Raw genomic sequence first — 57,671 nt, 5'->3', positions numbered from 1 at the left:
TCGATCGTGCACGCGACCTTCCCGGCGCACGAACGCGGCAAGGTGTTCGGCCTGTTCGGCGCGATCGTCGGACTGGGCGCGGTCTCCGGCCCGCTGCTGGGCGCGCTGCTGACGGAGTGGAACCTCTTCGGCCTGGAATGGCGGCCGATCTTCCTGATCAACCTGCCGGTCGGCATCGCGGGTCTGATCCTCGGCAACCGTTTCATCAGCGAGTCGAAGGCCCCCCGCGCGCTGAAGCTGGACCTGGTCGGGGTCGCCCTGGTCGTCGTCGGACTGCTGATGCTGCTCTACCCGCTGACCCGCGGCGAGGAGCTGGACTGGCCGCTGTGGGGGTACGTGTCGATGGCCGGCGCGCCGGTCGTCTTCGCCGCGCTGGTGGCGTACGAGAAGCGCAAGGCCGCGCGGGACGGTTCGCCGCTGGTCGAACTCTCCCTGTTCAAGGTGAAGAGCTTCGCGGCCGGGATCGCGGTGCAGACCGTGTTCGGGATCGGGCTCGGTATCTTCTTCCTGGTCTGGACGCTGTACATGCAGACCGGCCTGGGCTGGAGCCCGCTGCGGGCGGGCCTGACGGGCGTGCCGTTCTCGCTCGCGGTCTCCACGGCGGCGGGCCTGTCGGTCCAGCAGCTCGTTCCGCGCTTCGGGCGCAAGGTGCTCCAGGCGGGCGCGCTGCTGATGGCGGCCGGTGTCCTGCTCTACCTCTGGGAGGCCGAGCACTACGGCATGGGGATCTCCTCCTGGCAGATGGCGCTGCCGCTGGTCGTGATGGGCGTGGGCATGGGCCTGATCGTCGCCCCGCTCACGGACGCGGTCCTCTCCGAGGTCCCGCGCGAGCACGCCGGCTCGGCCTCCGGCCTCATCAACACGGTCCAGCAGATGGGCAACGCGCTCGGCCTCGGCCTGGTCTCGGTGGTCTTCTTCGGCACCCTCCCCGACCGTCTGACACCCGCCCAGATCGGCCCGTCCTTCGTGAACGCCTTCCAGCACGCGCTGGGCTATGTCGCGGCGATCATGGCCGCCATCTTCCTGCTGATGTTCGCGCTGCCGGGGCGGGGCGCGGGCATGGAGGGGGAGCCGGTCGACGCGGACAGCGTCGCCGACGCGGACGAGGAGAAGATCCTCACCCACTGAACCCCTCCTCACACCGACGCCCGCCCCTCCCTCGCGGAGTGGCGGGCGATCGGATGCCCGTTTGCGTCTGGAGTGTGCCCGAACCTGTTTACTTTCCGGAAATCCGGGCGTAGCCTCCGACTGAAACCACACGTTCGGGCATCGGTCGGAGGCGAGCGGGCATGTACGCACCGGAGCGGCAGCAGGAGATTCTGCGGCTCGCGCGTGACGGCGGGCGGGTGGACGTGGTGTCGCTGGCCGAGGAGTTCCAGGTCACGGCCGAGACGATCCGCCGGGACCTCAAGGCCCTCGACCGCGCGGGCCTGCTGCGCCGGGTGCACGGCGGTGCCATCCCGGCCGGGCGCCTCGACTTCGAGCCGGACCTCGCCGAGCGCGAGACCACGGCCGCCGACGAGAAGGACCACATCGCCAAGGCCGCCCTCGCGGAACTCCCCACCGAGGGCACCCTGATCCTCGACGCCGGTACGACCGTCGCCCGCCTCGCCGCCGCCGTTCCGCTGGAGGCGTCCCTCACCGTCGTCACCCACAGCCTGCCGATCGCGGCCCGCCTCGCGGACCACCCCGGCATCCAGCTCCACCTCGTCGGGGGACGCGTACGGCACCGTACGCGCGCCGCCGTCGACGCCTGGGCGCTCAGGGCGTACGGCGAGATCCGGGCCGACGTCCTGTTCGTCGCGGCCAACGGCTTCTCCGCCGAGCACGGCCTGACCACCCCCGACCTCGCCGAGGCCGCGGTCAAGCGCGCCGCGATCGCCGCCGCCCGCCGCGTGGTCCTGCTCGCCGACTCCGCCAAGCACGGCCAGGAGCACTTCGCCCGCTTCGGCGACCTGGGCGACGTGGACCTGCTGATCACCGACAGCGGGCTGAGCCCCGAAGACGCCACCGCGATCGAGCGCGGCGGCACGGAAGTAGTGCGCGCATGATTCTCACGGTCACCCCGAACCCGTCCCTGGACCGCACCTACGAGGTCCCCGCCCTCGACCGCGGCGAGGTCATCCGCGCCACCGGCGAGCGCATGGACCCCGGCGGCAAGGGCGTCAACGTCTCGCGCGCGGTCGCGGCGGCCGGGCAGCGCACGGTGGCCGTCCTGCCCCTGGGTGGTGCGCCGGGCGCACTCGTCGCCGACCTGCTCGACGCCCAGGGCATCGAGGTCGCCCCGGTACCGGTCGCGGGCGCCACCCGCTCGAACATCGCGCTCGCGGAGTCCGACGGAGTGCTCACGAAGATCAACGCGCCGGGCCCCGAGCTGTCCCCCGAGGAGCAGGAGCTCCTCCTGGAGACCGTCCGCGAGCAGTCCCGGGACGCCTCTTGGATCGCCTGCTGTGGCAGCCTGCCCCGGGGCCTCGCGCCCTCCTGGTACGCCGAAGTGGTCGCGCGGGCGCACGCCGGGGGCGCGCGGATCGCGCTGGACACCTCCGGGCGCGCCCTCCAGGAGGCGCTGCGGGAACGGCCCGACGTGGTCAAGCCCAATGCCGAGGAACTCGCGGAGGCCGTCGGACGCCCCCTCGCCACGGTGGGCGACGCGCTGAAGGCCGCCGAGGAACTGCGCGGGATGGGCGCCCGCGCCGTCCTCGCGAGCCTGGGCGCGGACGGGCAACTCCTCGTGGACGGCTCCGGCGCCTGGTTCGGCAGCGCACGCGTGGACGTCGTACGCAGCAATGTCGGCGCGGGCGACTCCTCCCTGGCCGGCTTCCTGATCGCCGGCGGCAGCGGCCCGGACGCCCTCGCCTCGGCGGTCGCCCACGGCGCGGCCGCCGTCCAGCTGCCGGGCAGCGTGATGCCGACCCCGGCCGACCTGGACCCGGCGGCGGTGACGGTCACGGCGGAGGTGCCGGTGGACCGCGCACTGAAGGAGCCGGTGTCATGAACGGCCCGCTCACACCCGCTTTCGGTACGGCCATGGGGGCGCCCTTACGTCCCCTCGCCGCCCCCCTCCCCGAGAACCCCCACCCCACCACCCCCGTCCCCACCCCTTACGCCCACCCCACCCCCCGGGCGATACGCGTGCGAAGGAGCCCGCGATGAGCGACATGATCACCGCGGACCTGGTCGATCTCGACCTGTCCGCCGACACCAAGGAAGCGGCGGCGCGTGCCCTCGCCGAGCGCATGGTGAGCCTGGGCCGGGTGACCGACCTGGAGGGCTTCCTCGCCGACGTGGCCACCCGCGAGGCCCAGATGCCCACCGGCCTCGACGGCGGCATCGGCATCCCGCACTGCCGCAGCGAGCACGTCACCGAGCCGACGCTCGCCTTCGGCCGCAGCGCCGCCGGCATCGACTTCGGCGCGCCGGACGGGCCCGCCGACCTGATCTTCCTCATCGCCGCCCCCGCCGGCGCGGACGACGCCCACCTCACGATCCTCTCCTCGCTCGCCCGCCAGCTGATGAACACCGAGTTCACGGACGCGCTGCGGTCGGTGGGGGACGCGGGGAGCGCGGCGGCGCTGATCCGGGGGGACGAGGCGCCGGCGGCCCCGAGCACCCCCGAAGACTCCGTTGCGGTATCGGCGGCGGCCTCCGCCGATACCGCAACGGCCACCACCCCCGACGCCCCCTTCCGGATCGTCGCCGTCACCTCCTGCCCGACCGGCATCGCCCACACCTACATGGCGGCCGAGTCGCTGGAGAACGCGGGCCGTGAGGCGGGCGTCGACATCGTCGTCGAGCCCCAGGGCTCGGCCGGTTTCACCCGCCTCGACCCGGCGGTCATCGCGGCCGCGGACGGCGTGATCTTCGCCCACGACGTCCCCGTACGCGAGAAGGACCGCTTCGCCGGCAAGCCCACGGTGGACGTCGGAGTGAAGGCGGGCATCAACCGGCCGGCCGAGCTGATCTCCGAGGTGCGCGGGAAGGCGGAGCGCGGCGAGGTCACCTCCGGTTCCGCGCCGTCCACTCCGGTCGAGCGCGCCGGCGAGTCCGGCGAGGGCTACGGCACCAGGCTGCGCAAGTGGCTGATGTCCGGCGTCAGTTACATGGTCCCGTTCGTCGCGGCCGGCGGTCTGCTGATCGCCCTCGGCTTCGCGATCGGCGGCTACGAGATCAAGACGGCACCGTCGGTCATGGACCACTTCGTATGGACCCAGGTCGACAGCTGGGCCGCCCTGATGTTCCAGATCGGCGGCGTGGCCTTCGGCTTCCTGGTCCCGGTCCTGGCGGGCTACATCGCCTACGGCATGGCGGACCGGCCCGGTCTGGTCCCCGGCTTCGTCGGCGGCATGATCGCCTCCACGATCAGCGCGGGCTTCCTCGGCGGCCTGGTCGCCGGTCTGCTGGCCGGCGGTGTGGTGATGGCGATCCAGCGGATCACCATCCCACCCGTGCTGCGCGGCATCATGCCGGTGGTGGTGATCCCGCTGATCTCCTCGGCGATCGTCGGCGTCCTGATGTTCGTCGTCGTGGGCAAGCCCATCGCGTCCGCGCAGAAGGGCATGACCGACTGGCTGGACGGCCTGTCCGGCTCCAACGCCATCCTGCTTGGCGCCCTGCTCGGCCTGATGATGTGCTTCGACCTCGGCGGCCCCGTCAACAAGGTCGCGTACACCTTCGCCACCGCCGGTATCGCGGTCTCCAGCCCGAGCGACTCCGCGATGAAGACCATGGCCGCGGTCATGGCCGCCGGTATGGTCCCGCCGCTGGCGATGGCCTTGGCCACGACGGTCCGCGGCAAGCTCTTCACCCCGACCGAGCGCGAGAACGGCAAGGCCGCCTGGGTCCTCGGTGCCTCCTTCATCTCCGAGGGCGCGATCCCGTTCGCGGCGGCCGACCCGCTGCGCGTCATCCCGCCGTCGATGGTGGGCGGCGCGATCACCGGTGCGCTGTCGATGGCCTTCGGCGCCACGCTGCGCGCCCCGCACGGCGGCATCTTCGTGGTCCCGCTGATCGGCCACGCCTTCCTCTACCTGATCGCCATCGCGGTCGGCGTGTGCGTCACCACGGCCCTGGTGGTCGTACTGAAGGGCATGCGCAAGACGACCCCCGCCGCCGAGACCCCCGCGGCGCCCGTCGCCGAGGCCGCGCCGAAGCAGCCGGTCGCCGCGTGAGAACCGCCCCTTTGGGGCGGCCGTGAGTGGTTCACGGCACCTGCGAGATACGTCACGGTCCGGGACAGAAGTCCCGGACCGTGGTGTGTACTGGGGCGCATGCCCGATCACGTCTCCGTCTACCAGGTGCTGGGGATGACCCTGCTCGCCCTGGTGACCCTCGTCTGGGCGGTGGGCCTCGCCTGGCTGCTGCGCCGCGGCACCTTCACGGCCACGGCCCGGCGCGCCGCCGCCCGCTCCCTGCCCGCACTCCCGCACCAGCGGCAGGAGGGCCCGCACCTGGAGTCCGTCGAACTGACCCCGGCGGAACAGGACGCCTTCGCGGGTCTCGTACGACAACTCGTCACCGGCCGCTGACACGGCACCGGTGGGTCCGGCTCAGGAGACCTGTGCCGCGCGCCGCTCCATCGCGTCGCGGGCGGCGTCCTCGCTGACGTACACCTCGCACATGTGCCGTCCGTCGGGCGTCACCGTGTGCTCGACCTCCCACAGGGAGATCTCCGCGCCGTCCCGCAGCAGGAACGCGTGCTCGTAGAGCGAGAAGCACAGCCCGGCGCGCCCCGCCCGGCACGGGCGTCCGAACGCCTGCGTGATCTGGTGCGCGAACGCCGTGGTCAGCAGGGCGACCGTCGCCGCGTCCGGCCGGTCCTGGTTCTCCGCGCGGCGCAGGAGCCGGCGCGCGTGGTCCGCCGAGTCGTCCGGGACGTAGGCGTGCCGGGGCGGGTGGACCGGCTCCAGCTGCACCGTCACCGGCAGTTCGAAGTCCGGGGTGTCCGGCGGCAGCGGCAGCCGCGCGGTCGCCGTCCGCAGCTCCTCCTCGTCGACGTACACCTCGTGCTGCGGGACGCTGTCCCGCGCGGTGTTGTGGACGAGCTCCCACAGGGTGAGCGCCGAGCCGTCCGCGAGCAGCCAGGTGTGCCGGTACGTCTCGCGGTGCAGTCCCGCGCTGTGGTGCGCGGAGTGCAGCGAACTGTCGTACGCCAGCGCGCAGTCCAGTCGCCGTATCGTCTCGTCGGGCAGTTCGAAGGAGTTCAGGGCACGACCGAGGAGTCGCGCGAGGTGCTCCTCCGGAGACTCGGGCGACTCGGGTGGTTCGTACGCTGCCGTCTCGTACGGAACGCTCAAGGTTTCTCCCGGCGTTGCTGCATGTCACCTTGTGGGTGCATACCGTAGCCCCTCGGTCGGACATCATGTCCGGGAACCGAGAAAACGTACGCCCGGAAAACGCCCGGGCCGCGCAGGAAGTTCCCACGCGACCCGATGATCCGTCAAAAATCCCCGGTCAGACGGCACTTCCGGCGGTCCACTCGCTCCACGACAGGTTCCAGCCGTTGAGTCCGTTGTCCGGCGCGACCTGCTTGTCGGGGGAGTTCTTCACGATGACCACGTCCCCGATGATCGAGCTGTCGTAGAACCACTTGGCCGGGGTGTCGCCCTGTCCGCCCTTGACGTCCTGGAGCCCCACGCAGCCGTGGCTGGTGCCGGTGCGCCCGAACGGCGGATTCCCCTTGTTGTACCAGTAGTTGCCGTGGATGAAGGTCCCCGACTGCGTCAGCCGCATGGCGTCCGGCACGTCCGGGATGTCGTACGCGTTGGCCAGCGCGACCGTCCGGCTGTCCATCCGGATCTTCTTGTACTTCTCGGAGATCACCATCTGCCCGTTGTAGGTGGTGAACTCCGGGCTGCCGGCCGAGATCGGCACCTTCTTGACGGTCTTGCCGTCCCGGACGACGGTCATGGTCTGCGTGTTCACGTCGACCGTCGACACCTGCGAGCGTCCGACGACGAAGCTCACGGTCTTCTTCTGCACCCCGACGACGCCGTTCGCGCCCTCGACCCCGTCCAGGTCGATCTTCATCGTGACCTTGGACCCGGCCTTCCAGTACTCCTCGGGCCGGAAGTCGATCCGCTGCGACCCGAACCAGTGCCCGACCACCTGCTGGCCGCTGCTGGAGCTGACGGTGATGTGCGACTGCACGGCCTTCTTGTCGGTGATCGCCTTGTCGAAATTGAACGACACCGGCATCCCCACACCGACCGTCGTCCCCCCGTCCGGCGTGTACGTCCCTATGAAGCTGTGCGCCTTGTCGACGGTGGTGAACACCGACTTCGCGGCCACGGACCTCCCGTCGGAGTCCTTGGCCGTCGCGGCTATCTCGTACTTCGTCCCCCGCTCCAGCTGCTCCTTCGGCACCCAGCTCGCACCGCCCGCGGCCATCGCCCCCGGCACGTCCTGCCCCGAACCCGCCACCGACATCCGCACGTTCGTCAGCGTGCCGTCGCTGACCTTCACACCGGTCGAGTTGATCGACGCGCCCGTCGAGCCGTTCTTCGCCGAGATGTCGATCCGCGCCTGCGAGGACTTGGTCGCCGAGTCCCCGCCCTTGCCGTCCTTCGCGGGGCTCGGCCCACCGCACGCGGTGAGTCCCAGGGCGCCGACCATCAGGACGGCACAGGCCCGTATGACGCGCCGTGCTGCTGTGTCCGGCGTTGTCACGATTCACTCCAGTCTCATGGGATGCGCGTTGTCCGCTCCGATCCGTGAAGAAATCCGTGAAGAAAGAGGGACCGGATGCTCTGGCGGGTTCCCCGTGGGGACGCCACATGCCCGCACGTGACAAAACCATGACGAAACATGACGGCGCGGCTCCGCCTCCGCCTCAGTCGCCCGGCGCCGCAGGCCGCCCGTACAACTCCGTGTACGACGGCCACACCCCGCCCGGACCCGCCACCGACCCGGCCGCCCGCACCGCCCGCACGATCGCCCGCGTCACCACGTCCGCCCCCGCCGCGAGAACGTCGTTGAGCGCCAGCGGATGCCCCGCGTCCAGCGGCACCGCCCCCGTCGCCAGCGCGAACACCGTGTCCCCGTCGTTCAGCATGTGCACCGGCCGCACCGCCCGCGCGATCCCGTCGTGCGCCGTCCCAGCCACCTTCTGCGCCTGCGCCTTGGACAGCACCGCGTCCGTGGCGACCACCGCGAGCGTGGTGTTCAGCAACGGCGGCGCGTTCTTCGCCGCGGTCTCCGCCAGCCGCCGCGACGCGGCCTCGTGCACCGGCGCGGACGGCCGGTCCACGCTCCCCTGGAACAACTCCCCGTACAGCACCCCCGTTCCGGCATCCAGCACCGACCCCATCGCGTTCACCACCACCAGCGCCGCCACCGTGACCCCCGAGGGGAGCACGGAACTCGCCGTCCCCACCCCGCCCTTCATGGCCCCGACCACGGTCCCGGTCCCCGCCCCCACGCACCCTTCCGGGACCACCGCCCCCACGTCGCTCGCCGCCGCGTCCTCGACCGCCGCCCGCCCGGTCGCCGCGTCCGGCCGGGCCCGGAAATCCCCGCCGCGCCCCAGGTCGAACACGCACGCCGCCGGCACCACGGGAACGACATGCCGCGGGTCCGGCCCGACCCGCACCCCCCGCCCCTGCTCCTCCAGCCAGGCCATCACCCCGGAGGCCGCGTCGAGCCCGTAGGCGCTGCCCCCGGTGAGCACGATCGCCTCGACCTTCTCCACCACGTTGCGCGGATCGAGCGCGTCGGTCTCCTTGGTGCCGGGGCCGCCGCCGCGTACGTCCACCGCGGCCACGGCGCCGCCTTCCGGTGCGAGCACCACGGTCGTGCCGGTGAGCCAACCACCGCCGGTGCGCGTCGCGTGTCCCACCCGCACTCCGGCTACGTCCGTCAAAGCGTCCACTGTCATGGGACCAGTCTGGTCGCCACCGCCTCTCTTTCGTCCCGGGCGACCATGCGCGCCGTGAGCGTCGTCCCGGTCACCACGGCCAGCGCCGCCACGACGCCCGCCGCGGGCACCGCCGCGTCACCCAGGAAGGTGCAGCAGATCACCAGCAGCGCCGTCACCGGAAGCACCAGTTGCTGAGCGGTGCCGACCTTGAAGTGGCGCGAGTGCAGGACCCAGACGGTCAGGAGGTACAGCGCGGTCGGCAGGGTCACCGCGGCCGACGCGGCGAGCGTGGAGATGTGCGCCTTGCCGACGGCCTGCTCCACGGCCACCTCCAGGCCCGCCCCGATCGCGGCGGCCGAGGCGAAGACCAGGTAGTGGCCGTAGCCCCATAGGAACGCCTGTCTGTTGGAGCGCAGATGGCCGTGGATGGGCACCACGAAGTAGATCCACCAGGCGGCGAAGATGATCAGCAGTCCGCCCGCGGCGATCGGCAGGAGCTCGTCCAGCGCGTCGTGCTCGTCGATGCCCGACTTGACGGCGACCGTGGCTGCGGCGATCGTCTCGCCGAGCACGATGATCGTGAACAGCCCGTACCGCTCGGCGATGTGATGCGGATGCCACGACGTCGTGTGGTCCTTCTCGGCGAAGGGAGGCACGCACATCTCCAGCACCGCCATCACCGGGAACACCCAGGCCCGGCCGCCCTCGGGGAACACCACCAGGCCCAGCCAGCCGACCTGGCAGAGCAGCACGCCACCGGCGTACCGCAGGGCCATGGTCCGCTCCGGCCCCTCGCACGAACGCGCCACCCGCAGCCACTGCGCGATCAGCGCCAGCCGCATGATCACATAGCCCAGCAGCACGGCCAGGAAGTCGTGGTCGTCGAACGCCCTGGACACCCCGGCCGCCAGCACCAGGACCCCGGCGATCTGTATCAGGGTGACGACCCGGTAGAGCACGTCGTCGTTGTCGTACGCCGAGGCGAACCAGGTGAAGTTCATCCACGCCCACCAGATGGCGAAGAACACCATCGCGTAGTTGAGGATGCCCTCGCCTGCGTGTCCCTCGGCGACGGCGTGCACCAGGGCCACGCCGGCCTGGGCGATGGCGACGACGAAGCACAGGTCGAAGAAGAGTTCCAGCGGTGAGGCGACCCGGTGGGCCTCGTCACGGCCGCGGGCGGTGAGTCTGCGCAGCGGGCTGCGGGCGGAAGCGGAGGTCATGAGCCCCAGCACAGCAGACAACCGCGGGAAATTCTCGCCGTACCCTGGAGGCATGAGCGCTGTCCCCGATCCCGCCCCCGAGCCGCGCGCGCCGAAGCCCGCCCTGGTCTTCGACGACCCGCTGGACCAGCAGTCCTCCGACGACACGGACAGCGGCTGGGGCGAGCGCTCGCACTCCGCAGGGGACGGCGCGGCCGACCTGAAGCGGTTCCTGGACGAGAAGCCGCCCCACCACCTCTGAGCCGACCGCACCGCGGCCCACCCGCTTCGACGGGCGGTGACGGCCGGCGCTAGCGCCCGTCGTGCCCCGAGCCCCGCTGGGCGACCATCGCGTCGCGGATCTCCTTGAGGACCTCCAGCTCGGTCACCTCGATGACCTCGTGGGTGCCCTCCTTCGCCTTCCGGCGGGCCTCCACGCGGGCCAGGTACTTCGACATCGGCAGGACCATCAGGAAGTACACGACGGCCGCGGTGATCACGAAGCTGAGGGTGGCGCCGAGCACCGAGCCCCACCTGATCGGGATTCCGCTCAGCACTGTGCCGTCCGCCGCGACCTTGCACGGCGCTTGCAGGCACGAGCTGTAGCTGTCGAGGTTCTTCGTGCCGATCGCCCCCACCAGCGGGTTGATGATCCCCTTCACCACCGAGTTGACGATGTTGGTGAAGGCGGCGCCGATGACCACCGCGACTGCCAGGTCGACGACGTTCCCGCGCGTCAGGAATGCCTTGAAGCCGTCCCAGACGTTGGGCTTCTTCTCGCTCACCTCGGTGGTTCTCCTCGCATGCACAGGGTGTGGAACAAACAGCTCCGCAACCTACGTCAACGCCAGGTGACCCTGTCCAATTGGGTAGCTCCAAAGAGGGACTTGACAGCGTCTCGCGCGGCAGGTGCACCGTACGGCTCAACACAGCGTCACCGCCAGACGGGCCGTCGTGCTCGCCCCGGCGAGACGCGCCGCGGTCGTGCGCGGCACCGAGAGCACGACCAGCGCGCCGCTCCCGCTCTCGGCGGCCGGCGCCTGAGGCACCTCGGTCACGCGCGCTCCCCGGGCGACCACATGCGCGTCCCCGCCCGTCGCCGACTCCTCGGCGGCGATGACGTCGACCCGGTCCCCGGGCCGCAGCAGCCGGACCGTCGCACCGTCGGCGATCCGCACCGGCGCGGACACGGTCTCGACGACCCGGTGCTCCCGCACGGACCTGTGCTCCCGTACGGACGCGGTCACCGGATGCCCCCGGGCCCGGTCGCCGCCGCCGTCCCGGGGCCCCGCCGCCACGAGCGCGGCCGCGGTGACGACCAGGCCGACGGCCACGGCCCGCTTGCGGTGCCGGACCAGACGCCCGAGCGGATACCGCCCGCCGCGCACCCGCACCGGCGCGAAGTGCGGAACCTCGCAGGTGGGAGGGGCGTCCGCGCCGGGCGGGTACGGAGGGACGGGGGAGAGGGGCGAGGGGGACGAGAAGGACGAGGGAGACGGAGCGAAGGACACGGGAACCACCACCTGCGACGAAGGGATCGGCCTGCGCTGCCACGATGAGGCATCGCGCCGACCCCTCGCAGGGACCGGTGGACTACCAGCCGGTTGTGGAAAACTCCGTCACCCGAACGAGAACTTCCGTCGTCGCTACGGCAGTTCGAACCCCGGGTCCATCCCACCCAGCGCGTTCGCGCACAGACAGTCCCGCTCCCCGTCCGCCGGCAGCGCGGCCACCGCGTCGAACAGCACACCCCGCAGCCGGTCCACGTTCGCCGCGAACACCCGCAGGACCTCCTCGTGGGAGACGCCCTCGCCGGTCTCGGCGCCCGCGTCGAGATCCGTGACCAGCGTCAACGACGTGTAGCAGAGCTCCAGTTCACGGGCGAGGGACGCCTCGGGATGCCCGGTCATGCCCACCACCGACCAGCCCTGAGCCCGGTGCCACAGCGACTCGGCACGGGTCGAGAACCGCGGCCCCTCGATCACGACGAGCGTGCCGCCGTCCACCGCCTCCCAGTCCCGCCCGCGCGCCGCCTTCAGCGCGGCCGCCCGGCCCACGGGGCAGTACGGGTCGGCCAGGGAGACGTGCACCACGTGCGGCACCGCGCCGTCCGGCAGCGGCAGCCCGTCGAAGTAGGTTCCCGCCCGGGACTTCGTACGGTCGACCAGCTGGTCCGGCACGAGCAGCGTGCCCGGCCCGTACTCCGGACGCAGCCCGCCCACGGCACACGGTCCGAGGATCTGCCGCGCCCCCACCGACCTCAGCGCCCACAGATTGGCCCGGTAGTTGATCCGGTGCGGCGGCAGATGGTGACCGCGCCCGTGCCGGGGCAGGAAGGCGACCCGCCGCCCGGCCACCTCGCCGAGGAACAGGGAGTCGCTGGGCGGGCCGTAGGGGGTGTTGACCTGGATCTCGGTCACGTCGTCGAGGAACGAGTAGAAGCCGGAACCGCCGATTACGCCGATCTCTGCGTTCGCCATGTCCCGCACAGTATCCGGCCCGCAACGAGCACGCCGGGTGCCGGAGGAAACACCGAAGACCCGGCCGTCGTACGGCGACCGGGTCCTGGGGAAGCGAGAACTACGCGGCGGAGCTGCTGCCGGCCGAGCTGCCCGAACTCGACGACTTCGAGTCCGAGGACGACGAGGAGGACGTCGACGAGGAGGACGACGAAGACGAGGAGTCGGACGACGTCGACGACTTCGAGGACGACGACGCCGGGGAGCTGCTCGACGAGGAGCCGCGGCTGTCGTTCCGGTAGAAGCCGGAGCCCTTGAAGACAATGCCGACCGCGGAGAACACCTTCTTCAGGCGGCCACCGCAGCTGGGGCACTCGGTCAGGGCGTCGTCGGTGAACTTCTGCACCGCCTCGAGGCCCTCGCCGCACTCGGTGCACTGGTACTGGTAGGTCGGCACTTGTCTTCCTCCTGGCACTCTCACTCAATGAGTGCTAACGAGGGTCCATAGTGACGTATTCCCGGGGATCAGTCCACTGCCACCGGCACTCGGTGACCGATGCCACGCGCGACGGTGCGGCTGCGGGGCCGCCCCACCAGGTGCGAACGCAGCGCCAGCAGGGTCGCCAGGGCCAGCAGCGTGCCGCCCATCGGCACCAGGAATCCGGAGCCGTCCCAGAGACGGTCCTCCAGCTGTCCGGCGACCGTGACGGCGGCCGCCTGGCCGAGCGCCACCGCTCCGGTCAGCCAGGTGAAGGCCTCGGTGCGGGCACCGGCCGGGACCAGGTTCTCGACCAGGGTGTAGCCGGTGATCAGAGTGGGCGCGATGCACATGCCGACCAGGAGGCCGAGGCCCGCGAGGACGAGCACCGAGTGCGCGGCCCACAGGCCGGAGGCCGTCAGGGCGAGGGCGCCGTAAGCGACGACCAGGCGCCTGCGCGGGGCCACCTTCCAGGCGATCGCGCCGCAGACCAGGCCGGAGATCATGTTGCCCGCCGCGAAGACGCCGTACAGGACGCCGTTCAGGCCGGGCTCGCCGATCGACTCGCTGAACGCGGCGAGCGAGACCTGCATGCCGCCGAAGACGGCACCGATGCCCAGGAAGGTCACGATCAGCACGCGCACCCCGGGGACCCGCAGCGCCGAGGTGTGCTCCACGCGCGCGTAGACCCCGAAAGGGACGGACGGCTGTGAGCTCTTCTGTGCGGCGAACAGAAGTCCGCCGAGCAGCGTCAGCGAGGCCTCGGTCAGCAGGCCGGCCGCGGGGTGCACGGCGGTGCACAGGGCGGTGGCCAGCAGTGGGCCGAAGACGAAGGTCAGCTCGTCCGTGACCGACTCGAAGGCCGCCGCGGTGGTCATCAGGGGTGAGCCCTGGAGCTTGACGCCCCAGCGGGCGCGCACCATGGGCCCGATCTGCGGCACCGAGGCGCCGGTGGGCACGGCCGCCGCGAACAGCGCCCAAAGGGGGGCGTGGGACAGCGCCAGGACGGTCAGGGCGATGCCCGACGCCGTGTGCACGAGGACGCCGGGGACCAGCACCGCGCGCTGCCCGTGACGGTCCGCGAGACGGCCGCTGTAGGGCGCGAACAGCGCCATGGAGACACCGGTGACCGCCGCGACGGCGCCTGCCGCGCCGTAGGAGCCGGTGGTGTGCTGGACGAGCAGCACGAGGGAGAGGGTGAGCATCGCGAACGGCTGGCGTGCCGCGAAGCCGGGGAGCAGGAACGTCCAGGCGCCGCGGGTGCGCAGCAGCTGTCCGTATCCCGGGCGGGAGGAGGTGACCGTGGATGCCACGGCCCGTGCCTTTCTGCCGCCTGGTAGCGCGCCCCCTTGAGGGGCGGGCCGAGAGCTGTCCTCTTGCGCGGACTGCGGTAGATGCCACACCACGGAGGGTGTCTCGGCCGCCATACGGTCGCGCCAGCACTGCGTCAGGCAGAGTTGGTTCGATCAGGAGTGCGCCCTCATCGTACAGGGAGCGCGTAACACGCTCTTAACCTGTGTCCCGGCCGCCGCCCGTGCCCAGCCAGCCCGCCAGCTTGCCGCCGTGGCCGACCGCGCGAAGGCGCTGTTCCGCGGCGTCGCGGACCGGGTCGGTGGCGACGACGAGGAGTTCGTCGCCGCGCCGGAGCACCGTGGTGGGCAGCGGAACGAACGATTTTCCATCGCGGACGACGAGGGTGACGGCGGCTCCGGCGGGCAGCCTGAGCTCGTTGACCTCCACGCCGTGCATCCGGGAGCCCTCGGGGATCGCGACGGACAGCAGATGCCCGCGCAGCCGCTCCAGTGGGGCGGACTCGATGCCGAGGTCGGCGGCCTCGGGGCCCTCGCCCAGGCGCAGCTTGCGGGCCAGCCAGGGCAGCGTCGGACCCTGGACGAGGGTGTATACGACGACCAGGACGAAGACGATGTTGAAGATGCGCCGGCTGCCCTCGACGCCGTTCACCATGGGGATCGTCGCCAGGATGATGGGCACGGCGCCGCGCAGGCCCGCCCAGGACATCAGGGTCTGCTCCTGCCAGGCGACCTTGAACGGGGTCAGGCACAGGAAGACGCTCAGGGGGCGCGCCACCATCGTGAGCACCAGCCCGATGACGAGTCCGGGCAGGACGTCGTCGCCGAGTTCGTGCGGGGTGACCAGCAGGCCGAGCAGGACGAACATGCCGATCTGGGCGATCCAGCCGAGGCCGTCGGCGAAACCGCGCGTGGCGGGCCAGTGCGGCAGCTTGGCGTTGCCCATGACCATCGAGGCCAGATAGACGGCGAGGAAGCCGCTGCCGTGGGCCATGGCGCCCGCCGCGTACGCCGTGACGGCGATCGCCATGACGGCGATCGGGTAGAGGCCGGAGGCGGGCAGCGCCACGTGCCGGAGGCCCCAGGAGCCGAGCCAGCCCACCGCGATGCCGATGGCGGCGCCGATGGCCAGCTCCATGGTTATCTCGCCCAGCAGGACGTACCAGTGCTCGACGGGGCCCGCCTGGGAGAAGGCGACGACCAGGATGACCACCGGGGCGTCGTTGAAGCCGGACTCGGCCTCCAGCGTGCCCGTCACGCGCGCGGGCAGCGGGATGCGGCGCAGCACCGAGAAGACCGCCGCCGCGTCCGTGGAGGAGACGACCGCCCCGATGATGAGCGCCTGACGCCACTCGAGGCCGATCAGGTAGTGCGCGGCCGTCGCCGTGACCCCGACGCTCACCGCGACCCCGGCCAGCGCGAGCGCGGTGGCGGCGGGCAGGGCCGGTTTGATCTCCTTCCACTTCGTGCCGAGGCCGCCCTCGGCCAGGATCACGACCAGGGCCGCGTATCCGATGACCTGGGTCAGTTCGGCGTTGTCGAAGTGGATGTCGCCGATGCCGTCCTGGCCCATGGCGATGCCGATCCCCAGGTACACGAGCAGGCTGGGGAGCCCGCTGCGCGAGGAGATCCGGACCGCTGCCACGGCGACGAGCAGGACGAGCGAGCAGACGAGCAGGAGCTGGTTGAGGTGGTGGACTGTCAGCGGCCGTTCCCTTCCCTGGCTCACCCGCATCACGCGCGCGTGAGCTCACGTACATAGGACACGAAGAGGTGAGGCTCCGCACCCAAGTACTTCGTTACCTTACCTAACTCTTGACGATTTCTTGACGCTTCTCGCCCCGAGATCGAACGCCCGTGCCCTCCAGTTCCCGACTCCGCGTCAAGTGGCCGTAGGCGCTGCGCCTATGGTTGCTCCAGCGCGCAGAGCCTGTGTCACACAGGCTCTCAGTCAAAAGCACAGCCCGCCCTGCCGCTCGCGTTAGGACAGCAAGGACAGCGATGCCCCCCACCACCACCGCCTCATCGGGTCAGCAGCCCGGCAAGTCCGGCAGGAAGAAGGGGCGCAGAGCCCGCCTGATCGTTCTCGTGCTCGTCCTGGCCGTCATCGGTGGCATCGCCTACGGCGGCTACTGGTCGGTGAGCACGGTCCGCGCGTCCCTGCCGCAGACCAAGGGCTCGATCACGCTGGAGGGCCTGTCGGGGCCCGTGGACGTCAAGCGGGACGGCTACGGCATCCCGCAGATCTACGCCTCCTCCGACGAGGACCTCTTCATGGCGCAGGGCTACGTCCAGGCGCAGGACCGGTTCTACGAGATGGACGTCCGCCGGCACATGACCTCCGGGCGCCTGTCGGAGATGTTCGGCAAGAGCCAGGTCGACAACGACGAGTTCCTGCGCACGCTCGGCTGGGACCGGGTCGCCAAGGAGGAGTACGACACCAAGCTGTCGGCCTCCACCAAGAAGTACCTCCAGGCGTACGCCAAGGGGGTCAACGCCTACCTCCAGGGCAAGAGCGGCAAGGAGATCTCCCTGGAGTACGCCGCGCTCGGCTTCGTCAACGACTACAAGCCCGCGAAGTGGACTCCGGTCGACTCGATCTCGTGGCTCAAGGCGATGGCCTGGGACCTGCGCGGCAACATGCAGGACGAGATCGACCGGGCCCTGATGACCAGCCGCCTCGGCCCGAAGCAGATCGCCGACCTGTACCCGGACTACCCGTACAGCCGCAACCAGACGATCGTCCAGGAGGGCCAGTACGACGAGCTCACCGGGACGTTCCAGCAGAACGGCAGCTCGGCGAACAACGGCCTGTCCGGCACGGGCACCGGCACCTCGACGAACGGCGGCACGGGCACCGACGGCACCACGACGGCCTCTTCGGCCTCCTCGGCCCTCCAGAGCCAGCTCTCGGGCCTCTCCGACGTCCTGGACGACGTCCCGACGGCCGTCGGCGTCAACGGCAACGGCATCGGCTCCAACTCGTGGGTCGTCGCGGGCTCGCACACCATCACCGGCCACCCGCTGCTGGCCAACGACCCGCACCTGTCGGCCGCGCTGCCGTCCGTCTGGTACCAGATGGGCCTGCACTGCCGCACCGTCTCCAGCAAGTGCCAGTACGACGTCACCGGCTACACCTTCGCGGGCATGCCCGGTGTGATCATCGGCCACAACGCGAAGATCGCCTGGGGCATGACCAACTCCGGCGTCGACGTCACCGACCTCTACCTGGAGAAGCTCAGCGGCGACGGCTACCTCTACGACGGCAAGGTCAAGCCCTTCACCACGCGCGAGGAGACCATCAAGGTCGCCGGCGGCGCGTCCAAGAAGATCGTCGTCCGCGAGACCAACAACGGCCCCCTGCTCTCCGACCGCAACGACGAACTCGTCCAGGTCGGCAAGAAGGCCGGCGTGGGCAACGAGGCACCCGACCGGGGCGACGGCTACGGCGTCTCCCTGCGCTGGACCGCGCTGGACCCCGGCACCTCCATGGACGCCGTCTTCGCGATGGACAAGGCGTCGAACTGGAGCGAGTTCCGCCAGGCCGCGTCCCTGTTCGACGTGCCCTCGCAGAACCTCGTCTACGCCGACTCCGAGAACATCGGCTACACGCTGCCCGGACGCATCCCGATCCGCCAGAAGGGCGACACCGGCGCCATCCCGGCCCCCGGCTGGGACCCCAAGTACACCTGGACCGGCAAGTACATCCAGCAGGACGAGCTGCCCTACGAGTACAACCCGAAGCGCGGCTACATCGTCACCGCCAACCAGGCCGTGGTCGACAAGGACAAATACCCCTACACGCTCACCACGGACTGGGGCTACGGCACCCGCAGCCAGCGCATCACCGACCTGATCCAGCAGAAGATCAAGGGCGGCGGCAAGCTCTCCACCGACGACATGCGTCAGATGCAGCTCGACAACAGCAGCGAGATCGCCAAGCTGCTCGTGCCCCAGCTGCTGAAGATCGACATCGACGACAAGGACGTCCGCGAGGCCCAGGAGCTCCTGGAGGGCTGGGACTACACCCAGGACGCCGACTCGGCGGCGGCCGCCTACTTCAACGCGGTCTGGCGCAACATCCTCAAGCTCGCGTTCGGCAACAAGCTGCCCAAGGAGCTGCGGGTCAAGGGCCAGTGCCTGTGGGTCGACCCGGTCAACACCACGGGGCCGGTGGACGACACCGACAAGGTCCGCGAGTGCGGTCAGCGCGACGCCGACCAGGCGCAGCCCGACGGCGGCGACCGCTGGTTCGAGGTGGTCCGCAAGCTGATGAACGACCCGAACAGTGACTGGTGGAAGACGCCGGCCGGCGTCGGCGACCGTCCCAAGGCCACCAACCGCGACGAGCTGTTCAAGCGCGCCATGATCGACGCCCGCTGGGAGCTGACCGCGAAGCTCGGCAAGGACATCGATACCTGGAGCTGGGGCCGGCTGCACCGCCTGTTCCTGAACAACCAGACCCTGGGCACCGACGGCCCCGACGTCGTGAAGTACCTCCTCAACCGCGGCCCCTGGAAGCTCGGCGGCGGCGAGGCGACGGTCAACGCGACCGGCTGGAACGCCGCAGGGGGCTACGGCGTCGTCTGGGTGCCGTCGATGCGCATGGTGGTCAACCTCGGCGACCTCGACAAGTCGAAGTGGATCAACCTCACGGGCGCCTCGGGGCACGCCTTCAGCTCGCACTACACCGACCAGACCGGCAAGTGGGTCAAGGGCGAACTGCTCGACTGGTCCTTCTCGGACAGTGCCGTCGACAAGAGCACGAGCGACACACTGGTGCTGAAGCCGTAGCCGACCGGACGAAGGGCCCCTCCACGCGCGCGTGGAGGGGCCCTTTCACGCCTCGGCCGGGAAGCGGCGCACGCCTGCCGGTGTGACCACGGCGTGCACCGGGCGGTCGTGTGCCTCCGCCGGGACCCGGGCGACGACCTCGGTGTCGTACAGGAGCACCACCAGCGCCGGTCGTGCGCCCGCGCGCTCCAGGCGCGCGAGCACCCGGTCGTACGACCCCCCGCCGCGCCCCAGGCGCATCCCGCGCCCGTCGACCGCCAGACCCGGCAGCAGCACCACGTCGGCGGTGGTCACGGCGTCCGGGCCCAGCCGTTCCCCGGCGGGCTCGAAGAGGGCCATCTTTCCGCCGTGCTGGACCCGGGCCAGGGAGCCCTCGCCGGCGTAGGCGCCCCAGTCGAGGTCGTGGTCCGGCAGGAGCGCGGGGAGCAGGACGCGCACGCCCCGCGCGCGCAGCTCGTCCAGCAGCGCGAGCGTGGCGGGTTCGCCCCCCACGGAGACGTACGCCGCCACCGTGCGCGCACGCGCCAGCTCGGGCAGCCCCAGCGCCCGCCGGGCCAGCGCGGCACCCGATTCCCGCACGTCATCGGCCGTCAACCTGTTCCTCACCGCGAGGAGTTCCCGTCGCAACATTCGCTTGTCAGGCTCGGCCGGACGTCCGGTGTGACTCAAAGGCTGCACCCGTACCCTTTCAATACGCTGATATCAGGCCCAATTAACCGGAGCCTCAGATTCCACGCAAAAGCGCCGGATAGGGTTGCGGGCATGACTCAGTCTCACCCTCGGATCAGCAAGGCTGTCATCCCCGCAGCGGGCCTCGGCACCCGGTTCCTGCCGGCCACCAAGGCCACTCCCAAGGAGATGCTGCCGGTCGTGGACAAGCCGGCGATCCAGTACGTGGTCGAGGAGGCCGTCTCCGCGGGCCTCGACGACGTCCTCATGATCACAGGACGCAACAAACGCCCCCTTGAGGACCACTTCGACCGCAACTACGAGCTGGAATCCGCCCTGCAGAAGAAGGGCGACGCCGGCCGGCTCGCGAAGGTGCAGGAGTCCAGCGACCTGGCGACCATGCACTACGTCCGCCAGGGCGACCCCAAGGGCCTCGGCCACGCGGTGCTCTGCGCGGCGCCGCACGTCGGCCACGAGCCCTTCGCCGTCCTCCTCGGCGACGACCTGATCGACCCGCGCGACCCGCTGCTCAAGCGGATGGTCGACGTCCAGGAGCGGCACGGCGGCAGTGTGATCGCCCTGATGGAGGTCGCCCCCGAGCAGATCCACCTCTACGGCTGCGCCGCCGTGGAGGCCACCGACGACGGCGACGTCGTCAAGGTGACCGGCCTGGTCGAGAAGCCCGACCCGGCGGACGCCCCGTCGAACTACGCGGTCATCGGCCGCTATGTCCTCGACCCGCACATCTTCGAGATACTGCGCAAGACCGAGCCCGGCCGCGGAGGCGAGATCCAGCTCACCGACGCCCTCCAGCAGCTGGCCCAGACGCATGTATCAGTGGCTACCGCCACGGGGAAGGTCGGCGGCCCGGTGCACGGCGTCGTCTTCAAGGGGCGCCGCTATGACACCGGCGACCGCGGCGACTATCTGCGTGCCATTGTCAGACTCGCATGCGAACGTGAAGACCTGGGACCGGACTTCCGGACCTGGCTTCGCAGTTTCGTAGCCGAGGAGATGTAGGGATTTGAGCAGCGCCGCGACCCGCCCCGCCGACCAGGACCACCTCTGGTCGGTGGACGAACACCTGGAGGACATCCTCGCGACCGTCCGTCCCCTCGAACCCATCGAGCTGCACCTGCTCGACGCCCAGGGCTGCGTCCTGGTCGAGGACGTCACGGTCCCGGTCTCCCTCCCGCCGTTCGACAACAGCTCCATGGACGGGTACGCGGTCAGGGTCGCGGACGTGGCGGGCGCGAGCGAGGAGTTCCCCGCCGTCCTCGAGGTCGTCGGCGACGTCGCGGCGGGCCAGGCCGACCTGCTCCATGTGGGCCCCGGCCAGGCCGCCCGCATCATGACCGGCGCCCCGCTGCCGCCCGGCGCCGAGGCCGTCGTCCCGGTCGAGTGGACCGACGGGGGGCTCGGCGAGGGCCCGGTGAGCGGGATGCGCGCCAGCAGCCTGGCCCCCGAGGGCGCCGAGGGGCACGTACACGTGTACCGCTCCGCACAGGCACGCGCGCACGTGCGCGCGCGGGGCAGCGACGTCCGGGCCGGCGACCGCGCCCTGGAGGCCGGCACCGTCCTCGGCCCGCCGCAGATCGGCCTGCTCGCCGCGATCGGCCGCGGCACCGTACGCGTGCGCCCGCGCCCGCGCGTGGTCGTCATGTCCACCGGCAGCGAACTCGTCCAGCCCGACGAGAGCCTCGGCAGCGGCCAGATCCACGACTCCAACAGCTTCGCGCTCACCGCGGCCGCCCGGGACGCGGGCGCCATCGCCTACCGCGTGGGCGCCGTCCCCGACGACCCCGAGACGCTCCGCTCCACCATCGAGGACCAGCTCGTCCGCGCCGACCTCATGGTCACCACGGGCGGCGTGAGCGTCGGCGCGTACGACGTCGTCAAGGAGGCGCTGTCGTACGCCGGCGACGAGGACGAACCGGGCAGCGGCGTCGACTTCCGCAAGCTCGCCATGCAGCCCGGCAAGCCCCAGGGCTTCGGCTCCGTCGGCCCCGACCACACCCCGCTGCTGGCCCTGCCGGGCAACCCGGTGTCGTCGTACGTCTCCTTCGAGCTGTTCGTCCGCCCCGCGATCCGCGCCCTGATGGGCCTGGAGGACGTCCACCGGCCGAAGGTGCGGGCCACACTGACCGCCCAGAGGGCGCTGAGCTCGCCCAAGGGGCGCCGCCAGTTCCTGCGGGGCCTGCACGCGGACGGCGAGGTCAGCCCGGTCGGGGGCGCCGGGTCCCATCTGGTCGCGGCCCTGGCGCACGCCAACGCGCTGATCGTCGTACCGGAGGACGTGGAGTCCGTGGAGCCCGGCACCGAGGTCGAAGTGGTCCTGCTCGGCTGAGAGGGCCTGGTTGGCGGTACCGTGTCGCGCACGACAGGCCGGACCGGGAGCGCCGCACAACCATGAGTACGCAGGACCGACTGACACACATCGACGACGCGGGCGCCGCCCGGATGGTCGACGTATCCGACAAGGACGTGACCGCGCGCACCGCCCGGGCCAGCGGCCGGGTCCTGGTCTCGCCCCGGGTGATCGAGCTGCTGCGCGGCGAGGGGGTCCCCAAGGGGGACGCGCTCGCCACCGCGCGCATCGCGGGGATCATGGGCGCCAAGCGGACCCCGGACCTGATCCCGCTGTGCCACCCGTTGTCGGTGTCGGGTGTGAAACTGGACCTGTCGGTCGCGGACGACGCCGTGGAGATCCTGGCCACCGTGAAGACCACGGACCGCACGGGCGTCGAGATGGAGGCGCTCACCGCGGTCTCGGTCGCCGCGCTCACCGTGATCGACATGGTCAAGGCGGTCGACAAGGGAGCGGTCATCACGGACGTACGGGTCGAGGAGAAGACGGGCGGCAAGTCGGGCGACTGGAGCCGGACATGACACTCGACGGGTCGGTCGGCGGCGCCCTGTCGGCGCCGTACAGCGCCCTGGTCATCACCGCCTCCAACCGGGCCGCCGCCGGGGTCTACGAGGACAAGGGCGGCCCGCTGGTCGCCGACGGCCTCAGACGCTTCGGCTTCGCCGTCGACGGCCCGCAGGTCGTCCCCGACGGGGACCCCGTGGAGGCCGCCCTGCGCGCGGGCGTCGACGCCGGATACGACGTCGTCGTCACCACCGGCGGCACCGGCATCTCGCCCACCGACCGCACCCCCGAGGCGACCCGCGCGGTGCTCGACCACGAGGTGCCGGGCATCGCGGAGGCCATCCGCGCGTACGGCCGCGACAAGGTGCCGACCGCCGCGCTGTCCCGGGGCCTGGCCGGGGTCGCGCGGGGCACGCTGATCGTCAACCTGCCGGGTTCCAGCGGCGGGGTGAAGGACGGCCTGGCCGTCCTGGAGCCCCTCCTGACGCACGCCGTCGACCAGATCCGCGGCAGCGACCACGTCAGACCCGGCGCCGGCAGTGGGGGTGCGAGCTGAACAGCCCGTCATGGCCCGTCGTACTGGCGGACGGCGATGTCGTCCTGAGGCCCATAAGGATGCGTGACCAGCGCATGTGGCGCGAGGTCAACCGGCGCAACCGGGACTGGCTGCGCCCCTGGGAGGCGACCATCCCGCCGCCCACCCCCAGCGGGCCGATCGCGCACCGGCCGACCTACCGCCAGATGGTCCGGCATCTGCGCTCCGAGGCGAACGCGGGCCGGATGCTGCCGTTCGTCATCGAGTACCAGGGCCAGCTGGTCGGGCAGTTGACGGTCGCCGGGATCACCTGGGGCTCCATGTGCTCGGGGCACGTCGGCTACTGGGTGGACCAGTCGGTGGCCGGGCGCGGGGTGATGCCCACCTCCGTGGCGCTCGCCGTGGACCACTGTTTCCGGACCGTGGGGCTGCACCGCATCGAGGTCTGCATTCGGCCCGAGAACGGCCCCAGCCGCCGGGTCGTGGAGAAACTCGGATTCCGTGAGGAGGGGCTGCGGCCGCGCTATCTCCACATCGACGGCGCCTGGCGCGACCATCTCGTCTTCGCGCTCACCGCGGAGGAGGTGCCCGACGGCCTGCTGCGACGCTGGCAGCGGGCGCGGTCGACGAGTAATTGAATAAGTGTTCGAAAATGATCGCCGGATGACTGTCTCAGGGCATTGAATTCGCGTCCTCGGCGGCCTGCTGATCGGATCGGTCACAAAAAAAGCTCGAAATATCAGCCGGATCGTGCGACACACCGGCCCAATTGGCGGATGGCCTCACGCAAACCCCTCTACGGTGTGAGGCGTGAGCAGCAGCGGCCTCATCTACGCAGTCATTGTCGGGGCCTGGGCCGCCTACTTGGTGCCGATGTGGCTCCGTAGGCAGGACGAGCTGAACGAGGCCCGTCCGACGGAACGCTTCAGCACCGCCATCCGGCTGCTGTCCGGACGGGCGGGCATGGAGCGTCGGTACGCCAAGGACCTGCGCGCGCGCTCCACCGACGAGGAGGAGCGCGCCGCCGACGAACCGGACGCCGTCACCGACTCGGTGGACGTCCGGGCCTTCGCCATGCCTCCGGCGCGTCCGCAGGCCAAGGCGACGGTACGGGAGCCCTCGCGGGAAGCGGCGCGCAAACAGACGGCCGGTGGACCGGCCTCTTCCGCCAAAGCCCCCTCCGCCTCCGCTCCCGCTTCGAACGCCTCCGCTTCGGGCGCCTCCGCTTCGAACGCCTCCGCTTTGGGCGCCGCCCGGCGTACGCCGTCCGCCGAGGCGGCCGCCGCGCGCGCCCGGCGCTCGAAGGTGCTCGCGCGCCGTCGGCGTACGACGGTGATGCTCTTCATCGCCTTCACGCTGGGCGCGGTCGTCGCGGCCGTCGGCGGGCTCACGTTCCTGTGGGCACCGGGCGTGCCGGCCGTGATGCTCAGCGCGTACATCGCCTATCTGCGCTCCCAGGAACGCCGGCGGTTCGCCTACCAGATGGACCGGCGCCGGGCGGAGGCCGCCGCGCAGCGACTGCGGGAGCGTTCGCGCGAGCCGCGCCGGCGGGCGTCCGTCGCGACCGGTGCGGACGCCGACGAACCGGACGAGGGACCAGAGACGCAGACCGATGCCGGGCTGTCGGCACTCGCCGCCGACCGGCGCGCCCTCGTCGAGCAGACCGACCACGCCGAGTGGGTCGACCAGCAGCGGGAGCGGCAGCGCAGGCCGGGGCACGGCGACAGCTGGGATCCGGTGCCGGTGCCGCTGCCGACGTACGTGACCGCGCCGGTCGCGCCGCGGGCCACGCCGGACGTGGACCTCGGGGCGCCGGACGCGTGGAGCTCGGCGCGGTCCAGCGCGGTCGCGCCGGAGCAGGAGACGGACGTCGTGGCGGACGCGGTGGCGGAGGAGCCGTCGGACGGGGCGGCCGGCTCGGAGGACAGAGCGGCGGCGGACGGCCGCACCGACGCCCGCCGCGCCGCGTCCGCCCGCCGCGCCCGTGAACGGGGTCGCACCCCGCTCTTCGACCAGTACGAGGACGGCGAGCGCCCGCGGGCGGCCAACGAGTGAGGTCCCCTTGACCAGCCGGGAACGGATTTCCAAGCACACGGATGGGGATGCTAGAGTTTCACTCGTTGCAAGGGCCTGTGGCGCAGTCCGGTAGCGCACCTCGTTCGCATCGAGGGGGTCTGGGGTTCAAATCCCCACAGGTCCACCGCAACGACTGTTCTTGAGTTCGCTCAGGAGTAGTTGATAAGATCCCGTCCGATCTTCTTGATCGGGCGGGATCTTTGGTTTCCGGGGCCTGTTCGCCCGGACGTGCGGCACGCCGGGCCCGCCCATTCGCTGTCTCGTCTCTTGCGTCACCGGAGTGTCGGTCACCGTGGAGACGCCACAGGGAGTGCGCACGGCCCGCAGCGGGGTCGGTGACATCAACACCGGGAAACCGGTGCCCCAAGACGAGTACGTGAGGATCGGCAGCGCCACGAAGACGTTCGTGGCGACCGTCCTGCTCCAACTCGTCGGCGAGGACCGGCTGTCGCTGGACGACACGGTGGACAGGTAGCTGCCGGGCGTAGTCCGTGGCCAAGGCAATGACGGACGCAGGATCACCCTGCGTCGACTGCTCCAGCACACCAGTGGGTTGCCCGACTACATCGGTGACGTCGTCCCGGACCTCAGCGCCGCCTGATACCGCACGCATCGCTGGACCACCTGTACCTCCGAGCAACGTGTCGCCTTCGCCATGCGGCACCCGCCGTCCTTCGCACCGGGTACGAACTGGAAGTACTTCAACACCAATTACGTCCTCTCGGGCATGGTGATCAAAGCGGTCACGGGCCGTTCGTGGGAACGTGAGGTCCAGGCTCGACGGTGACGCAGACGGGGCGATGATCGCCGAAGCGGCGGACATCAACAGGTTCTTCAAAGCGCTGGTAGGGGGCGAGTTGCCGGCTCCCGAGCAACTGGCGGAAATGCAGCGCACGGTCGCAGTGTCCGCCGACCACGGTTCGCCGCCGGGCGCACGTGACGGTCTCGGCCTCGACTGGACCCCACTGTCCTGCGGCGGTGGGTACTGGGGCCACAGCGGCAGCGGATTCGGCTATATGGTGTGGCCCGCCTCTGACGGGCGAAGTGCCGTCACCGTCTCCTTGCACAGTCGGCCCGGCGACGAAATCACCGCTGCGCGACAGATCCGGGAGGTCACCGACCTCGTCGACCGTGCGCTGTGTTCTTCACGTGCCGAGCGGACTCGGCATCTCTGACATGCGGCTGTGCGCTTCGGCGGTCCGTGCTTCCTGTTCCTCTTTCGGCAATCTGACGAAGGCCAGCTCCGACTCGCACCGTTCACGAAGGTCGTCCCGGTCGAACCAGCGAACCGGGTGACGGGGGTCGCCGGTGTCGTAGACGCCTTGCCGGTATGCCTCCAGGAGGATCAGGTCGTACCGCCGGTGGTCGTGGCTTTCGTCCGGTGGGAGGAGGCCTCCCGCCATACGGTTCATCCAGTCCTCCCGGATCGCGGCCTCGTCGTCGGGGTCATCGACATCGGGATCGTGACCGAATACGTCATCCGCGTCCCGAAGCCCGGGGAACGTGTCGAGAACGTCTCCCAGTTGAGGCGGATCGGTGTTCTGGATGACGATCCACAGGGCGTACTCGTCGGCGAGGCACTGCGGACGCGGAACGCGCCCTTTCCCGAGCTCGCTGCCGATACGCATGATGCGTTCGCCCATGCGTACCAGCCAGTGGTTGTTGACCTGCGTGAGGGCCAGCTCGGGCAGGTCGCGCAACAGGCCGACGTCCCGGATCGTCGCCTCGCCTTTCAGGTAAGCGGCGAACTCGTAGCTGAACGAGCTGTCCAGATGCAGCCTGCCGTCCCGAGTGGGGGCGAAATCCGAGAAGTCGACGGTGTTGGCCAGCGCCATGGCGTCGACAGGGGTAAGCGGGTCGCCCGTGAACGACTTGTTGAACAGGCGTACGACATCGCTGACCGACTCGTCGATCTCGACGTGACTGTCGACCCTCGCCCCGCTCTCGGTGGTGATGTCGGTGTCGGTCAACTGCCTCAGCCCTGTGACGCTGAGCTTCAGCGCCCGAGCGATTCCTTGCAGGTTGTCCGCTCGGAATCCGTCCAGTGGGCCCGCGTTGGCTGCGCTGTTCTCGAAGCGCCGCCAGGTAGCCAGGGACACGTCAGCGCGTCGCGCCGCCTCCTGCTGCGTGAGGTTCAGCTCGGCGCGACGCCGCTTCACCGGGTTGTTCGCCGACTCCTTGGGCATGCCCGCTCCCTTCCTGCGTCCATTGAGGCTAGCACTATTGAGCGCTCATTGAGTACTCATAAGGGGCGGGGGTGTGAGTCAGCCGCGAGGGAGAAACAGGTGGGCGAGGGCCGTCGTCGTGAGGAGGAGGGCCGCCACCGTGAGGAGGGCTGTGTGCAGGCCCGGGAGGGAGAAGGTGTCGGCTGTGGGGGAGAGGAGGGTGCCGAAGAGGGCTACCGACAGGGCGCCGCCCGTCTGGCGCAGGGAGTTGAGGAGGCCTGACGCGGTGCCCGTGCGGGACTGGGGGACCGCGTCCATCAGGAGGGCCGTGAGGGCCGGGACGGCCAGCGCGCCGCCCATGCTCAGGGGGAGGAGGAGGGTGAGGACCAGCCAGATCGGGGTGTGCGCGGTCAGGGGGAGCAGGGCCAGCATCGCTCCTACGAAGATGATCTGGCCCGTCACTATCACCCGGCGTCGGCCGATGCGCTCCGCCAGCCGCGGTGACGCCAGGTTGGTCGCCGTCACCACCGCCGACATGGGGACGAACATCAGGCCCGCCGTGATCGCCGACATTCCGCGCAGCTGCTGGTAGTAGAGGCCGAGGGCGAAGATCCCGCCGTAGAAGGCCGCGTTGATCGAGAAGCCCACCGCCAGCGGGACTGCCACCCGACGGTCCGTCAGCATGGTCAGCGGGACCATGGGGTGGGGGTGGCGGGCCTCCAGCACGCGGAAGGCGTAGCCGGAGACGACGGCCAGTGCGGCCGCCGCCAGTACGGGGGCGCTGGTCCAGCCCAGGTGGCCGCCCTCGATCACCGCGAACGCCAGGCCGGCCAGGGCCAGTACGGCGGTGAGCTGGCCGCCGCCGTCCAGTGCGGCGGGGCGGCGCGGGGAGCGGTTCACCCGCACCAGCAGGGCCAGGATCACCGCGCCCACCGGGAGGTTGAGCAGGAACACCGCCCGCCAGCCGGCCGAGTCGGTGAGCAGTCCGCCCAGTACCGGGCCCGCGGCCATCGCCACCGAGCCGCCCACCGTCCACAGCGCGATGGCTCGGGCACGGGCGCGTGCGTCGTCGTAGGACTCCCTGATCAACGCCAGCGAGGCCGGCATCACGATCGCCGCCGCGGCGCCCTGTGCGACGCGGGCGGCGACCAGTACGCCGATGCCGGGGGCCAGTGCGCAGCCGAGGGAGGCCAGGGTGAACAGAGCCACGCCCCACGCGTAGGCGCGGCGCGCGCCGATGCGGTCGGAGAGGGCGCCGGCGGAGAGCATCAGGGCCGCGAACATCAGGGTGTACGCGTCGACGACCCACTGGAGCCCGGTCATGCCGCCGCTGAGGGTGCTCCGGATCGCGGGCAGGGCGATGTTCACCGCCGAGACGTCGATCGTGATCACGGAGAAGCCGAGGAGAGAGGCGAGCAGGGCGGTGCCGCTTCGCGGGGGCGGGGCGGGGGTCTTGGAGGAGGGGGCGGTTGGCCTCGCGCGATCAGGGAGGTGCCGCCGGAGTCCGGGGGTGGACCGCTCCGCGCTGCGGCCGAGAGCGGAAGGGGAAGCGGCGGATAGGGCCGACGACGGGGACGGCGTAGGTGCGGACGGCATGGTGAACTCCTGTGCGACGGAGGGGGAGGGCGGGAGGCGGGCGGCTGGGGAGGGCGGGGCCCGGGGCGGGTGGTTGAGCGGGTGGCTGGAGGTGAGTGGCTTGCGACGGGTGGCCAAGCGGGCAGCTGGGCGTGAGGGCTTCAGGTGGCGGGTCGAGTGGACAGCCTGGGTGCGGGGCTGAGGTGGCGGGTCGAGGGGACAGCCTGCGTGCGGGGTTGAGACGCGGATCGTGCGGGTGGTGGGCGTAGAGGCTTCAGGTGGGGGAGCGAGCGGGCGGCTGGTCCTCCGTAACTGAGTGGGCTGCTGGTCGTGACCCCTGTGGTGAGCGGCTCCCTGGTGTGTGCCGGGCGGGCGGTTCAGGGCGGTCGAGGGCGCGGTCCGGTGTCGTGCACCCCCTGGACCCCGGCCGTCCGACCGCCCGCTCCGGCACGACCACTCTCCGCCCGTTCGCGGCCGCGCGGCAGACCGCGCTGTGCCCGGGTGTGGTGTTCCAGGCCCTGGTGCACCCCCTCAGCGTTCGGCGGGTGCCTGCGACAATGGCCGGATGGCAGCTGTGGATACCCGGGGGACCGAACTCGGGCGATACCTCAAGGCCCGTCGGGCGCAGATACGGCCGCAGGACGTGGGGCTCCCGGCCGGTGCCGGTCTGCGCCGCACCCCCGGACTGCGCCGGGAGGAACTCGCCGCGCTCGCCGGGGTCAGCGTCGACTACTACATCCGCCTGGAGCGCGGCCGGGAGACCAACCCCTCGCCCGCCGTCCTGGACGCCCTCGGCCGCGCCCTGCGACTGCGCGGCGACGGGTACGAACGCCTGCATGAGCTCGCCGAGTTGGCCTCCGGACGGCCCACCGAGCTGCCCGCCTCCGCGGACCACACCGTCCGTGAATCCGTCCTGCGGATGCTGGAGTCGGTGCGCCCGCTGCCCGCGTACGTGGTGAGCCGCTACAACCGCGTCCTGGCCGCGAACCCGCCCGGGCGGCGACTGCTGCCGGGCCTGTGGGAGTGGCCGGAGGAGCAGCGCAACCTGACCCGCTATCTGTTCCTGCACCCGGTCGGCCGGACGCTCTACGACCCCTGGGAGGAGACCGTCGCCCTCTCGGTGGCGCATCTGCGGGCGGTCGCCGGAGCCGATCCGGACGACCCCGAGCTGACCGCGCTCGTCGGTGAACTGGTGCTGAAGTCACCGGAGTTCGCCGGACTCTGGGAGCGGTACGACGTCTGTGAGCGCGGCGGCGGACAGAAGCGGTTCCGGCATCCGAAGGCCGGCCCGATGACGTTGACGTACGAGGTCATGCGGCTGGCCCGTACGGGTGGCCAGCGGATGGTCGTCTATCAGGCCGCTCCCGGCACCCCGGACGAGGAGGCCATGCTCCGGCTGGAGTCCGCCGCGCGGGCCCTCGCGGGCTGAGCCGGAGTCGTCGTCAACGTACGCGTCCTGTTCGCCCGTTGTATGTCTTCTCCGGGTTTGATGGCGAGTGGTCGTGGACACATCAGGTGGGTAGACAACGTTGTCCACCTGTGCGGCCGGATCGTGCTTGTCCATCGCGACGCTGGAGAGGTTCCGTGCCTGTCAGACCCCGCTCCCGTAGACCCCTTTCCCGCAGATCCCGCCGTCTGTGCGCCGTCCTGGTCACCGGAGCGCTCGGCCTCGCCGCGCTGGCGGGGGGCGGTACGGCAGCGGCCGCGGCGCCCGCCGTCACCTCGGAGGGCACCGACTACACCCGCCTCGTCGCCCCCTTCGTCTCCACCGCCGGTGACGACGGCAACGACCTGCCCGGGGCCCAGGCGCCGCACAGCCTCGCCAAGGTCAACCCGTTGACCACGCCGGGCCGCAACCACACCGGGTACGACTACGACGAGGACCACATCGCCGGGTTCACGGCGACGAACCTCGACGGGGTCGGCGGTTCGGGCGGCGGCGGTGATCTGCTGGTCGTGCCGACGACCACGTCGTACGACAGCCGCCCGGCGGCCGGCACCTACGCGCACTCGTACAGCCATGACGACGAGACCGCCACGCCCGGCTACTACCAGGTGGGGCTCGGGGACTCCGCGGGGACCATCGACGCGGAGATGACCGCGACGACGCGGACGGCGCTCGAAAGGTACGGCTTCCCGGGCGGGGCCGAGCCGCGGCTCGTGCTCGACCTCGCCAACAACTTCACCAGCCGGACCCGCTCCACCCTGAAGGCGACGACGCTCCCGGACGGCACCACCTCGCTCACCGGGTTCGTCGCGGGGTCCTTCAACGGCGCCTCGTACAAGCTGTATTACGCCGCCACGACCAACGCTCCTGTCACCTCCCTCCAAAGCTGGGGCGGCGACGGGAAGTTGAGCGGCGCGACCGCGCAGGACGGCACCGACACCGGCGCGATCCTCGGGTTCGGCAAGGCCGCCGGGGACGACATCGAGCTGCGGATCACACTGTCGCCGATCAGCGCCGAACAGGCCCTGACCGATCAGCGCAACGAGGTGGGCGGCCTCACCTTCGACCAGGCGCGCGCCCGGACGAAGGCGGAGTGGAGCCGTACGCTCGGTGCCGTCGCCGTCCACAACTCCCCGACGTCCGACCCCGGTTCGACGCTGAGCAAGCTCTTCTACACGCACCTGTACCGCATGTACGCGCTGCCGGTGAACGCCACCAGCACCAGCGGGACGTACCGGGGCGTCGACGGAGCGGTGCACAAGACCAACGGCTTCACGTACTACGACGGTTGGTCCACCTGGGACGACTTCCGCAAGTACTCGGTGGAGGCGTACATCGACCCGGCCACGTACCGGGATCTCGTGCAGTCGCTCATCGTGCTGTTCGCCGACGCGCACACCTCGGGCAAGAGCCTCGGCAGCCTCACCCACTCGGTGCCGACGGTGCGGTGGGAGCGCTCGCCCGTCGTGATCGCCGACGCGCTGTCCAAGGGGTACGGGGGCTTCGACCGCCTCGACGAGGCGTACCCGGCGCTCAAGTCGTACGTCGGGTACTACACCGGCGCGCAGTTGCGGCAGGGATACATCGCCGGCGATCCCGGGACGACCGTCCAGCGCGGTTACGACCAGTGGGCGCTGGCCGTCGTCGCCGACGCGCTCGGCAAGGACGCGGACGCGCGGAAGCTGCGCACCCAGTCGACCATGGCGATCGACAACCTCGTCAAGTCCGGGGCCTGGACGGCGGCGGACGGCACCGAGGTCGGGCTGCTCACCCCGCGTGCGGCGGGCGGCGACTGGCAGAGCGCCGACCACGAGAAGTTCGAGGCGGCCGGGCTCTACCAGGGCACGCTCTGGCAGTACCACTGGTACGACGCGTACGACATGGGCGGCCTCATCGAGGCGATGGGCGGCGCGAAGGCCGGAAAGGCCGCCGTCGAGCACATGTTCGGCGAGGACTCCGATGCCGACGACGGCTCGACCATGCTGCACTCCAACGCGAACGAGATCGACCTCCAGGCCCCCTACCTCTTCAACTACGTGGGCGAGCCGAGCCTGACGCAGAAGTGGGTGCGCGCCATCTACACCGGCACGACCTGGAACCGCTACATCGCGACCGGCTCGACGAACGAACTCCCCAGCTCCGGCGGTGAGTTCAGACCGCCGATCAAGACGCAGGTCTACAAGCTCGACCCGCACGGCTTCCTGCCGACCATGGACAACGACGCCGGCACCATGTCGACGATGTTCGTCGCCGCAGCGCTGGGACTGTTCCCGGTGACCGCCGGATCGAGTCAGTTCCAGATCGGCAGCCCGTTCTTCGACTCCACGACGATCACCTACCCGAACGGTACGAAGTTCACGGTGAAGGCCGACGGGGTGTCGCCGAGCCGGTACTACGTGCAGCGCGCGACCCTCAACGGCAAGCGGTTCACGGACACTTGGCTCGACTACTCGCAGATCATCGCGGGCGGGACGCTCGACTTCACGATGGGCGCCGAGCCCTCCGACTGGGGCTCCCGCACGAAGCCCGCGTACTCGCTGAACACCGACACAGGCGGTGCCCAAGGCACAGGCAGCGGCACCACCATCCTCTCCGCCCGACCCACCACCCTCGCCACCGCCGCCGACGGCACCGTCGACGGCGGCATCAGGCTCACGCTCGACGGACCGGCAACTTTCGCCGCCCGCAAGGGAGTCAGCCTCACCAAAACCGGCGCGGCCACCGTGACCGGCCTGCCGGGCGGCGTCACCGCGGACCTCCGCGTCACCGGCCCGCGCACCGCGTCCCTCCACCTCACCGGCACCACCGAGGTCGACGCCCGCTTCGGACTCACGTTCCGCGACACGGCGTTCACGCACAAGGCGCCGGTCGGCGGCGCCGGGATCTCCCCGACCGACCCCCTGCGGATCTCCGCCGCCGCGGTGCAGCGCAAGGCCCTCGCCGCCCTGACGGACCAGGCGTCCCTGGTCCGCCCCGGCAACTACTCCGACGGCTCCTACACCCCGTTCCGCGCGGCCCTCGAACGCGCCCGGACCGTCCTCGCCGACCCCGCCTCCGCCACCGGCACGCTCATGGCCGCGCACGACGCCCTGCGGTCCGCCGCCGACGCCCTCACCATCGACGAGGGCGGCTACGCGGTCCTCCAGGCCGAGAGCCCGGACCAGAAGGAGGGCCCGAACCTCACCAGCGAGGCCTACTACTCCGACGGCAACCTCGGCGGGGTCACCGAAGGGTCCTGGGAACGGTTCACCAAGCTCGACTTCGGCGGGGTCGCCCCGCGCAGCGTCTCCGTCCGGTACGCCAACTCCCAGGCCACGACGGCCGAGCCGAGCCGCGTCGACATCCACGCCGGTGCCACCGACGGCCCCGTGGCCGCCACCGTCCAACTCCCCGGCACCGGGGGCTGGCAGTACTACGCGACCGTCCAGGTGACCGTCACCGACCCGCAGGCCCTGCTGGACGCGGCGAGCGCGACCTTCGTCTTCCACGCCCCGTCCGGTCAGCAGTGGGTGGCGAACTTCGACCGGTACCAGTTCTCGCCGTACCCGGTCGACTCGTCCACCGAGACCACGCTCGCCGCGCTGACCACGGCCAACTCGACGTCGAGCGGCGGGGGTTCACTCCCGCTCAAGGTCTCGAACGGCATCTTCGAGAACGTGACGAACGGCGCGTGGGCCGAGTGGAAGGACACCGACCTCGGCGAAGGCGGCGCCGACACCCTCACCGTCAGCTACGACAAGCCGCGCTCCCGCGCCGCCTCGGACTCGCGCATCGAGCTGCACCTCGGCTCGAAGGACGGCGCGAAGAGCGTCGACGTCCCGCTGGACTACACCGGTTCGGGCTGGGGAACCGTCGGCACCGCGACCGTGCGGCTGGATCCGGACGTGTTCACCGGCGTCCAGGACATCTACGCGGCCTTCGTCTCCAGCACACAGACCGACACCCAGCCGTACGTCGCCAACGTCTACTCGCTCACCCTGACGCGGGACGCCGACGCCCAAGTCGGCTTCGACGCCACGGCGTTCGTCTCCCACAGCGGCGGCGGCCTCAAGAGCGAACCGGCCGGTTGGAGTGACGCCGGGTCCGCGACCGACCTCGGCGGCACCTACGACGGCGCCTGGGTCGACTACGGCGACATCGACTTCGGCGGCACCTCGAAGGACACCGTCACCCTCACGTACGTCAACAACTCGGCGCGCTGCGGCACCGGTTCGGCCGTCCAGCTCTACCTGGACGACTTCGACGCGGCGAGCCCGGGAACGCCGTACGCCACGATCCCGCTGCCGGTCACCGGCACGGCCTGGTCGGCGGGCGGGACGGCGAACCTGACCCTTCCCAAGGCGATCACCGGCACCCACCGCGTCCACCTGCGGCTGACGACCCGCGCGGACTCCTCACATCCGTACGTCGCCAACCTGGGCCGGATCACCTTCGGTCATGTCGCCGCGCCCGCCGTCACGGACACGGCCGCGCTGCACAAGGCGGTCGAGCAGTACGAGGGGCTGGCCGAGGACGCGGAGCGGTACGACGCGATCGACCTCGCGGTGTTCCGGCGCGAACTAGCCGCCGCGCGGGCCCTGTTGGACGCCGACAGCGCGACCCAGCTCGACGTCGACAACCGGACCCGGTATCTCACCCTGGCCGCCAGGCAGTTGGTCCCGCTCCCGAGGCTGCGGCTGGAGAACCTGGTCGAGACGGCGTCGGATCTCGTCAAGGGCCGCTACACGGACGCGTCTTGGGCGGCCTTCGGGGACGCGTTCGACGCGGCGAGGACCACGCTCGCGGACGACACGGCGACGGACGCCACCCTCGCGGCCCGCCTCCAGGCACTCAAGAGCGGCATCAGCGCGCTCACCACCAAGCCCAGGACGGTCCCCGCCGCACCCGACGCCGTGTCGGCGACCCCGTCGGGCAGCAGTGTGACCGTCAACTGGTCCGTGCCCGGGGACGACGGCGGCTCGCCGGTCACCGGGTACGTCGTGGCCCTCGACGACGGCCATCAGGTGGAGATCCACGACCCGGACAGCCGCCGTACGGTATTCACCCGGCTTCCGGCCGGCCGGTCGTACACCGCGAGCGTCCGTGCGGTGAACGGCGTCGGCGCCTCGGGATGGAGCGCCTTCACCGAGCCCGCGGTCACCGGCGGCGGACAGGTCCGTGAGACCTCCGCGACCACCGCCGCCGACCCGTCCACGTACGGCCCGTCCACATACGACCCGTCCACGTACGACCCGTCCCCCTTCCCGGACGACACCCTCAAGGCGGCCTACCCGTCCGACACCTGGCCCACCTCCGACTACTTCGACACCCTGCTCCGCGGTTTCCGCGACCTCGGCACCGGCACCCTCGCGCCCAACTCCAAGCTGCCCACCGGCACTTCGCCCACCGCCGAGAACGACGAGATCGCCGTACGCGTCAACAACGCGGCCACCCAGAAGCAGGTCGACCGCGCCGAGGTGGACGCGGCGAACAGCGGCACCGTCACGATGGCCGACGGCCTCGGGTCCCGGCTCGGCCAGATCTACCTCGACGCGCTCAAGGGCGGCCAACTGCCCAAGACCGACGCCCTGTTCGGCCGTGTCACACAGGGCCTCGACGGCGTCGACGCGGCGAAGAACACGTACGGCTATCTGCGCCCGTACGTGCGGCTCGGGTTCGTCGGTGACGGCGGCGAGGTCTACGAGTCGCAGGACGGCTCGTACAACGGGCTTGCCACCAGCGGCTCGTACCCGAGCGGGCACACCTACGGCGGCTACGAGGCCGGGACCGTCCTCGCCACGCTGCTGCCGGAGCTGGCGCCGTCGATCCTCGCGCGCGCCTCGGAGTACGGCGACAACCGGATCGTCCTCGGGTTCCACTACCCGCTCGACGTCATGGGCGGCCGCATCACCGCGCAGGCCACGGTGGCGCACCGCTGGGCGGACCCGGAGTTCGCGCGGCTGCTCACGCAGGCCCACACCGAGATGGAGAACGTGCTGCTCGCGCGGTGCGAGGAGAAGGGGTACGGCGACTCGCTCACGGCCTGCGCGGGCGACCCGTACGCCGGGTTGAGCACCGAGCAGGACGTCGACCTGTACACCCAGCGCCTGACCTACGGGTTCTCTCGGACCGGGAAGGCCGGGCAGGCGCTGCGGACCCCGGCCGACGCGGCGGCGCTGCTGATCACCGCCTTCCCCGACCTCACCGCCGCGCAGCGCACACAGATCCTGGAGCAGACCGCGACGGACTCCGGCTACCCGCTCGACCGCACCGGGAACGGCGAGGCGAGCTGGCAGCGGATCAACCTGGCGGCGGCGATGGCGGCGGACGTGGTCGTGAACGCGGACGGCTCGGTCACGGTGACGAACTTCTCCGACGCGACCAGGGCGAGCGTCGCCGACGCCCGTGCGATCACCGTGGGAGGCGTCCCGGTCGACGGGTTCGACCCGGACGTGTCGACGTACGTCGTCGACTGGCCGAAGAACGCGAGGCTCCCGGCCGTCTCGGCGCTCGCGGCCCAGCCGGGCACGCGGGTGAAGGTGACGGACGGCAGCCCGGTCCTCACCGCGCCCGGATCCCGCACCCTCACGCTCACCTCGGCCAACGGCTCGGTCACCCGCACGTACACGGTCGGCTTCCACCGCACCGGGCGCGGGAGTTGATCACAGCGGCTTCGCGAAGCACTTGCTGTCCTCGTAGTGCCGGTAGTAGCCGAACTTCGTGCACGGCTCGTAGCCGCTGGAGGTGTAGAGGGCTATCGCCTCCGGCTGCTTGATGCCGGTCTCCAGGACCATCCGGACCCGGCCCGCCGCACGCGCGTCCTCCTCCAGAGCGGAGAGGATGCGGCGGGCCAGGCCCCGGCCGCGCATCTCGTCGATCACGTACATGCGCTTGAGCTCGGCGTCGCCGTCCCGGTTGCCCTCGCCGTTCGCGTCCTGGGAGCGCCAGCCGCCGGTGGCGACGGGGCTGCCCGTCTCGTCGTACGCGATGAGGTAGACGCCGTTCGGCGGCTCGAAGTCGGACGGGGCCAGCTCGGTGGCGTCGCCGCCGTCGCCGTAACGGACGTGGTACTCGGCCTGCACCCGGTCGTTGAGCTTGACGGCGTCGGGGTGGTCGAAGGGGACACGGCGGATCATCATGGCGTCCAGTGTGCCGTCTGGGAAAGGGCCTTCAAGCCTTCACACCCCTCGCCGGCCGGAGGGTGGTCGATCCGGCCGGTGGCCGGGGTCGGTCGTCAGGTGTCCTGGGCGTCGGGGAAGACCTCGTCGACAGCGCGGCGGAGGGTTTCGCGGACGGCCTTGGCGTCGTCGAGTTCGGCGGACTGGAACGCGCCGTCGTGGAGCAGGACGAGAAGCCGGGCGGCGTGGTCGGGGTCGGGGTGGCCCATGGCGGCCGAGAGGTCGCGAAGGACGCCGAACAGCCAGGTGCGCTGGTCGTCGATGACCGCGCGCACCGGGTGGGTGCGGTCGGGGTATTCGGCGGCGGCGTTGAGGAACTGGCAGCCGCGGAAGCCGTCCTCCAGGGTCGCATCGCCCAGGACGGCCATGACCGCGCGGAGCGCCTCGCGCGGTGTCCTGCCCTGCCGTGCCTGTCCGACGGCGTCCCGGATCTGTTCAGCGGTGGCGGTGAGGTAGGCGGAGACGAGGTCGTCCTTGCTGGGGTAGTGCCGGTAGAAGGTGGCACGTGTGACCTTGGCCTCGGTGACCAGGCGGTCGATGCCCACGGCCTGGATGCCCTCCGCGTAGAAGAGGCGGGACGCGGTGCGCAGCAGCCGGTCCTTGGGGTGGAGCTCCGAGGCGGTCGTCATACCCCCATCGTAAGGAAAGACCGTTCGTTCTGACCGCCCCCCTCCGGCTGCCTCTCCGGTTGACCCTCCGATTGCGGCACCCAGAGAGAACGACTAGTCTCTCTCGCAGAAAGACCGATCGTTCTCCCTGAGAGGTATGGAACTCATGAGCACCACCCCCACCATCGTTCTCGTCCACGGCGCCTTCGGCGACTCCGGCATGTGGAAGGGAGTCATCACCAAGCTCCGGGGGCAGGGCTACACCGCGGTGGCCGTGGCGAACCCGCTGCGCGGCCTGGAGTCCGACGCCGCGTACGCCGCCACCGTCGCCAAGGGTGTGGAGGGCCCGGTCGTGCTGGTCGGTCACTCCTACGCCGGGTCGATCATCACCCGGGCCGCCCGTGACGCCTCCAACGTCGAGGCGCTGGTCTACGTCGCCGCCTTCCAGCCCGACGAGGGCGAGAGCTCCCTGGACAACGCCTCCCGCTTCGAAGGCGCGAAGATGGGCCCGGACACCACCGTGGCCTTCGAGCACGAGGGCGAGCCGGAGCTGCGGATCCTGCCCGAGCACTACCGGGACGTCATCGCCGGCGACCTGCCCACGGAGGTCACCGACATCCTCGCGGTCACCCAGCGCTCGGTCCGCGTACAGGCCCTGACCGCCAGGCTCTCCGGTACCCCTGCCTGGCGCACCCTGCCCTCCTGGGCGGTGGTCGCCACCCAGGACAACGCCATCCCCGGCCGGGCCCAGGAGTTCATGGCCGAGCGCGCGGGCTCGACCGTCGTGCGCGTCGACGCCTCCCACGCGGTCTCCCTCTCCCAGCCCGACACGGTCGCCGACCTGATCATCGAGGCCGCCAAGTCCACCCGCTGACCAACTCCCCCACGTCATCGCCACCGCCACCGCAGCCCGACACGCCCGGTGGCGGTGACATGTGGCGTGGGGCGTGGGGAGGTGCGGAACGGCCGGGGCCGACTCGGCGGTGCCGCCATGGTCGTAGCGGACGGTGATCGGCAGGCCGCCGTGCGGCGCGCGCCCCCTGTGTGGGAGCCGGACCCGTGGGCGCCGACAAGGGAGGGTGCCACCGTCGAGTAGCGTGCCTGCGTCTTCCCTTGCTCAGGAGAGTGTTGTGCTGACAGTGACCTCCGCCAATGTGAACGGGCTGCGTGCCGCCGCGAAGAAGGGTTTCGTGGAGTGGCTCGCAGACACCTCCGCCGATGTGCTCTGCCTCCAGGAGGTGCGCGCCGAGCCGCAGCAGCTGCCCGAGGAGGTCCGTACCCCCGACGGCTGGCACGTCGTGCACGCGCCCGCCGCGGCCAAGGGGCGGGCCGGTGTCTCGCTCTACACGCGCCGCGAGCCCGACCGCGTCCAGGTCGGTTTCGGGTCGGAGGAGTTCGACGGCAGCGGGCGCTACGTCGAGGCCGACCTGCCCGGTGTGACGGTCGCCTCCCTCTACCTGCCCTCCGGCGAGGTCGGCACCGAGCGGCAGGACGAGAAGGTCCGGTTCATGGCCGAGTTCCTCGTGTACCTCAAGGACCTCAAAGCGCGGGCCGCCGCCGACGGCCGCGAGGTCGTCGTCTGCGGCGACTGGAACATCGCCCACCAGCCGGCCGACCTCAAGAACTGGCGCGCCAACCAGAAGAGCTCCGGCTTCCTCCCGGAGGAGCGCGCCTGGCTCACCCAGGTGTTCGAGGAGACCGACGGCGGTTACGTCGATGTCGTACGGTCCCTGCACCCGGACGTGGACGGGCCGTACTCCTGGTGGTCCTACCGCGGCCGCGCCTTCGACAACGACACCGGCTGGCGCATCGACTACCACGTCGCCACGCCCGGCCTCGCCGCGAAGGCGGTCAAGGGCTACGTGGAGCGCGCGGCCACCCACCCGGAGCGCTGGTCGGACCATGCGCCGGTGACGGTCGTGTACGACCACTGAGTCGCCGTAGGCGCGACGAACGTCACATGACCCCGGCCCGGGGCGGGCGCCGTCCTCGGGTTCGAACGTGTGAGCGTGGACATACTCATCCCCAGGGCACGGTACTTACCGGTCGGAGGGGCGAGACGTGCGGGGGCAGGAGCGGGGCGGCCACAACGAGCTGAGCGGCGGCGTCGTGCACGGCCCCAGCGTGCAGGCGTCGGCGGTCTACGGGGGCGTGCACATCCGCTCCGGTGACGGGCCGCCGCGGGCCCGGCCCTGGCAGCTGCCTCCCGCGGTCGCGCTCACGGACCGTACGGCCGAGGTGGAGCGACTCGAGGACCTGCGGGCCAGATCCGCGGGCCGTGGGGACTCCGCGCTGGCCACGGTGAGCGGGCTGGGCGGGGTGGGCAAGACCGCGCTGGCCCTGGCCTGGCTGCACCGGCTGCGCCCCGACTTCCCCGGCGGGGGGCTCTACGCCGACCTCGGCGCCCAGTCACCGGCCGGCCCCGCCGACCCGGGTGAGGTGCTCGGCGGCTTCCTGCGCGGGCTCGGCGTGGAGCCGCAGCAGGTGCCGTACGGCATCGCGGAACGCGCCGCCCTCTACCGTTCGCTCACCGCGGAGCGCCGGATCGTGGTGCTGCTCGACGACGCGGCGACGGCCGCCCAGGTACGGCCGCTGCTGCCGGGCGGGCCGAACGTCACCCTGGTCACCAGCCGGCGGCGGATGTCGGGGCTGGTCCTCGAAGGCGGCCACCAGGTGCAACTGGAGCCGCTCGCCCCGGAGGACGCCGTAGAACTGCTGGCGGTCACCCTGGCCGACGACCGGGTGGCCGACCAGCCGGACGAGGCACGTGAACTGGTCGGACTCTGCGCCGGGTTACCGCTCGCGGTGCGGGTCGCGGGGGCCCGGCTCGCGGCCCGGCCGCGGCGGCCGATCACCACGATGGTGCGGGCCCTGGCGGCCGAGCGGGGACGGCTGGACGCGCTGGCGATCGAGGGGGACCACGGGGTGCGGGCGGCGCTGGACCTGTCGTACGAGGGGCTGCCGGCCGACGCGGCCCGGCTCTACCGGCTGCTCGGGCTGCACCCGGGGACGGAGTTCGGGACGGCGGCGGCGCGGGCGTTTCTCGGTGGGGCGGGTGGCATTGATGGGACGGGCGGGACGCCGGAGGAGTTGCTCGACATCCTCCATGACGCCAATCTGCTCGTCGAGGTCGGGGAGGACCGGTACCGGTTCCACGATCTCGTACGGCTGCACGCGGCCGCCAGGGCGGAGGAGGACGAGTCCGCCGGGGAGCGCGCGGCGGCGTTCCGGCGGTTCGCCGACCACTGTGTGGCCACCGCGACGCGCGCCGAGACGGCCATCGACCCCCGGCACCCTTTGAGGGAACGATCCTTCGGTACCGGGCCCGTGGTCACCGAGGACTTCGGCGAGGGGGCGCAGGCGGCGCTGGACTGGCTGGAGCGGGAGCTGCCCACGCTGATGGCGGTGGTGCGCCGGGCCGCGGCGGCGGGCGCTTTCGAGGTGGTCTGGCAACTCGCCGACGCGCTGGGTCCGTTCTTCATCCGGCGCAAGCACTACGACCACTGGTGCGCCGCCTACCGCCACGGGCTGGCCGCCGCGGAGGAACTGTCGGACACGGCCGTCCAGTGCCGGATGCTGACCTCCGGCGGGCTGGGGGAGCTGGGGCGGGGCGACCACGCGCGGGCGCTGGAGATGTTCGAGCGGGCAGCGCGGCTCTTCACCGCGGACGGGGACCGGCTGGGGCACGCCCGTACGCTCAACTTCCGCGGGCTCGCCGAGCAGCGGCTGGGGCGGCTCGACGCGGCGGCGGACCTGTTCGCCCGGGCCGCGGTCGAGCTGCCGTCGTGCGGGGACCGGCGGGGAGGCGGGCTTGCCCGGCTCAACGCGGCGGACGTCGAACTGGGCCGGGGGCGGCTGGAGCGGGCGGTCGAGGCCGCCACTGAGGCCCGCGCGACGCTGCTCGCGGTGGACGACTCGTACAACGCGGCGCGGGCCGTGATCCTGCTCGGCCGGGTCTGCCTGCGCGGGGGCCGGTTGGACGAGGCGGAGGACGTGCTCTCCGGCGCGCTGGAGGTGCTGCGGGAGGTCGCCGCGTCCTACGAGATGGCACGGGCCCTGGAGGCCCTGGGCGAGACCGCACAGCGCCAGGGCCGACGGGAAGCGGCCCTGGCGCGGTACCGGGAGGCGCTGGACCTCTATGTGACAGTGGGGCGTTCGGGGGCGGCGGGCGGGGTGCGGGAGCGGTTGCGGGGGTTGGAGGAGGGCGAGGGGGACGGGGGTACGGGGGCTGGCGGGGCGGGTGGAGCGGTGGGTGAGTGAGCCGGGGCTGACGGGGATGTGGGTGGGTGAGCCGGGGCTGTCGGGGACGTGGGCGGGTGGGCCACGCCCGGCGGGGATGTGGGTGGCCGAGGGGCCTCAGCCGGAGACGTGGGTGGGTGAGTCGGGGGTGTCGGGGATGCGGGCGGGTGGGCCACGCCCGGCGGGGATGTGGGTGGCCGAGCGGCCTCAGCCGGAGACGTGGGTGGGTGAGCCGGGGTTGTCGGGGATGTGGGTGGATGAGCCACGCCCGCCGGAGACGTGGGTGGCCGCGGGGCCTCAGTCGGAGGTGTGCGTGGGTGCGCCGGGGCTGCCGGAGGCATGAGCGGCTGAACTGCTTCCGCCGGAGGCACGGGTGGCTGGGCTGCCTCCAGAGGCGGCTTTTCCAGGGGCAGTTCCGCCTCCGCGCGCAGCAGGCTTTCCTGGGGCGGTCGCACCTCCACGTACGGCAGCCTCTCCAGAGGCAGTCCCGTCACCAGCCAGGCGTGAGCCACTGACGCCCAGGTCGGCCAGGAGCATCGGGTGGCGTGGTGGGCGGTGAGGGTCAGGTGTACGGCGTCGCCCGTGCCGAGGCGCAGCCAGCACACCTCGGCACCCCGGTGCACGGCCACCACCGCTGCCCCCGGATGGGCGGCGGCCAGCCGGTCGGCCACGGAAGCGTCCGAGCCGGGCGACACCAGTACGTCGGCGAGCAACGGCCAGGGCCGCGGCGCAGGCAGAACGACCCGCAGATGCCGGTCCACGACGGAACCGAGCACGAGGTCCTCCCGGCCGAGCCCGCCGGGGCACTCAGACACGAGGCGGCTCTCCGCGTGCCGCGCAACCCCGGCCCCGGTGTCGAGCGCCCCGGACCCACCGCCTGGGCACTCCGGCACAAGGCGGACGTCCGTGTGCCGCGCCACCTCGGCCCCAGGGGCGAGCGCGCCGCCCCCACAGCCGAGGCCGCCGGGGCACTCCCGCACGAGGCCGAGGTCCGAGCGCCACGGCGCCCCAGCCCCAAGGTCGAGCACCCCGGGCCCACCGCCGAGGCCGCCAGGCCACCCCAGCTCCGGACGGACCTCCGCGTGCCGAGCCGCACTCGTCCGGCACCCCGGCTCCAGACCGATCTCCACATGCTGAGCCGCACTCGTCGGACACTCCGGCTCCAGACTGATTTCCACATGCTGAGCCGCACTCGTCGGACACCCCGGCGGCAGACCGGCCTCCATATGCCAAACGCCCCTGTCCGGCCCCCCGTTCACGGTGCCCCCTGTCCGACTGTCACCGGCAGGACCGCCCGTTGGGTGAGGGGACGGCCGGCGGGGGCGCGTAGGTGGAGGCGGCGGTAGAGGAGGGCTCGCATCAGGGGGGCGAAGCGGCCCGGTTCCGAGCTGAGGCGGGACGCGATGTGGGCGTACTGGCCCGCGCGGTACGCCGCCGTACTGCGGCGGAGCTGGCGGCGGACATGGCTGCCGCGCCGGACCCGGGGGGCCAGCGCGCGGAGCCCGGCCATGGGGGAGCCCGAGTCCAGGTCCGTGTCGGGCGCGCCGGCCGTGAGGATGCGCGCCCCGGTCATCGTCGCGTACAGGCCCACGGAGCCGTGGTCGCCCACGACGTAGTCCGCGCCGACCACCGCCCCGGACCACTCCGCGTGCTGGCTGACCAGCCCGACCCCGGCACGGGCCAGGCCGGCGAAGGCGCTGCGGATGTGCCATTCGCTGTGCGCGTTCCAGACGTGCGAGTGCAGCATGACGACGATCCGGAACTCCTCGCGGGGCAGCTCCGCCGCGAGCCGCTCCAGCAGGTCCCAGTGGCGGCCCAGCAGGGAGTCGGGACCCCAGGTGGAGCAGACCAGCACCAGTTCCTGCCCGGGCCCGGTCCCCAGCGCCTCCCGGTACAGCGCCCGGAACGGCAGACTGGCCGCCACCCGGTCGTAGCAGGGGTCCCCGACCACCTCGGCCACCGGCAGCGCCTCCGGGCACTGCCGGCCGAGCCGTACCCGGTCCTCCTCGTGCGCCATGGCGATAGCGGCGGGCACGACCACCCCGTCGCGCACCAGCCACTGCCGGCCAAGACCGTAGACCTCGGGCGTGGCCGTGCCCCGTCCGCGCGGGCCGCCGGACACCGAGATCCGCTTGTTGTACGAGGCCCCGTGCGGGAGCACGATCACCGGGACGTTCAGCTCGTGCAGACCGCCGTGACTCGCGGCCAGCGCGAGGTCGAAGCGGGTGTGCACGGCCTGGCTCCAGGGCACCACCAGGGCCCGGATGCCGGCCAGGAAGGACTCCACGCCGTCGTTGAAGACGTCGTTGGCCATGGTGAAGACGACCTGCACCCTCGGGTCGCCCTCCAGTAATCGGACCGCCTCCAGCAGCCGCCTCGCGGAGGTCACCGTGTGGACCACCGCGAGGACCCGCCTGCGGATCCGGAAGGTGGCCCAGCGCTCCACGTCCAGGCGCAGCGGCACGGCGGGCCGCCGTTCGGCGTCGGGCATCAGCAGACTCATACGAACTCCCCCGTGGAATCCATGAGTTTCCATGAGTTGAGGACAGGATGGGTGGGGCCGGGAGTGGCCTCCGGGGTGGTTCTGCCCGCGGGGGTGGACGGTGGCCTTGCAGAAACCTCGCAGCGAGGGGGAGAAGAAGCTTGCGGGACGCGTGTGCGCCCCTCGCGCGTCCGTGCGCCCTGTTCCGCTCCCTGCGGCCGCTTCGCCGTACTGCGGCACCGTAAAAAGTGAACAGGTGTCCGTACGCTCCGCGGAACCGCCTGGGGGAAGTGGTGGACCTACTCGCGCTGGGGCCTCTCGAACTGTGGCACCAGGGGCGGTCATATCCGCTCGGATCGGTCAAAGAGCGCTGTGTGCTGGGCGTGCTGCTGCACGCCCACGGGGACCCGGTCTCCGTGGACACGCTGGTCGAACGGGTCTGGGACGGCGAGGATCCGCCGCCGACCGTCGTCGACACCCTGCGCACCTACCTCTCCCGGCTGCGCACCCGTCTCGACCGCGCGGTCGGCACCCTGGCGCAGGTCGAGCGCACCTCACCGCGCCGGTACCGGCTGCGGGTGGCGGACCCGGACGACGTGGACCTCGTACGGTTCCAGCGGCTGCGCGCCGAGGCGCGGACGGCGGCCGGGCGCGGGGAGCGGGAGTACGCCGTGGGGCTGCTGCACACCGCGGCCGCGCTGTGGCGCGGGGAGCCGTTCGCGGAGTTCACCGGCGACTGGGCGGCCTCGGCGCGGGCCCGGCTCGCGGAGGACCACCGGCGGGTCCGCGAGGAGCGCATCCGCCTCGAACTCGAACTCGGCCGCCACGCCGACCTGTTGGGCGAGCTCCACGAGCTGGTCTCCCTGAACCCGCTCGCCCAGCAGGCCGTGGCCGCGCTGATGCTGGCCCTGCACCGCTCCGGCCGCGACGACGAGGCCCTCGCCCTCTACGGCACCACCCGGCGCCGGCTGCGCGACGGCCTCGGCATCGACCCCGGCGCCGAACTCCAGAAGCTCCACGTCCGCATCCTCGGCCAGGACCCGGCCCTGCGGGACACCCCGACGACCGCGAGCCCGCCCGCCGTACCGCTCGACGCCCCGATACGCCCTCAGGTCGCCGACGGCGGGAGCGGCAGCAGCCTCCCGCGTGACACCCGGGACTTCACCGGCCGGGCGAGCGAGCTGGGCTTCCTGCTGGCCGAGCCGTCCCCGGAGGAACCCGGCACCGCGCTGCCGCTGACCGTCGTGCACGGTATGCCCGGAGTCGGAAAGAGCGCGCTGATCGTCCATGCGGCACATCTTTTGCGCCCTCTCTACCCACAAGGGCAGTTCTACGTCGATCTGCGCGCCTACAGCGATCAGCCGCCGTACGAGCCCGCCGACGCCCTGGCCTTCCTGCTGCACGCCGTCGGCGTCCCCGACCCGCTGCCCGCCACGCTCGACGAGCGGACCGCGCGCTGGCGGGAGTGGACCGCGCACCGCCGGGTCCTGCTGGTCCTCGACAATGCGCGGGACGTGGAACAGGTACGGCCGCTGCTGCCCGGATCGCCGGGCTGCCGGGCGATCGTGGCCAGCCGCAACGCGCTCACCGAACTCGACGGCGCCGGCTTCCTGCCCCTGGACGTGCTGTCCGTGTCCGAGGCGGCCGCGCTGTTCACCCGGATCGCGGGCGCGGCCAGGGTGTCGGACTCGGCCCTGCTGTCCCGGGTGGTGGACATGTGCGGCTGCCATCCGCTGACGGTCCAGCTGCTGGCCGGGCGGTTCCGGCACCGGGCCACCTGGGACCTGGAGTACGTGGCCGACCGGCTGGCCGGGGCCGACGACCGGCTGGACGAGTTCGACGCACGGGTCGCCGCCGCCCTGCACCTCTCCTACGTCGACCTCGGCCCGGTGGCCCGTCGGCTGTTCCGCCGCCTCGCGCTGCACCCCGGCCCCGACATCACCCTGGAGGCGGCGACCGCGCTGACCGGGAACCGTGACCCGGGCGCCGTACGGCGGGCGGCGGACGCGCTCCTGGACCGGCACCTGCTGGACGAGCCCGTCCGGGACCGGTACCGGCTGCACGACCTCGCCCGCGCGTTCGGTGCCCGGCTGGGCCGGCGTGAGGACCCCGAACCGGCCCGCCGCGAGGCCCTGCGGCGGCTGACGGCGTACTACCTCACCACCGCCGACCGGGCGGACCGGCTCGCCCACCCGCGGCGCCGAAGACGGGACGTCCCGGCGGAGCTGCGCTCGACGTACGCCCTCGACTTCGCCACGGCGCACGACAGCGGGGCCGCCGCCGACCGGGCCGCCGTCTGGCTCACCGTGGAGCGGGGCAACCTGCTGGCCGTGGCGCGTACGGCGGCGGACGCGCTGCCGGACTTCGCCGCGCTGTTCCCGCACGTGCTCGCCGACTCCCTGAAGCGGTGGGGCATGCACGACATCACGGCGTACCTCCACGAGGCGGCCCTGAGGGAGCTGCGCGCGGGCGGTGACCGGGCCGCGCTCGCCCAGATCCTGGTGGAGCGGGCGAGCGTCCTGGCGAGGGAGAACCACACCGCGGCGCTCGCCGCCGCGTCCGAGGCGCTGGCCCTGTCCGAGGACCTCGACGACGACCGGGGCCGCGCGGACGCCCTGCTGGAGATCGGCCGCGCGCACCTGGGGGCGGGCCGGGGCGAGTCCTGCCTGCGCGAACTGGACCGCGCCCTGACCCTCTACCGCCGAACCGACGACCGGCACGGGGAGGCCACGGCCCTCAACGTCCAGGGCACGGCCCTGGTCCACCGCGCGGAGTACGAACAGGCAATGCACCGCTTCACCGCGGTCCTGAACATCAACAGGGAGTTGGGGGACGTGTCCGGCGAGGCGACCGCCTGGAACAACACCGGTGACGTCCTCTTGGCCACGCAGCGCTACGCGGAGGCGCGCCACCACTACGAGAGGGCTCTGGAACTCATACGCGCCGTCGGCGGGCGCAAGGAGACGTCGATCGTGCAGATGAACCTGGGCGCCGTCCTGAACGCGACCGGCCGGCCCGACCAGGCACTGCCCTACTTCCGCCGGGCCCTGGAGGGGCATCGGGCGAGCGGGGACGCCATCGGTGAGATCAACACGCTGATCTGCCTGGGCGAGACGTGTGCGGCGGCGGGGCGGCCGGAGGACGCGCTCGGCCATTTCCGCGCGGCGGAGGAAGTCTCTCGGAGAATCGATAATTCATACGAGAGGCAGAGGGCGCTTCTGGGAGTCGCGGACACGCAGTATCGGGTGGGGCGGTGGAACGAGGCGTTGGAGACTTATCGGAGTGCGCTGGAGATAGCGAGAAAGTACAGCTACTCCCTCTGTTCCGCGCACGCCCTCGCGGGGATTTCCCGGACCTGTCTCTCGCTGCGGAACATCCCGTCCGCCCGCACCCATGCGGAACACGCGTTGGCCCTCTACCAGCGGCTCGGGGTGGTCGCCGAGGCGGAGGAGCTACGGCAGCTCCTGGCTACCAGATGCACTCCGCATGCGCTGCGGTAATGCCTATGAGGTAAAAGAGCGTGGTGCAGACGGCGACCTTCATCAGGGCATGCTTGGGCACTGTACTCCCAGAGTGGACAGGTGTTCGCGATTAGCCCGCCGGTTCGAACCGGCGTTTGCGAACTCACTCTAGCGGTGTGATCACTGTGATTTCTGCTTACTGGTGAGTCGCCCCAACTTCCTGTCCAGCGCCAGCGAAAGCTCCGCTTCTACGACACTCCGTGCCAGGGGTCGTAGTCGATGGAGGTCGTTCTCCGTTGCGTGGCGGAGGATCAGTTCCGTGAACATCTCCGCGAGCGCGTCGACGTGTTCGCGGACCCGCTTGCCCGCCGTCAGGACCTCCGCGAGGGGGATGCCCTCGCGGACCAGGGCGGAGGAGACGTCCAGGAGGCGGCGGCTGATGTGGACGATGTCGTCGCCGTCGGTGCCGAGGTAGCCGAGGTCCAGGGCCGTCGCGAGGTTCTCCGCGGTGACCTGGCCCTCGAAGCGCGCGGCGAGTTCCTCGGGGGTGAGGCGGACCGGCTCCTCCTCCGTGGGGAGCGGTACGCCCAGGACGTCGGCCACATCGCGCCCGTGGTCCAGCGCCTCCGCCAGCTCCGCGATCCCGGTGAGGGTGTGCCCCCGGTCCAGAAGCGCCGCGATCGTGCGCAGCCGGGCCAGGTGGTGGTCGTCGTACCAGGCGATACGGCCCTCGCGGCGCGGCGGCGGGATCAGCTTGCGCTCGCGGTAGAAGCGCAGGGTGCGCACGGTGATCCCGGCCAGCCGGGCCAGCTCCTCCATCCGGTACTCACGCTTCTCCGTCACGCCCGCACCCTATGTCGTACCGCCGGTAACTTGCCTGCCCCCGACCCCTACCCATCGGTACGGAGCTGCTCTACGCTCCCATTGCGCCAGTGTTCACTGGCGGAGTCGCACTGGGAAGGGCATCGGCATGGCCGAACACGAGCATGTGCGGGTGGCGGTGATCGGATCCGGGTTCGGCGGGCTGGGGGCCGCCGTACGGCTGCGGCGCGAAGGCGTCACCGACTTCGTCGTGCTGGAACGGGCCGACAGCGTGGGCGGCACCTGGCGGGACAACAGCTATCCCGGGTGCGCCTGTGACGTGCCCTCCCATCTGTATTCGTTCTCCTTCGCGCCCAATCCCGACTGGCCCCGCACCTTCTCAGGCCAGGAGCACATCCGCGCCTACCTGGAGCACGTCACCGACGTCTTCCGGATCCGCCCGCACATCCGGTTCAACGCCGAGGTCAAGCGGATGACCTGGGACGCCGAGAAGCTGCGGTGGGACATCGAGACCGCGTCCGGCTCGCTCTCCGCCGACCTCGTCGTCTCCGCCACCGGGCCGCTCTCCGACCCCAAGATCCCCGACATCCCGGGCCTTGACTCCTTCCCCGGCAAGGTCTTCCACTCGGCCCGCTGGGACCACGACTACGACCTCACCGGCAAGCGGGTCGCCATGGTCGGGACGGGAGCGTCCGCGATCCAGATCGTGCCGGCGATCCAGCCCCTCGCCGAGCGCGTCACCCTCTTCCAGCGCACCGCGCCCTGGGTCATGCCCCGCGTCGACCGTCCGATCACCGGCGCCGAGCGCTGGCTGCACCGGCAGCTCCCCTTCACCTCCCAGGCCCGACGCGGACTGCTGTGGGGCATCCGGGAGTTGCAGGTCCAGGCGTTCACCAAGCACCCCAACGAACTAGGTGCCGTCGAGCAGTTGGCCAAGCGCAACATGGCGCACTCCATCAAGGACCCGGCCCTGCGCGCCAAGTTGACCCCCGACTACCGCATCGGCTGCAAGCGGATCCTGCTGAGCAGCGCCTACTACCCGGCGCTCGCACAGCCCAACGTCGACGTCGTCGCCAGCGGGCTCCAGGAGGTCAGCGGACCGAAGGTCGTCGCCGCCGACGGCACCGCGGCCGAGGTCGACGCGATCGTCTTCGGTACGGGATTCCACGTCACCGACATGCCGATCGCCGACCGGGTCGTCGGCGCGGACGGCAGGACCCTCGCCGAGGCCTGGCAGGGCGGGATGGAGGCGCTGCGCGGCGCCTCCGCGGCCGGGTTCCCCAACTGGATGACGATCATCGGGCCCAACACCGGCCTCGGGAACTCCTCGATGATCCTGATGATCGAGTCCCAGCTGAACTACATGGCCGACTTCGTACGGCAGCTCGACGTCCTCGGTGGCCGGGCCGCCCTCGACGCCCGCCCCGCCGCCGTCGCCGCCTGGAACCGGCGCGTGCAGGAACGCATGAAGCGCACGGTGTGGGACACCGGCGGCTGCACCAGCTGGTACCAGGACGCGAGCGGCCGCAACACCACCATCTGGCCCGGTACGACCACGGAGTTCCGGCGCGCGACCCGCCGCGTGGACCTCGCCGAGTACGAGGTGCTGCGGGTGCCCGCGCGGACGGAGCGGACGGAGGTGGAAGCCGCGTGAGCCGACTGACGCACGTCTCCTCCGGACCGTACGCACCCCCCGCCGCGGCCCGCGAACTCACCGTCGCCTCCGCCGACGGCGCCCGGCTGCACGTCGAGGTGCACGGCCCCGAGGACGCCCCCGCCGTCGTCCTCGCCCACGGTTGGACCTGCTCAACCGCCTTCTGGGCGGCGCAGATCCGCGACCTGGCCGTCGACCACAAGGTCATCGCCTACGACCAGCGCGGCCACGGACGCAGCCCCGCGAGCCCGGCCTGCACCACGGACGGGCTCGCCGACGACCTCGAAGCCGTACTGGAGGCGACCCTCGCCAAGGGGGAGAAGGCCGTGATCGCCGGGCACTCCATGGGCGGAATGACGGTGATGGCCTCCGCCGAACGCGCCGTCTTCCGCGAGCGGGCCGCGGCCGTCCTGCTGTGCAGCACCGGTTCCTCGCGGCTGGTCGCCGAGTCGACCGTCGTACCGATGCGACCGGGACGGCTGCGCACCCGGCTCACCCAGCACATCCTCGGCTCGCGGGCCCCGCTCGGGCCGGTCACGCCGGTCGCCCTGAAGATCCTCAAGTACGGGACGATGGGCCCCGGTTCGGCGCCGCACATGGTCGAGGCGTGCGCCCGTATCGTCCACGCGTGCCCGCGCCGGGTGCGCTACGCCTGGTCGCAGGTGCTCGATCTGCTCGATCTCGACCACGGCGTACGGCAGTTGGCGGCGCCGACCGCGATCGTCACCGGCACCGCGGACCGGCTCACCCCGCCGGTGCACGCACACCGGCTGGCCGCAGCGCTGCCGAACTGCCTCGGCGTCACCGAACTGCCCGGACTCGGCCACATGACGCCCGTCGAGGCGCCCGAGGCGGTCACCGCGAAGATCCGGGAACTCGTCACCACCTACGTCCAGGTCAAGGAGGGCGCATGAGCAGGGTCGGTCTCGAAGGACAGGTCGCGGTCGTCACCGGAGCGGCGCGGGGCGTGGGCGAACTGCTCGCCCGCAAGCTGTCGGCGCGCGGCGCCAAGGTGGCGCTGGTCGGGCTGGAGCCGGACGCGCTCAAGCAGCTCTCCGAGCGGCTGCACGGCGACAGCGACCACTGGTACGCCGACGTCACCGACCACGCGGCGATGGCTCGGGTGGCCGCGGAGGTCAAGGAGCGGTTCGGGAAGGTCGACATCGTGGTCGCCAACGCCGGTGTCGCGACCGGGGGGCCGTTCGTGGACTCCGACCCGGAGGCGTGGGCGCGGGTGATAGAGGTCAACCTCATAGGGTCGGCGGTCACCGCCCGGGCGTTCCTTCCGGTGCTGACGGAGAGCCGGGGCTATCTGCTCCAGATCGCCTCCCTCGCCGCGATCACCCCGGCGCCGATGATGACCGCGTACTGCGCGTCCAAGGCCGGCGTGGAGGCGTACGCGCACAGCCTGCGGGCCGAGGTCGGGTACCGGGAGGTGCGGGTCGGGGTCGGGTACCTGTCGTGGACCGACACGGACATGGTGCGCGGGGCCGACCAGGACGACGTCATGCGGGAGCTGCGGCAGCGGCTGCCGTGGCCGGCCAACAAGACGTACCCGCTGGGGCCCGCCGTCGAGCGGATCGTGGCCGGGATCGAGCGGCGGTCCAGCCATGTGTACGGGCAGTGGTGGCTGCGCGGGATGCAAGGGGTGCGCGGGTATCTGCCGGGGATCATCGGGACGGTCGGGCAGCGCGAGATGCGGCGGTTCGGGGACCGGTTGGCGGGCATGCGGGTGGGGCTCGTCGGTGCAGGTGGGGCGGCCGACGAGGAGGCTCGGGCTACGCAGCGTAACTGATCGAAATGCGTGCTTCGTTCCCGCGTGTTTGTCTGGTCGTGGCCCCGGACCGGGGCTCTTCCCCTCACCCCCACGGGAGTGAACCCACATGGGTATGAAGGACCAGTTCCAGGACAAGTCCGAGCAGTTCCGCCAGCAGGCCAAGGAGAAGGCCGAGCAGGCGCGCGAGCGCGGACAGCAGGAGCGCGGCCAGCAGGAGCGCGGGCAGCGGCGGGACGAGGAGACCGAGCGGCTCCAGCGCGAGGAGCAGGATCGGATGGACCAGGACTACGACATGTAGTTGCTCGGTTCTTGGCATGGGGTGCCCGGATTTTCTGGGCGCCCCATGTTTTGTTGTCGGGTGCGGCTGTGTGGGGGCTTGTCGCGCAGTTCCCCGCGCCCCTAGGGGGTTTCTCTGGGCGGCAGCTTTGGACGTGAACGGTTTGGTACGTCGTTGTAGTTCGGGGGAGTTGCCGGGGGGTTCGTCTCCAGAAGGTCCAGCGCCAAGCGCACCGCGTCGTCCAGCTGGGCGTGCCTTCCCTCTGCCCAGTCCAGCGGTGTGCGCAGGATCTCCAAGTCCGGCTCCACGCCCCGGTTTTCCACGCCCCAGCCGTACTCGTCGAACCATGCCGCGTTCATCGGGACCGTGATCACCGTGCCGTCGCCCAACTGGTGGCGGCCGGTCATGCCGACCACTCCGCCCCAGGTGCGTTGGCCCACGACCGGGCCCAGCTTCAGGAGTTTGAAGGCTGCCGTGATCATGTCGCCGTCGGAGGAGGTTGCTTCGTCGGCCAGGGCCACCACCGGGCCTCGGGGGGCGTTCGAGGCGTACGACACCGGCTGGGCGTTCCTCGTGAGGTCCCAGCCGAGGATCGTGCGGGTGAGTTTCTCCACGACCAGTTCGCTGATGTGGCCGCCCGCGTTGCCGCGGACGTCGACGATCAGGGCCGGGCGTGAGACCTCCATGCGCAGGTCCCTGTTGAACTGGGCCCAGCCCGAGCCGCCCATGTCGGGGATGTGCAGATAGCCGCAGCGGCCGCCGCTCAACTCCCGTACGACGGACCGGCGTTTGGCCACCCAGTCCTGGTAGCGCAGGGGGCGTTCGTCCAGCAGCGGGACCACGGCGACCCGGCGCGCGCGGCCCGCCTCGCCCTCCGCCGGGGTGAAGGTGAGCTCCACCGTCGTACCGCCCGCCCCGGCGAGGAGAGGGTAGGGGCCTGTCACCGGGTCGACCGGGCGGCCGTCCACATGGGTGAGGACCGCGCCCTCCCGGATGCCCGTACCGGCCAGCGGGGAACGGGCCTTGGAGTCCGAGGAGTCGCCGGGCAGCACCCGCTTCAGAGTCCAACCTCCTTCCCGTAGCACGAAGTTCGCGCCCAGCAGGCCCTGGCGGCGCTGGTAGTGCGGCGGTCCCTCGTTGCGGCGGGCGGGGGTGACGTAGGCGTGGGACGTGCCCAGCTCGCCCAGGACTTCGCGCAGCAGGTCCGCGAACTCGTCGGGGGAGGCGACCCGTTCGACCAGCGGGCGGTACTGGTCGAGGACCGCGTCCCAGTCGATGCCGCACATGCCCGGATCCCAGAAGTACGCCCGGATCAGACGGCCCGCCTCCTCGTACGACTGGCGCCATTCCGCGGCCGGGTCGACCTCGTGCAGGATGCGGCGCAGGTCGATCCAGACGACGGAGTCGCCGTCGCCGGACTCCGTCGCGGGGGCGGCCCGCAGCTCGCCCTCGTCGACCACGACCAGCCGCGAGCCGTCGCCGCTGACCGCGAACCAGTCGAGGTGCTCGACGAGTTCGGTCTTCTTCGCCTTGCCGATGGCGAAGTGCTCCAGGGTCGGCCGCTCGGAGGTGTCGTCCGGGTTGACGAAGGTCTCGCCGAGCGCGCCCGAGATCGGCCAGCGCAGCCAGACCAGACCGCCGCCCGCGACCGGGTGCAGCGCCGAGTACTTGGAGGCCGGGACCGGGAAGGGCGTCACCCGGCTCTCCAGCCCCTCGATCTCCACGGTCACGGCACCGCCGTCGCCGCCCTCGTCGTCGGAGACCGGGTCCAGGCCCCCGGCGGCGGGCCGGCCCTCGGGGTTCAGCGCGAAGGGGGAGGGGGTGGCCGAGGAGAGCGGGACCAGGTAGGGGCGGCAGCCGAGCGGGAAGGACAGGTCGCCGGTGTGGACGTCGTAGACCGGGTCGAAGCCGCGCCAGGAGAGGAAGGCGAGATAGCGGCCGTCCCGGGTGAAGACCGGGTTCTCGTCCTCGAAGCGGCCGTTGGTGACGTCGACGATCGAACGGTCCTTGATCCGGGCCATCTTGATCTGGCGGAGGGAGCGGCCGATGCCGGGGTGCGACCAGGTCAGCCAGGCGCCGTCCGGCGAGAACGCGAGGTCGCGCACCGGCCCGTTCACCGACCGGATCACCTCGGTGACCTCGCCGTTGGAGTCCTCGGTCGCGTCGATGAGCAGCAGCCGTCCATCGTGCGAGGCGATGGCCAGCCGCTCGCCCCCTGGGTCGGAGACCATCTCCAACACCCGCCCCAACTCACCCGAGGCCAGCCGGCGCGGCTCCCGGTCCCCCGTGGCCCTCGGCAGATATGCGATCTCGATCGCGTCCTCGCCCTCCGAGTCCGTCACGTACGCGACCTGGCCGACCGAGCCGAGCATCTCCGGGAGCCGGACCCGTACCCCCGGCGTGTCCGTGATCGTGCGCGCCGGGCCGTCGCGGTGGGTCAGCCAGTACAGGCTGCCGCGCACGACGACGGCGCTCGCCCGGCCCGTCTCGTCGACCGAGATGCCGTCCACGTGCTGGGCGGCGGGCACCTGGTACGTACGGCGCCCCGCGCGCGGCCCGCTCAGCCGGACGTCGAGTCTGCGGGGCCCACTGGACAGGTCGTCGACGATCCACAGATCGCCCCCGCACTGGTAGACCACCCGGGTGCCGTCGCTCGCCGCGTGCCGGGCGTAGAAGGCGTCGTGGTCGGTGTGGCGGCGCAGGTCGGAGCCGTTCTCGGCGCAGGAGTAGAGGTTGCCGACGCCCTCGTGGTCGGAGAGGAAGGCGATCCGGCCGCCGACGAACATGGGGGAGTGGAGGTGGCCGGCGAGATCCGGGAGCAGTCGCTCGCCGTGCAGCCACAGCCGGCCCGTGGCCCCGCCCCGGTACCGCTTCCAGGCGGCCGGTTCGTGCGGCGGGGTGCCGGTGAGCAGCAGGGTCCTGCGGTCGTCGGCGACCTGGAGGTCGGAGACCGGGCCCCAGGGGAGCTTGCGGCCCGGGGAGCCGTCGGTGGGGACCTTGTAGGCCCAGGTGAAGTACGAGAAGGGCTCGCCGTGGGAGGCGACGGCGAGGATGTCGCCCTTCGGGGTCCAGCCGGTCACCTGGGTGTCGGCGGACCCCCAGTGGGTGAGCTGCCGCCCCGGCCCGCCGTCCACGTCCACCAGATGGATCTCCGGCACCAGACTGCGCCAGCTCGTGTACGCGATCCGGCGGCCGTCCGGCGAGAAGCGGGGGTGGCCGACCTTGGTGCGGTCGACGGTCAGCCGCCAGGCGCGGCCCGGCCCGTCGAGGGGGGCCAGCCAGAGGTCGTCCTCGGCGACGAAGCACAGCAGGTCGCCGCTCAGATGGGGGAGGCGCAGATAGCTCACCTCCCCATGCTTTTCCGGGGGATGGACCGGAGCAACTTATGGAAAATCCGGGCGCTCGGGCCATCGCTTTGCCGTTGCGTGACCTACGACACGAACGAAACAGTTTCGTTTCGTTGAGAGGTGCGCTACATTCGTCACGTACGAAACCGTGTCGTTCGGAGTGTCGTCGGAGTGGAAGAGGGTGACAAGGGTGACTGAGGTCGCAACGGCGCGTCGTAGTCGGATCACCCCCGAGCGCGAGGCCGAGCTGTACGAGGCCGTGCTCGACCTGCTCCGCGAGGTCGGCTACGACGCCCTCACCATGGACGCCGTCGCCGCCCGCACCCGGTCCAGCAAGGCCACGCTCTACCGCCAGTGGGGCGGCAAGGCCGAGCTGGTGGCGAAGGCCGTACGGCACAACAAGCCGGGCGGCATGGGCCTCGCCGAGATCGACACCGGGTCGCTCAAGGGCGACCTGCACGCCCTCACCATGCGCTCGGACGACTGCGAGATGGAGCAGAACTCCGCGCTGATGCGGGGGCTGGCCATGGCGATGCACGGCAGCCCGGAACTCATGAACGCGTTCCGGGAGCACCTCATCGAACCGGAGATGGCCGAGTTCCACCGTGTGGTGCAGCGGGCCGTCGACCGGGGCGAGATCCACCCGGACAACCCCGCGATCGGGTTCATGATCCACATGATGCTCGGCGGGTTCGCCGCCCGCACCCTCATCGAGCAGCAACCGCCCACCCAGGCGTTCCTCCTGTCGTACATCGACGCCGTGGTGCTCCCCGCACTCGGCATCGCCCGCGACTGACAGCACGACCTCCCCAGCAAGCCCTCCACCTGACGTACCCGCTCACGTCGTCGGGCTGATCACCCATGCCCTGTATGTCTTCGACCTGACCGGGAGTTACGCCCTCGTGGCCACTTTCCTCTACCGGCTCGGCCGGCTCTCCTTCCGACGACGGCATCTCGTCGCCCTGTTCTGGGTCGCCCTGCTGGCGGCCGTGGGCGCCGGGGCGATCGCCGCGCCCGCCGCCGGATCGACCTCGTTCTCGATTCCCGGGACCGAGGCACAGAAAGCTTTCGACCTGCTGGAACAGCGCTTCCCCGGGGCCAGCGCGGACGGCGCGACCGGGCGCCTGGTCTTCAAGGCCCCCGAGGGCGAGAAGATGACGGACGCCGCCAACAGGGCGACCGTCGAGAAGACCGTGCGGACCCTCGGCGACGGCTCCGAGGTCGTCTCCGTCACCGACCCGTACAAGACGAACGCGGTCAGCAAGGACGGCACCGTCGCGTACACCTCGGTGCGCTACGACGCCCCCGCGATGGAACTCAAGGACGCCACCCGGGACGCCCTGGAGGAGGCCGGAGACCAGGCCCGCTCGGCCGGGCTGACCGTCGAGGCGGGCGGTGACGCGCTCCAGTC

At 71.5% G+C, this 57,671-nt stretch carries 43 protein-coding genes, 1 tRNA gene and 1 pseudogene (2 of these 45 cut by a window edge); 27 read left to right on the top strand and 18 right to left on the bottom strand.

The features are described from left to right. From ABZ896_RS02395 to ABZ896_RS02375, 5 genes are all read left to right on the top strand, one after another. A protein-coding gene (locus tag ABZ896_RS02395; protein WP_360920600.1) for an MFS transporter crosses the window boundary here: on the top strand, window positions 1–1,128 show its 3' portion. The gene continues 381 nt to the left of window position 1, outside the view; 1,128 of the gene's 1,509 nt are visible here — the last part of the coding sequence; the start codon falls outside the window, past its left edge; its stop codon occupies window positions 1,126–1,128. Window positions 1,129–1,289: 161 nt separating this feature from the next. After that, on the top strand, window positions 1,290–2,051 hold the full coding sequence (locus tag ABZ896_RS02390; protein WP_360920595.1) for a DeoR/GlpR family DNA-binding transcription regulator: 762 nt from the start codon (window positions 1,290–1,292) through the stop codon (window positions 2,049–2,051). Continuing rightward, window positions 2,048–2,995 carry a 1-phosphofructokinase gene (gene pfkB / locus ABZ896_RS02385; RefSeq protein ID WP_360920592.1) on the top strand — a complete coding sequence of 316 codons (948 nt, stop codon included), beginning with the start codon at window positions 2,048–2,050 and terminating at the stop codon, window positions 2,993–2,995. Before ABZ896_RS02390 ends, pfkB begins: the two co-directional genes overlap by 4 nt. A 154-nt stretch (window positions 2,996–3,149) precedes the next feature. Beyond that, window positions 3,150–5,168, top strand: coding sequence for a fructose-specific PTS transporter subunit EIIC (locus ABZ896_RS02380; RefSeq protein ID WP_360920589.1), 2,019 nt, complete (start codon window positions 3,150–3,152; stop codon window positions 5,166–5,168). A 99-nt stretch (window positions 5,169–5,267) separates the two neighbouring features. Next, window positions 5,268–5,525: a hypothetical protein gene (locus ABZ896_RS02375; RefSeq protein WP_360920586.1), complete on the top strand. Its 258-nt coding sequence runs from the start codon at window positions 5,268–5,270 to the stop codon at window positions 5,523–5,525. Window positions 5,526–5,546: 21 nt separating this feature from the next. Here ABZ896_RS02375 and ABZ896_RS02370 read toward each other — a convergent pair whose 3' ends face one another. The 4 genes from ABZ896_RS02370 to ABZ896_RS02355 all read right to left on the bottom strand — a co-directional run bounded on the left by ABZ896_RS02370 (window position 5,547) and on the right by ABZ896_RS02355 (window position 10,077). Then, the gene (locus tag ABZ896_RS02370; RefSeq protein ID WP_360920583.1) at window positions 5,547–6,293 is read right to left on the bottom strand and encodes a DUF6227 family protein; all 747 of its coding nucleotides are present in this window, start codon (window positions 6,291–6,293) and stop codon (window positions 5,547–5,549) included. Window positions 6,294–6,450: 157 nt separating this feature from the next. After that, a complete protein-coding gene (locus ABZ896_RS02365) occupies window positions 6,451–7,665 on the bottom strand; it encodes an Ig-like domain-containing protein (RefSeq protein WP_360920580.1) in 1,215 nt (404 codons plus the stop codon). A gap of 163 nt (window positions 7,666–7,828) precedes the next feature. Then, on the bottom strand, window positions 7,829–8,872 hold the full coding sequence (locus ABZ896_RS02360; protein ID WP_360920577.1) for a P1 family peptidase: 1,044 nt from the start codon (window positions 8,870–8,872) through the stop codon (window positions 7,829–7,831). After that, complete coding sequence (locus ABZ896_RS02355) at window positions 8,869–10,077, bottom strand: low temperature requirement protein A (RefSeq protein WP_360920574.1); 1,209 nt, start codon at window positions 10,075–10,077, stop codon at window positions 8,869–8,871. Before ABZ896_RS02355 ends, ABZ896_RS02360 begins: the two co-directional genes overlap by 4 nt. A 52-nt stretch (window positions 10,078–10,129) precedes the next feature. Here ABZ896_RS02355 and ABZ896_RS02350 point away from each other — a divergent pair, with 52 nt between their 5' ends. Next, a complete protein-coding gene (locus tag ABZ896_RS02350) occupies window positions 10,130–10,318 on the top strand; it encodes a hypothetical protein (protein ID WP_360920571.1) in 189 nt (62 codons plus the stop codon). A 49-nt stretch (window positions 10,319–10,367) separates the two neighbouring features. Here ABZ896_RS02350 and mscL read toward each other — a convergent pair whose 3' ends face one another. The 6 genes from mscL to ABZ896_RS02320 form a co-directional block, all read right to left on the bottom strand. After that, window positions 10,368–10,841, bottom strand: coding sequence for a large conductance mechanosensitive channel protein MscL (gene mscL, locus ABZ896_RS02345; RefSeq protein WP_360920567.1), 474 nt, complete (start codon window positions 10,839–10,841; stop codon window positions 10,368–10,370). 138 nt (window positions 10,842–10,979) lie between these two features. After that, window positions 10,980–11,567, bottom strand: coding sequence for a hypothetical protein (locus ABZ896_RS02340; protein ID WP_360920564.1), 588 nt, complete (start codon window positions 11,565–11,567; stop codon window positions 10,980–10,982). Between the two features lie 135 nt (window positions 11,568–11,702). Beyond that, a complete protein-coding gene (locus ABZ896_RS02335) occupies window positions 11,703–12,536 on the bottom strand; it encodes an S-methyl-5'-thioadenosine phosphorylase (protein ID WP_360920561.1) in 834 nt (277 codons plus the stop codon). Window positions 12,537–12,636: 100 nt separating this feature from the next. Continuing rightward, a complete protein-coding gene (locus ABZ896_RS02330; protein ID WP_360920557.1) occupies window positions 12,637–12,972 on the bottom strand; it encodes an FmdB family zinc ribbon protein in 336 nt (111 codons plus the stop codon). A gap of 68 nt (window positions 12,973–13,040) precedes the next feature. Beyond that, window positions 13,041–14,306 (bottom strand): MFS transporter, encoded by a 1,266-nt coding sequence (locus tag ABZ896_RS02325; protein WP_360920554.1) that lies wholly within the window; start codon window positions 14,304–14,306, stop codon window positions 13,041–13,043. A gap of 196 nt (window positions 14,307–14,502) precedes the next feature. Further along, complete coding sequence (locus tag ABZ896_RS02320; protein ID WP_360920551.1) at window positions 14,503–16,038, bottom strand: potassium/proton antiporter; 1,536 nt, start codon at window positions 16,036–16,038, stop codon at window positions 14,503–14,505. 266 nt (window positions 16,039–16,304) lie between these two features. Here ABZ896_RS02320 and ABZ896_RS02315 point away from each other — a divergent pair, with 266 nt between their 5' ends. Beyond that, window positions 16,305–19,097, top strand: a complete 2,793-nt coding sequence (locus ABZ896_RS02315; RefSeq protein WP_360920548.1) for a penicillin acylase family protein — start codon at window positions 16,305–16,307, stop codon at window positions 19,095–19,097. Window positions 19,098–19,142: 45 nt separating this feature from the next. Here ABZ896_RS02315 and ABZ896_RS02310 read toward each other — a convergent pair whose 3' ends face one another. Then, window positions 19,143–19,727 (bottom strand): 5-formyltetrahydrofolate cyclo-ligase, encoded by a 585-nt coding sequence (locus ABZ896_RS02310; protein ID WP_360920545.1) that lies wholly within the window; start codon window positions 19,725–19,727, stop codon window positions 19,143–19,145. Between the two features lie 132 nt (window positions 19,728–19,859). On the opposite strand from ABZ896_RS02310, the gene galU reads away from it, so the two are divergent. The 8 genes and pseudogenes from galU to ABZ896_RS02270 all read left to right on the top strand — a co-directional run bounded on the left by galU (window position 19,860) and on the right by ABZ896_RS02270 (window position 26,424). Continuing rightward, window positions 19,860–20,786 carry a UTP--glucose-1-phosphate uridylyltransferase GalU gene (gene galU / locus ABZ896_RS02305; protein WP_360920542.1) on the top strand — a complete coding sequence of 309 codons (927 nt, stop codon included), beginning with the start codon at window positions 19,860–19,862 and terminating at the stop codon, window positions 20,784–20,786. 4 nt (window positions 20,787–20,790) lie between these two features. Next, entirely contained in the window at window positions 20,791–22,113 is a 1,323-nt protein-coding gene (gene glp, locus ABZ896_RS02300) for a gephyrin-like molybdotransferase Glp (RefSeq protein ID WP_360920539.1), read from the top strand. A 62-nt stretch (window positions 22,114–22,175) separates the two neighbouring features. Beyond that, complete coding sequence (moaC, locus tag ABZ896_RS02295; protein WP_360920535.1) at window positions 22,176–22,655, top strand: cyclic pyranopterin monophosphate synthase MoaC; 480 nt, start codon at window positions 22,176–22,178, stop codon at window positions 22,653–22,655. Next, on the top strand, window positions 22,652–23,194 hold the full coding sequence (locus ABZ896_RS02290) for a MogA/MoaB family molybdenum cofactor biosynthesis protein (RefSeq protein WP_360920532.1): 543 nt from the start codon (window positions 22,652–22,654) through the stop codon (window positions 23,192–23,194). The genes moaC and ABZ896_RS02290 overlap by 4 nt, the downstream gene beginning before the upstream one ends. Beyond that, window positions 23,191–23,811, top strand: a complete 621-nt coding sequence (locus ABZ896_RS02285; RefSeq protein ID WP_360920716.1) for a GNAT family protein — start codon at window positions 23,191–23,193, stop codon at window positions 23,809–23,811. The genes ABZ896_RS02290 and ABZ896_RS02285 overlap by 4 nt, the downstream gene beginning before the upstream one ends. A 172-nt stretch (window positions 23,812–23,983) precedes the next feature. After that, window positions 23,984–25,228 carry a gephyrin-like molybdotransferase receptor GlpR gene (gene glpR, locus ABZ896_RS02280; protein ID WP_360920529.1) on the top strand — a complete coding sequence of 415 codons (1,245 nt, stop codon included), beginning with the start codon at window positions 23,984–23,986 and terminating at the stop codon, window positions 25,226–25,228. A 71-nt stretch (window positions 25,229–25,299) separates the two neighbouring features. Next, window positions 25,300–25,373 (top strand) — tRNA-Ala (locus ABZ896_RS02275). Window positions 25,374–25,529: 156 nt separating this feature from the next. Further along, a pseudogene (locus tag ABZ896_RS02270) lies at window positions 25,530–26,424 on the top strand (serine hydrolase domain-containing protein). Here the strand turns inward: ABZ896_RS02270 and ABZ896_RS02265 are convergent. Continuing rightward, window positions 26,395–27,435, bottom strand: coding sequence for a helix-turn-helix transcriptional regulator (locus ABZ896_RS02265; RefSeq protein ID WP_360920527.1), 1,041 nt, complete (start codon window positions 27,433–27,435; stop codon window positions 26,395–26,397). The pseudogene ABZ896_RS02270 and the gene ABZ896_RS02265 overlap by 30 nt on opposite strands. A gap of 78 nt (window positions 27,436–27,513) precedes the next feature. Continuing rightward, window positions 27,514–29,010 (bottom strand): MFS transporter, encoded by a 1,497-nt coding sequence (locus tag ABZ896_RS02260; protein ID WP_360920524.1) that lies wholly within the window; start codon window positions 29,008–29,010, stop codon window positions 27,514–27,516. A gap of 544 nt (window positions 29,011–29,554) precedes the next feature. Here ABZ896_RS02260 and ABZ896_RS02255 point away from each other — a divergent pair. Both ABZ896_RS02255 and ABZ896_RS02250 read left to right on the top strand, forming a co-directional pair. Continuing rightward, window positions 29,555–30,418: a helix-turn-helix domain-containing protein gene (locus ABZ896_RS02255; RefSeq protein WP_360920521.1), complete on the top strand. Its 864-nt coding sequence runs from the start codon at window positions 29,555–29,557 to the stop codon at window positions 30,416–30,418. A gap of 155 nt (window positions 30,419–30,573) precedes the next feature. Further along, on the top strand, window positions 30,574–37,077 hold the full coding sequence (locus ABZ896_RS02250; RefSeq protein WP_360920518.1) for a glycoside hydrolase domain-containing protein: 6,504 nt from the start codon (window positions 30,574–30,576) through the stop codon (window positions 37,075–37,077). Here ABZ896_RS02250 and ABZ896_RS02245 read toward each other — a convergent pair whose 3' ends face one another. Further along, on the bottom strand, window positions 37,078–37,554 hold the full coding sequence (locus ABZ896_RS02245) for a GNAT family N-acetyltransferase (RefSeq protein WP_360920515.1): 477 nt from the start codon (window positions 37,552–37,554) through the stop codon (window positions 37,078–37,080). A 95-nt stretch (window positions 37,555–37,649) separates the two neighbouring features. Next, the gene (locus ABZ896_RS02240) at window positions 37,650–38,222 is read right to left on the bottom strand and encodes a TetR/AcrR family transcriptional regulator (protein WP_360920512.1); all 573 of its coding nucleotides are present in this window, start codon (window positions 38,220–38,222) and stop codon (window positions 37,650–37,652) included. 145 nt (window positions 38,223–38,367) lie between these two features. Here ABZ896_RS02240 and ABZ896_RS02235 point away from each other — a divergent pair, with 145 nt between their 5' ends. The 3 genes from ABZ896_RS02235 (at window position 38,368) to ABZ896_RS02225 (ending at window position 42,461) form a co-directional block, all read left to right on the top strand. Further along, window positions 38,368–39,075, top strand: coding sequence for an alpha/beta hydrolase (locus tag ABZ896_RS02235; RefSeq protein ID WP_360920508.1), 708 nt, complete (start codon window positions 38,368–38,370; stop codon window positions 39,073–39,075). A 256-nt stretch (window positions 39,076–39,331) separates the two neighbouring features. Further along, complete coding sequence (locus ABZ896_RS02230; protein WP_360920505.1) at window positions 39,332–40,135, top strand: exodeoxyribonuclease III; 804 nt, start codon at window positions 39,332–39,334, stop codon at window positions 40,133–40,135. Window positions 40,136–40,262: 127 nt separating this feature from the next. Next, entirely contained in the window at window positions 40,263–42,461 is a 2,199-nt protein-coding gene (locus ABZ896_RS02225) for a tetratricopeptide repeat protein (RefSeq protein WP_360920502.1), read from the top strand. Between the two features lie 1,234 nt (window positions 42,462–43,695). On the opposite strand, the gene ABZ896_RS02220 is transcribed toward ABZ896_RS02225, so the two are convergent. After that, complete coding sequence (locus ABZ896_RS02220) at window positions 43,696–44,943, bottom strand: hypothetical protein (RefSeq protein ID WP_360920499.1); 1,248 nt, start codon at window positions 44,941–44,943, stop codon at window positions 43,696–43,698. A gap of 227 nt (window positions 44,944–45,170) precedes the next feature. Between ABZ896_RS02220 and ABZ896_RS02215 the strand changes: the two genes are divergently transcribed. Beyond that, window positions 45,171–48,422, top strand: a complete 3,252-nt coding sequence (locus ABZ896_RS02215) for a tetratricopeptide repeat protein (protein WP_360920496.1) — start codon at window positions 45,171–45,173, stop codon at window positions 48,420–48,422. A gap of 141 nt (window positions 48,423–48,563) precedes the next feature. Here ABZ896_RS02215 and ABZ896_RS02210 read toward each other — a convergent pair whose 3' ends face one another. Then, window positions 48,564–49,226: a MerR family transcriptional regulator gene (locus tag ABZ896_RS02210; RefSeq protein ID WP_360920493.1), complete on the bottom strand. Its 663-nt coding sequence runs from the start codon at window positions 49,224–49,226 to the stop codon at window positions 48,564–48,566. A gap of 127 nt (window positions 49,227–49,353) precedes the next feature. Here ABZ896_RS02210 and ABZ896_RS02205 point away from each other — a divergent pair, with 127 nt between their 5' ends. The 4 genes from ABZ896_RS02205 to ABZ896_RS02190 all read left to right on the top strand — a co-directional run bounded on the left by ABZ896_RS02205 (window position 49,354) and on the right by ABZ896_RS02190 (window position 52,934). Next, window positions 49,354–50,859 carry an NAD(P)/FAD-dependent oxidoreductase gene (locus ABZ896_RS02205; protein WP_360920490.1) on the top strand — a complete coding sequence of 502 codons (1,506 nt, stop codon included), beginning with the start codon at window positions 49,354–49,356 and terminating at the stop codon, window positions 50,857–50,859. Next, entirely contained in the window at window positions 50,856–51,773 is a 918-nt protein-coding gene (locus ABZ896_RS02200) for an alpha/beta hydrolase (RefSeq protein WP_360920487.1), read from the top strand. The genes ABZ896_RS02205 and ABZ896_RS02200 overlap by 4 nt, the downstream gene beginning before the upstream one ends. Further along, a complete protein-coding gene (locus ABZ896_RS02195) occupies window positions 51,770–52,654 on the top strand; it encodes an SDR family oxidoreductase (RefSeq protein WP_360920485.1) in 885 nt (294 codons plus the stop codon). Before ABZ896_RS02200 ends, ABZ896_RS02195 begins: the two co-directional genes overlap by 4 nt. Window positions 52,655–52,742: 88 nt before the next feature. Beyond that, window positions 52,743–52,934 carry a hypothetical protein gene (locus ABZ896_RS02190; protein WP_360920482.1) on the top strand — a complete coding sequence of 64 codons (192 nt, stop codon included), beginning with the start codon at window positions 52,743–52,745 and terminating at the stop codon, window positions 52,932–52,934. A 101-nt stretch (window positions 52,935–53,035) separates the two neighbouring features. Here the strand turns inward: ABZ896_RS02190 and ABZ896_RS02185 are convergent, their stop codons facing one another. Next, on the bottom strand, window positions 53,036–56,260 hold the full coding sequence (locus tag ABZ896_RS02185) for a S41 family peptidase (RefSeq protein WP_360920479.1): 3,225 nt from the start codon (window positions 56,258–56,260) through the stop codon (window positions 53,036–53,038). Between the two features lie 190 nt (window positions 56,261–56,450). On the opposite strand from ABZ896_RS02185, the gene ABZ896_RS02180 reads away from it, so the two are divergent. Beyond that, the gene (locus ABZ896_RS02180; RefSeq protein ID WP_360920476.1) at window positions 56,451–57,056 is read left to right on the top strand and encodes a TetR/AcrR family transcriptional regulator; all 606 of its coding nucleotides are present in this window, start codon (window positions 56,451–56,453) and stop codon (window positions 57,054–57,056) included. Between the two features lie 106 nt (window positions 57,057–57,162). Continuing rightward, window positions 57,163–57,671, top strand: the beginning of a protein-coding gene (locus tag ABZ896_RS02175) for an MMPL family transporter (RefSeq protein WP_360920474.1). It continues 1,735 nt past the right edge of the window; the window shows 509 of its 2,244 coding nt (coding positions 1–509); it begins with the start codon at window positions 57,163–57,165; its stop codon lies beyond the right edge, outside the window.

This window comes from Streptomyces sp. NPDC047072 (assembly GCF_040643855.1).
Lineage (GTDB): Bacteria > Actinomycetota > Actinomycetes > Streptomycetales > Streptomycetaceae > Streptomyces.
Note: the sequence above shows the minus strand (reverse complement) of the source record. Positions and strands in the feature narration are given on the sequence as shown.

What these genes read in the sequence shown, in the direction of transcription:
- ABZ896_RS02390 (WP_360920595.1), top strand. Translation starts at nt 1,290, where the DNA reads ATGTACGCACCGGAGCGGCAGCAGGAGATTCTGCGGCTCGCGCGTGAC.
- pfkB (WP_360920592.1), top strand. Translation starts at nt 2,048, where the DNA reads ATGATTCTCACGGTCACCCCGAACCCGTCCCTGGACCGCACCTACGAG.
- ABZ896_RS02380 (WP_360920589.1), top strand. Translation starts at nt 3,150, where the DNA reads ATGAGCGACATGATCACCGCGGACCTGGTCGATCTCGACCTGTCCGCC.
- ABZ896_RS02375 (WP_360920586.1), top strand. Translation starts at nt 5,268, where the DNA reads ATGCCCGATCACGTCTCCGTCTACCAGGTGCTGGGGATGACCCTGCTC.
- ABZ896_RS02360 (WP_360920577.1), bottom strand. Translation starts at nt 8,872, where the DNA reads ATGACAGTGGACGCTTTGACGGACGTAGCCGGAGTGCGGGTGGGACAC.
- ABZ896_RS02355 (WP_360920574.1), bottom strand. Translation starts at nt 10,077, where the DNA reads ATGACCTCCGCTTCCGCCCGCAGCCCGCTGCGCAGACTCACCGCCCGC.
- ABZ896_RS02350 (WP_360920571.1), top strand. Translation starts at nt 10,130, where the DNA reads ATGAGCGCTGTCCCCGATCCCGCCCCCGAGCCGCGCGCGCCGAAGCCC.
- ABZ896_RS02335 (WP_360920561.1), bottom strand. Translation starts at nt 12,536, where the DNA reads ATGGCGAACGCAGAGATCGGCGTAATCGGCGGTTCCGGCTTCTACTCG.
- ABZ896_RS02320 (WP_360920551.1), bottom strand. Translation starts at nt 16,038, where the DNA reads ATGCGGGTGAGCCAGGGAAGGGAACGGCCGCTGACAGTCCACCACCTC.
- ABZ896_RS02315 (WP_360920548.1), top strand. Translation starts at nt 16,305, where the DNA reads ATGCCCCCCACCACCACCGCCTCATCGGGTCAGCAGCCCGGCAAGTCC.
- ABZ896_RS02310 (WP_360920545.1), bottom strand. Translation starts at nt 19,727, where the DNA reads ATGTTGCGACGGGAACTCCTCGCGGTGAGGAACAGGTTGACGGCCGAT.
- galU (WP_360920542.1), top strand. Translation starts at nt 19,860, where the DNA reads ATGACTCAGTCTCACCCTCGGATCAGCAAGGCTGTCATCCCCGCAGCG.
- moaC (WP_360920535.1), top strand. Translation starts at nt 22,176, where the DNA reads ATGAGTACGCAGGACCGACTGACACACATCGACGACGCGGGCGCCGCC.
- ABZ896_RS02290 (WP_360920532.1), top strand. Translation starts at nt 22,652, where the DNA reads ATGACACTCGACGGGTCGGTCGGCGGCGCCCTGTCGGCGCCGTACAGC.
- ABZ896_RS02265 (WP_360920527.1), bottom strand. Translation starts at nt 27,435, where the DNA reads ATGCCCAAGGAGTCGGCGAACAACCCGGTGAAGCGGCGTCGCGCCGAG.
- ABZ896_RS02260 (WP_360920524.1), bottom strand. Translation starts at nt 29,010, where the DNA reads ATGCCGTCCGCACCTACGCCGTCCCCGTCGTCGGCCCTATCCGCCGCT.
- ABZ896_RS02255 (WP_360920521.1), top strand. Translation starts at nt 29,555, where the DNA reads ATGGCAGCTGTGGATACCCGGGGGACCGAACTCGGGCGATACCTCAAG.
- ABZ896_RS02245 (WP_360920515.1), bottom strand. Translation starts at nt 37,554, where the DNA reads ATGATGATCCGCCGTGTCCCCTTCGACCACCCCGACGCCGTCAAGCTC.
- ABZ896_RS02240 (WP_360920512.1), bottom strand. Translation starts at nt 38,222, where the DNA reads ATGACGACCGCCTCGGAGCTCCACCCCAAGGACCGGCTGCTGCGCACC.
- ABZ896_RS02235 (WP_360920508.1), top strand. Translation starts at nt 38,368, where the DNA reads ATGAGCACCACCCCCACCATCGTTCTCGTCCACGGCGCCTTCGGCGAC.
- ABZ896_RS02220 (WP_360920499.1), bottom strand. Translation starts at nt 44,943, where the DNA reads ATGAGTCTGCTGATGCCCGACGCCGAACGGCGGCCCGCCGTGCCGCTG.
- ABZ896_RS02205 (WP_360920490.1), top strand. Translation starts at nt 49,354, where the DNA reads ATGGCCGAACACGAGCATGTGCGGGTGGCGGTGATCGGATCCGGGTTC.
- ABZ896_RS02195 (WP_360920485.1), top strand. Translation starts at nt 51,770, where the DNA reads ATGAGCAGGGTCGGTCTCGAAGGACAGGTCGCGGTCGTCACCGGAGCG.
- ABZ896_RS02190 (WP_360920482.1), top strand. Translation starts at nt 52,743, where the DNA reads ATGGGTATGAAGGACCAGTTCCAGGACAAGTCCGAGCAGTTCCGCCAG.